We start from the raw sequence: 41,780 nt of genomic DNA on the forward strand, positions 1-41,780 counted from the left end.
GATCCCGCGACCCCCGACATCTCCACACGGAGTATCGGCGGCTGCGCCAGAGGTCTATAACAGACCGCGCTAAAGCCCCCATTTCGTGCCGAAATGAGGGGCTTTAGCGTCTGCTCGCGCAAACACGCTCGGACTCGGGCAGGTCCAGATAGCGCTCCAGGTTGCGGTGCATGTTGATCACGCGGCGCTCTTCGTTGGACAGCACCAAATGGGTGAGCCCGGGCTGATGCAAGCCGCGCTGCACACCCGGCAGCACCCGGATGTCCTGGGTGAGCACGATTCCGGGTTCGGCGTCCGCGGCCGACATCCGGACATCGGTCGGCTTGTTCCGTCCCGCACCCGGCGGCATCCGCGACATCAGGAACATCACCAGCTCACCGTGATCGGGATCCGGTCCGGGCCGCGAGCACATGATCGTCAGGTGGTCGGCGTTGGCCAGGAACGTCAGGTTGGGAAAGACGTTGTACTGGTGCAACCGCGTGATCCGATCGGTGTCGGCCCAGTCCAGGTTGACACCGCGACTGGCGGCAAACGCCCGGGTATGGGCAGCGATCAAGTCGGGCACCGTTTGGCCGGGCTGCCGTTCGGAGGCGGGAAACGGCGTGCCCTCGGCCGCGCCCATCAGCGCGCCCTGGGTGTAAACGTAAGCGTCCCAGACCTCTTCGTCGCTCAGCTTGCCCTCGAACCGCGGGCTCGGCACCCCGTAGGGTTGATCCGACTTACCGGCATGCACCCAGATCTTCTGCGGCGCATGAATATCGTCGACACAGCGCAGCAGTTCGGGATGCAGTGTCTGAATGTGGTAGGTCTCGCTGTAGCCGTCGGCGATCGTTTTCCAGTTGGCCTCCACCTCCACCGTCAGCGTTGCATAACAACGGAAGTCGCCGATGTTGCACCATGCGATGTCCTGCGGAATCTCGTCCAGGTACTCCATCAACGGCATCGCACCCAGGTCGAGATTGACGAACACCATGCCCTCGAAGGTGTCGACCAGCGCTGGCAGCAGAGGAAACTCGGACATCTTCAGCGAGCCGAAACCCTTGCGGTTGGGCACCCGCTTGAGCGCACCGGCCAGGTCCCAAGTCCAGCCGTGGTAGCCGCACTTGAGCTCGCGCAGACCCGAACCGGAACCCACACACAGCGAGTTGCCGCGATGCCGGCAGGCGTTCTGAAACGCGCGCAGCACGCCGTCGTCCCCTCGGACGATCAGCACTCCGTATGGACCGCAACGGTATTCGAAGTAATCGCCCGGCTCGGCAACATGGTCGACCATGCACGCGATCTGCCACACCCGCGGCCACATCCGCTCCATCTCCAGCGCGGCAAACGCCGGTGAGTAATAGCGCTCGACCGGCACCAGGGTCGGGGAGGCGGGCGGGGTGCCGATCGCATCCTCACCCCCGGTACGGGTGGGGTTGCCCTCGGGGGTCGTCATGGGTTCCGAACGCCTAACGCGCTCCGCGCACCAATCGGCCCGGACGCGCCCCGGTGTCGACATCCCTTCGGCGGGTCACGGTCCCGCTCACGATCGTGGCGGCGTAACCGCTTGCGCACTGCAGGATCCGGCGCCCGCCGGCGGGCAGGTCGAAGGCCATCGCCGCGGGGTGCAGCCGCAGCGTGTCCATGTCGATCACGTTGATGTCGGCTTTCTTGCCCGGTTCGATGGTGCCGCGGTCGGTGAGCCCGAACAGGTGCGCGGTGTCGCGAGACTGCTTGCGGATCACGTACTCCAACGACAACTTCTCCCCGCGTCGCCGGTCGCGCGCCCAATGCGTCAGCAGGAACGTGGGATAGGAAGCGTCACAGATCATTCCGCAGTGCGCCCCGCCGTCGGACAAGCCCAGCACACCCGCCGGGTGCAGCATCATCTCCCGGATCGCGTCGTGGTTGCCTTCGGCGTAGTTGAACAGCGGGAGCATCAACATCGCCGTCGCGTCCGACTCCAGCATCAGGTCATAAAGCGTCGAAAGCGGATCCTCGCCGCGCGATTTGGCGATCGCGGCGACGGTGCGGTCCGGTGTCGGCTCGTAGTCCGGCGGGTCACCGAGCGCGTACAGGCGGCCCAGCGAATGCTGAACCATCGCGAACATGCCGTCGAACAACTGTGTCGGATCGATGGGCAGGTCGTCCTCGGACAAGATCGCGGCTTTGACGGCGGGGTCGGCCAGGCGCTGGGCAAGCTCCGCGCGACTGCACTCCGCCTTGAGCCGGCGGTAGGTCGGCCGGTGGGTGAAACCGTGGTGCCCCTGGAACCCGATCATCATCCCGAACGGGCGGGCCGCGATCTGCGGATGCAGCCGGCTGCCTTCGGCGTGTGCGGCGGCGGAGACGTCCAGTTGCTCGCGCCACAGGTTGGGGTCGGCGTCGACCTGGATCAACGCAAAGGACACGGGGCGGTCGATCTCGCGGCTGAGTCGCCGCATCCAGTCCAGTTCCTTCTTGGGGCCGATGATGTCCTCTCCGGCGGCGCCCTGCGGCGCCAGCTCGAACACCGCCTGCCCGCCGGCGGCCATGGCTCGACCCAGTCCGAACAGTTCCTCTTCGGCGGCGAAGGTGCCCGGCACCGGTTCGCCGTCCATCGCCGTGTGGGCCAGCGTGCGCGACGTGGAGAACCCGAGGGCGCCCGCTTCGATGCCTTCGCGGACCAGCCTGGCCATTGCCTCGATGTCCTCGGGGGTGGCGGGTTCGTTGCGGGCGCCTCGCTCGCCCATGGCGTAAGCGCGGACCGCGCCGTGGGCGATCTGGCTGCCGACGTCGACGGCGAACTGCTGCTTGCCGATCGCGTCGAGGTACTCCGGGTAGGTCTCCCAGCCCCAGGTGATGCCCTCGGTCAACGCGGTGCCGGGGATGTCCTCGACCCCCTCCATCAGCTTGATCAACCAGTCTTCGGTGCCCGGGCGAACCGGAGCGAAACCGACGCCGCAGTTGCCGGTGACGATCGTCGTGACGCCGTGACCGCTGGACGGCTCGAGCAGGCTGTCCCAACTCACCTGGCCGTCGTAGTGCGTATGGATGTCCACGAACCCCGGCGCGACGATGTGACCACTCGCATCGATGGTTTCGGCGGCCTCCCCGGTCAGCTCCGGGTCGTTGGCGCCCCGGCGGGCCACCTCGACGATCTTGCCGTCAGTGATGCCGATGTCCGCGCGATAGCGTTCCGCGCCCGTGCCGTCGACGACGGTGCCACCGATGATTTTCAGGTCGAACATGATTGCCTCCACGGCACGAACCCGGGCTGGGGGATTAATACGCTACGCCGCGTAGCGTATGTAACGACGGTATGCGTCCGGCTCGGCCGAGTCAATGAGCCAGGCGGGTCCGCTCGGATCAACCGGTTGGTGCGTTGAGGCGCTTCCAGAGCAGCCGCACCTGGGTGCCGCGGGGGGTGCCGTTGATGGAGGCTTCATCGGCCAACGCGCGCATCAGGGGTATTCCCCGGCCACGGGAGAAGTCCTTCGCTGGTGCGTGCTTTCGCCACTGCCCGCGATCGTTGACGGTGACCGCCAGGCTGTCCGATTCGGGGTCGTAGGCCGCGTGGATGTCCATCGTCCCGCGGCCGGGTGTGGCGTAGGCGAATTCGGCGACGTTGGACAGCGCTTCGCTGACCGCCAGGACCAGGTCGCTGAACCGCTCGGCGCCCAGGGTGAAATGTCGATCGAGCCAATTGCGGAACTCGACCCGCAGGCGTGCGGCGTTCGAGCTATCGGCGGCAACGCCCGTTCGGACGAAACTGGATCGGTCGTCGAGAGGCGTCATGGTGGGCCGATGGCTAGCGCGTCCGGCCCTCCCCAGCACAACCGGGTCTAGGCACCAGCGACCCAGCTCAAGGCGTTGTCGAGGGTGCGATGCAGGGAAAGCAGGCTGTCGATCCCCATCAGCTTGATCGGGCGGCTGGTGGCGGGGCCGTCGGCCACGACCGCGAACTTGGTCGGCGCGACGACCTCGGCCTGACCGTTCACCAGGACGCTCAGCCCGGCCGAGGCCAGGAATTCCACCTTGCTGAGGTCCACGATGAGGGCCGCGGGCTTGGCGGCCAGAGACGTGCTGATCGCTTCGGCCAGCTGCGGGGCGCTGAGCATGTCGACCTCGCCGGACACGGCGAGCACCACGGCTCCGTCTCTCTCGTGCTGTTCCACCTCGAAAGAGGCCCTGTTCACTGGATCGCCGGGTTGATCGACCATGCTGTATCCAAATCCGTCCTTGCGGGAAAACGCTTAGTTTTCAGACAACCACGCCACGTCGGAGCTGTTGATTCAACCCGCCGCGCACGGCCACCGTTATGCGCACAAATTGCAGCGCTGCGGCAGCTAACAGACACCAATTCTAAGCCACTCCGACTAAACCCTCACAACTGCCGTCGTCAGCGCAGTCAATGCGCAGGCACAATCCGGGTGGGTCTTGTGCACGTTGGTAGCGTCTGGGAATGCTCTTTGCTGCCCTGCGGGATATGCAATGGCGAAAGCGGCGCCTCGTTATCGCCATTGTCAGCACCGGACTCATCTTCGGAATGACGCTGGTGATGAGCGGGCTGGCGAACGGTTTCCGCGTCGAGGCCCGGCAGACCGTCGATTCGCTTGGCGTCGACGCGTTCGTGGTCAAGGATGGCTCCGCGGGACCGTTCCTGGGCTCGACCCCGTTTCCCGACGTTGACCTGGGCCGGGTGCGATCGGAAGCCGGGGTTTCGGCCGCCGCACCGCTGGGCTGCGTGGGCACGATCATGCGGGAAGGAACGTCGACGCGGAACGTCACCGCGTTCGGTGCGCCCGAGCACGGACCCGGTATGCCGCAGGTATCCGAGGGCCGGGCGCCGGCCCGGCCGGATGAGGTCGCGGCGTCCAGCGTGCTGGGCCGCCATCTCGGCGACACCATTCAGGTGGGCGCACACACCCTGCACATCGTCGGCATCGTCCCCAACTCGACCGCGCTGGCGAAAATCCCCAACATCTTCCTCACCACCGAGGGCCTGCAGCGGGTCGCCTACAACGGTCAGCCGATGGTCACCTCCATCGGCGTCAACGGCACGCCCTCCGCACTGCCCGACGGCTACCGGACCTATGACCGGACCGGTGCGGTCAACGACCTGATCCGGCCGCTGAAGGTGGCGGTCAACTCGATCACGATTGTGGCGATTCTGTTGTGGATTGTGGCGGTGCTGATTGTGGGGTCGGTCGTCTATCTCTCCGCACTCGAGCGGGTCCGCGACTTCGCGGTGTTCAAGGCGATCGGCACGCCGACGCGCTCGATCCTGGCGGGGCTGGCGCTGCAAGCCCTCATCGTCTCCCTGTTCGCGGCCGCGGTCGGCGTTGTGTTGTCCAAATTGCTGGCGCCGTTGTTCCCGATGGTCGTCGCGGTCCCGGTGGAGGCGTATTTCCTGTTGCCGGTGGTCGCGATCGTGATCGGGCTGCTGGCCAGCCTCGCCGGCCTGAGGCGCGTGGTAGCCATCGATCCCGCACTCGCGTTCGGAGGTCCGTAACCGTTGGGCGATCTCAGCATCCAGAATCTGGTCGTCGAGTACTACAGCGGCGGCTATGCCCTGCGGCCGATCAACGGGCTCAACCTCGACGTGGCGTCCGGGTCGCTGGTGATCCTGCTGGGGCCCAGTGGTTGCGGCAAGACGACGCTACTGTCCTGCCTCGGCGGCATCCTGCGGCCCAAGTCCGGGGCCATCAAGTTCGACGACGTCGACATCACCTCACTGGACGGCAAGGAATTGGCCCAGTACCGGCGCGAGAAGGTGGGCATCGTCTTCCAGGCCTTCAACCTGGTGCCCAGCCTGTCCGCCCTGGAGAACGTGATGGTGCCGCTACGGGCCGCCGGCATGTCCCGCAAGGCCTCCCGCCGGCGCGCCACCGAGCTGCTGGAGCGGGTCAACCTCGGCGACCGGCTCAAGCACCGCCCGGGCGACCTCAGCGGCGGGCAGCAGCAGCGGGTTGCGGTCGCGCGTGCGATCGCCCTGGACCCGCCGTTGATCCTGGCGGACGAACCGACCGCCCACCTGGACTTTATCCAGGTCGAAGAGGTGCTGCGACTGATCCGCGAGCTCGCCGACGGCGATCGGGTAGTGGTGGTCGCGACCCACGATTCCCGGATGTTGCCGATGGCCGACCGGGTGGTGGAGCTGACCCCCGGTTTCGCCGACACCGACCGGGCGCCGGAAACGTTCGAGCTCAAGGCCGGCGTGGTGTTGTTCGAGCAGAGCACCATGGGCGAGCTCATCTACGTGGTGAAAGAGGGCGAGTTCGACCTGGTGCACGAATTGGCCGACGGTGGCGAGGAATTGATCAAGGTGGCCGGCCCCGGAGATTACTTCGGTGAGATGGGTGTGTTGTTCCACATGCCGCGGTCGGCGACCGCGCGGGCCCGCACCGACGCGACGGTGGTCGGTTACACGGCGCAAGCCTTCCGGGAACGCCTGGGAATGGGCGGCAAGCGTGATCTGATCGAGCATCGCGAGCTCAGCAGCGAGTGAAAATGACCCTGCCCAGATAGGGCAAACGACGGTAGCGTCAGTGCATGCTGTTCGCGGCCTTGCGCGACATGCAATGGCGAAGGCGCCGCCTGGTCATCGCGATCGTCAGCACCGGACTGGTGTTCGCGATGACGCTCGTGCTCACCGGGCTGGCCAACGGTTTTCGGGTCGAGGCGCAGCGCACCGTCGACGCGATGGGTGTCGACGCGTTCGTCGTCAAGTCCGGTGCGGCCGGGCCGTTCCTGGGCTCCACCCCGTTCGCTCCAGTCGACCTGGCCCGGGTGGCCGCGGAGCCCGGCGTGGTGGCGGTGGCGCCCCTCGCGACCGCCGCGGCCGCCATCCGGGAAGGCACCGCCACGCGCAACGCCACCGCCTTCGGCGCGCCGGAACGCGGACCGGGCATGCCGAAGGTCTCCCAGGGCCGGGCTCCCGCCGCACCGGACGAGGTGGCGGTGTCGAGCACACTGGGCCGGAAGCTGGGCGACAGCGTGCAGGTCGGTGCCCGGACGCTGCGCGTGGTGGGCATCGTCCCCAACTCCACCGCACTGGCCAAGATGCCCAACATCTTTCTCACCACCGAAGGGCTGCAACAACTTTCGTACACGGGGCAGCCGATGGTCACCTCGATCGGCGTCAAGGGCGCCCCGAAGGACCTGCCCGAGGGCTACCAACTCGTCGACCGCGCGGTCGGCGTCGCCGACCTGCTGCGGCCGTTGAAGGTGGCCGTCGACGCGATCACGATCGTGGCGATCCTGCTGTGGATCGTGGCGGTGCTGATCGTGGGCTCGGTGGTATACCTTTCCGCGCTCGAGCGGTTGCGGGACTTCGCGGTGTTCAAGGCGATCGGCATTCCGACCCGGTCGATCCTGGTGGGGCTGTGCCTGCAGGCGCTGGTGGTGGCGTTGCTCGCCGCGGTGGTCGGCGTCCTGCTGGCGCAATTGCTGGCGCCGCTGTTTCCGATGCTGGTGGTGATTCCGGTCGGCGCGTATCTGGCGTTGCCGGTGATCGCCATCGCGATCGGGTTGTTGGCCAGCGTCGCCGGGTTGCGGCGCGCGGTGGCGGTGGAACCGGCGCTCGCTTTCGGAGGTCCCTGACCGTGGGCGATTTGAGCATTCAGGACCTCGTCGTCGAATACTCCAGCGGTGGCTACGCGCTGCGGCCGATCAACGGCCTGAGCCTCGACGTGGCGGCCGGGTCGCTGCTGATCCTGTTGGGACCCAGTGGCTGCGGGAAGACGACGCTGTTGTCCTGCCTGGGCGGGATACTGCGGCCGAAGTCCGGAGTGATCAAGTTCGACGGCGTGGAGATCACCGCACTCGACGGCGCCGCGATGGCGCGGTACCGCCTGGAGAAGGTCGGCATTGTGTTCCAGGCCTTCAACCTCGTGCCCAGTCTCACCGCACTGGAGAACGTGATGGTCCCGCTGCGCGGCGCCGGCATGTCGCGCGGGGCGGCGCGACGGCGCGCCACCGAGCTGCTCGAGCGGGTGAACCTCGGCGAGCGGATGAAGCATCGTCCCGGCGACCTCAGTGGCGGGCAGCAGCAGCGCGTCGCGGTGGCCCGGGCGATCGCGCTGGACCCGCCGTTGATCCTGGCGGACGAACCGACCGCGCACCTGGACTTCATCCAGGTCGAGGAGGTGCTGCGGCTGATCCGGGAACTCGCCGACGACGACCGGGTGGTGGTGGTCGCCACCCACGACAGCCGAATCCTGCCGATGGCCGACCGGGTGGTCGAGATGGTCGCGCCCGCCGCCGCCGCCACCAATCGGGCCCCGGAGACGGTGCGCCTGAAGGCGGGCGAGGTGCTGTTCGAGCAATGCACCATGGGTGACCTGATCTACCTGGTCTCCGACGGGGAGTTCGAGATCGTGCGCGAATTGGCCGACGGCGGTGAGGAATTGGTCAAGGTCAGTGGCCCCGGCGACTATTTCGGCGAGATGGGAGTGTTGTTTCACATGCCGCGGTCAGCCACCGTGCGCGCCCGCACCGACGCGACCGCCGTCGGTTACACCGCACAGGCCTTCCGCGAGCGACTGGGACTGGGCGGTATCAGCGACGTGCTGGACCATCGCGAACCGGCCGACGATTAACCGCTCTGAACGATTCCGTTCGCCTGCTCGTGGTGCGGATTGAACCTGTGTCGCCGACACTGTTTCTGTTTGCGGTCTGTTCGTGCCGAAAGGACGGTGGGCATGGGGCCCCAGCACGAGGAATCCCCTGCGGGCAAAGCCGCCGATCGACCGGCGCTGAGCAGGCGAGGAGCGCTGCTGGGCATGGGCGCCGTGGCCGGTTTCGCCGCGGTGGATGTCGGCGGGTTCGCTTACGCCGGTGGGTGGTTGCGACCGGACACGCTGACACCGGGCCGATTCGCCGACCGCTTCGAAGACGTCTACGGCCGGCACGACGGGTTTCGTCGCAACCACGCCAAAGGACTCAGTGCGACAGGAACTTTCGAGAGTAACGGCACCGGCACGCAGATCTGCCGTGCTTCGGTCTTCGGTAGCGGCACGGTGCCGGTCGTCGGCCGCTTCTCGCTGGGCGGCGGCCTACCCGATCAGCCCGACAAGCCCGACACGGTCCGGGGCCTCGGCCTGTTGTTCCGCGCCTCCGATGGCCAGGAGTGGCGCACCGCGATGATCAACCTGCCCGTCTTCACCGACAGCACCCCGGAAGGGTTCTTCGAGAGGTTGCTTGCCGGCAAGCCTCGGCCCGACACCGGCAAGCCCGACCCGCAGCGGATGGCCGCGTTCATGGACCGGCATCCCGAGACCGCGGCGGCGATGAAGATCATCAAGCAGACACCGCCCAGCGCCGGCTTCGCCGACAGCGCGTATCACGGTCTCAACGCCTTTCACTTCACCAATGACGCGGGCGCGACCGTTGCGGTGCGCTGGTCGTTGCTGCCGGTCGACCCGCCGGGCCCTGCCGCCGGAGCAACCGGAAAGGACTACCTGTTCGACGAACTGATCCGCACGGTGGCACAGCGGCCCCTGCAGTGGCGACTGGTTTTGACCGTCGGCGACCCGGGGGACCCGACCAATGACGCCACCAAGATGTGGCCGCCATCGCGGCGCACCATCGACGCGGGCATCCTGACTGTCACCGCGGTACAGACCGAAGCGGCGGGTAACGCTCGGGACGTCAACTTCGACCCGACGGTGTTGCCGGACGGCATGGCCCTGTCCGACGATCCCCTCCCAGCGGCGCGGGCCGGCGTGTACGCGCGGTCCTTCACCCGCCGCGCCGAAGAACCCAAGTCGCCGAGCGAGGTCCGCGCCTGATGGCCGAAACAACCAGCACAGCACCACGTTTCGCGGTGCCATCGCGAATTCTGCACTGGCTGATGGCACCGATGGTGATCGCCCAACTGCTGATCGGCGTGACAATGGTGGCGTCGCTGAGCTATTACCCGCTGCTGCTGGCGATCCACCGCCCGCTGGGCGTGCTGATCCTCATCTTCGCGGTGATCCGGCTCGTCAACCGGCTCACCCACACGTTGCCGCCGTTCCTGACGACCATGGGCCCGGTGGAGCGGCGCATCGCGTCGTGGTCGGAGTACCTGTTGTATGGGCTGCTGATCGTGCAGCCGTTGACGGGCTGGGCGATGCTATCGGCCGCCAGGAACCCGATCGTGTCGCTGGGACCGTTCCACCTGCCCGGCATCGCCCCGCACAACATCGACGCCTACGCGGTGCTGCGGGAGTGCCACGGTGTCTTCGCCTTCCTGCTGTTCCTGACGTTCACCGCCCACGTCTGCGCGGTGCTGTTCCACACGCTCGTGCTGCGCGACCGGATCATCGACCGGATGGCGGTGTGGCCCACCAGGCGTCGCTGATTCGGACTGATCAGCGGTGGTGCTGGGCGAAGAACTCCCAGATGGTGTCGGTGGCATCGAGCGCGGTTGAGGGCGGCGGCAAACCCAGCCGGTCCAACAGAGGTCCGCGGACACCGCCGGGCCATTGATGGCCGGCGTCGGCCACCGAGATCAAGCGAACCGTGCGGCCGTCCGGGCAGTCGGCCGTTTCGGTGGTCACCAACCCGGCGGTGGTCGAGGTCGGTGCCGGGCAGGCGTCGATGGCGCGCCAGGCCGCTGCCACCGCCGGTACGCCCGGGCCGTCGACACGCGGGTTGCCATCGATTTTCAAACTCTTACCGGGGCCGCCGTTGTAGGGCACGCTGGCGTCGGCCGTGCCGTGGATCTGCAGTACCGAGGTCGGCCGGGCCCGCGAGCAGTCGGTCACCGTGGTACCCGCCACGGGAGCGACCGCGGCGAAGATGTCTGTCTCGCAGGCCAATCGGAGTGACATCATGGCGCCGTTGGACATGCCCGTGACATACACCCGCGCCGGGTCGACGGGAGTCTGTTGCGTTATCGCGCCGACCATGGCGGTGATGAAACCGACGTCGTCGAGGTTGGACTGCGCGGGGCGGCCGCAGCACGAGCCGGCGTTCCACGCCCGGCCCTGACCGTCGGGATAGGCAACCAGGAAGTGGCCCCGGTCGGCCGTACTGTCCCAGTGGTAGGAGCGTTCTGCTTGGGCTCCGTTGCCGAACCCGCCGTGCAGCATCACCACCAACGTGGCCGCCCCGGTCAAACCGGCCGGGCGGTAGAGGTGGAAAGTCCTGCTGCCGCCGGCCCATTGGATGGTTTGCGAGGACTGCCCGACCGGAATTGAGGGATGGTCCGGCGATCCGACGGCATGGCCGCCGCCGACACACCCGGCCAGCAACGCCGCAAGGGCGACCACCACCGGCAGTTGCCGGGCCCGGGCACATCGCGAGGCCATCAGCCCATGGTGACAGCGCCGCTCAGGTTTGACAAGTAACTTGTCAAAATTCGCGGAGATGGCAGACTCGGCCATCATGGGACGTCTGGCGGATGCTCAGTGGGAACCGACGGTGCCGGCCTTGATGCAACTGGTGGCGGCCACCGGTGGTCCGCGGCTGCGTGCGGCATTCACGGCCGCCGGGCTCGACGGCATCCGGCCGGCCCAGGCCGTGGCACTGGTTCCGTTGGCCGGCGGGGGGTTGCACGCCTCGGACCTGGCCGATCGGCTCGGGGTGAGTCGCCAGGCGGTGGCTCAGGCGATCACCGCGCTGGAGCGAGGTGGCTATGTGATCCGAGAGTCCAATCCCGTCGACGCGCGCACCCGGATCATCGAACTGACCCCACGCGGTCGGCATGCATTGGGCGTAATGCGTTCTAGTGCACTGGCTTTGGAGAAGAGCTGGGAGCAGACCCTCGGATCCCGCCGGCTGGCCGAATTACGCCGCGCGTTGCAGGACCTCTTGGCCGCCATGGGGCACTGACGGCACGACTGACGGGCGCACCGCCGCCAGGAGTCGCGCGACCAACAACGCGGCGAGCATGATCGACACGCACACCAGCCCGTCATCCTTGAGGCCCCACTTCACCGCGGCGAGGACCGCCGCCCCCGCCACGCAGAGCAGCATGCCGACAACGGTGCCCCGCCCGGTTGAGGTGATCGGCGGGACACCGTCCCAACCCGGGAGCGGGTTGTTCTCCAGCGGCCGCAGCGCGACGAACAGCACCGCCACCACAGCAATCATGATGAACAGCTGCGCGAAAGTGACCAACAGGAAGTCTCGCTGTCCCGGGAAGCGTGGCTTACCGAAGGTGTCGAACAGCACGTGCACGCCCAGCAGCGCGGGCATGTGCCACAGGTACAGGGTCATCGCCCCGGAATTGCCGATCGCGGTGAGCCACCACACGCGGGGTCGCCGTGCCCACCGATTGATCGCGGGTGCCGCGGCGATTGCCAACGCGCTCAGCACGATTGCGTGTCCGGCGAGCAACAGCGACGGCGGGCTCATGTTGGCCAGCCGTTGGCCTTCGATGCCGACCAGGCTCAACTCGTAGGGCCCCCACCGGACCAGCGCCACGTCGACGGCGAACAACACCAGCGCCGTCACCAGCGCCGCCCGCCGGGTGATCAACTCGCGCCGGTAGGCAACGCCGAACATGCCGGGAATGAGCCAGGCGGCGAGGTTGAGGTAGCCGATCGGCACCGCGGCGGACCAGTGCAGCCGGATCGCGTCGATGAGGGCGACCAGCGCATAGATGCCGATGACGCCAGCGGCCAGTCGGCTGAGGGTGGTGATCCGGTGCAGCACTGGCATCGCCGCCAGCACCACGACGTAGACGCCGAGGAACCACAGCAGCTGAATGCTGATGCCGGCGACCGGCTCGTAAACATGTTGTGGCAGTACCGGATACAGCAGGGCAAGGGCGAGCGCCCAGAAGGCCAGGTAGTAGAACACCGGGCGGAACAGCCGGGTGCTGCGCTTCATCAGCCAAGCGCCCCAGTTGGTGCCGGGCTGCCACGACGTGAGGCACGCCGCGGTACCGGCGAAGAAGAACAGGGGCATGATCTGGAAGATCCACGTCAGCGCCTGAAATACCACCGACGTGGTGAGCAGGTTGTCCCAGATGAGTACGCCACCGCGGATGATGCTGATCGCCATCACGGTGTGGCCGATCACCACACCGATCAAAGCGGTGATGCGGATGACGTCGATGGCGCGGTCGCGGTCAAGCGGAGTGCGTGCAGCCAGTTCAGCAGGGCTGGGAAAGCCCATCAAAGAGGTCATTCAATCAGCATCGCCGTTCCACGGCGGCCTACGCCTGCGTAGTTCTACCCGTACTGCCCGGGTATCGCTACCCGAGTCCGTCCGGTCCGGGCAGGCCGGGCCGACCGAGCAGTTCACCGCGACTGCCGCCGGTGCCGCCGTGCGCCGGGATGAACCCCGAACCACCGGCGCCGCCGTCGCCGCCGTCGCCGATGAGTTGCGCGCTGCCACCGCTGCCGCCCGGGCCGGCCGTCCCGTCCACCGGCGAGGCGTCGCCACCGCGACCGCCACGACCGCCGTTGCCGATCTGGCCGCCATCGCCACCGTCGCCGCCGACCCCGCCCCGCGCGGAGGTGCTGGACCCGAATCCGTCGCCGCCCGCGCCACCGTTGCCGAAGTACTGGCCGCCGTTACCGCCGTTGCCGCCGTCGCCGCCACCCAACGGGCCGCTGCCGCCCGGGCCGCCGGCGCCGCCGTTGCCGAACCAGCCGGCGTTGCCGCCGAAACCGCCCCAGCCGCCGACCATGTTCGCGCCGCCCTGCCCGCCCTGACCGCCCGCGCCGCCGTTGCCCAACAGCCAGCCGCCGTTGCCGCCGTCGCCGCCGAGCGGCGCGATCTTGTTGATCGCGGTGCTGACCCCGCCTTGCCCGCCGTTGCCGCCGTTGCCGATCAACCCGGCATCGCCGCCGCGACCGCCGAATCGGCCCGGACCCCCGGAGCCGCCGTTGCCGCCGTTGCCGAGCAGCCACCCGCCCGGACCGCCCGCCTCACCCGTCAGCGGACGTCCGTCGACGCCGTTCCCGATCAGCGGGCGGCCGGTTGCGGCCTGGGCGGGCGCGTTGACGGCGTCGAGTAGCGCCTGCGGCGCGCGCTGCAGCAGGTTGCCGAGGTTGGCCGTTTCGGCGGCAGCGTAGGAGTTGCCCGCGGCGTGCAGTGCCTGCAGGAATTGCTCATGGAGAGCGGCCACTTGCGCGCTGACCACGCGATACGACTGCGCGTTGCGGGCGAACAGCTCCGCTACCGCAACCGACACCTCATCGGCGCCGGCCGCCAGCATTTCGGTGGCCGGGCCGGCGGCGGTGGCCGCCCTGATTGCCGCGCCGATACCGGCGATATCGGTCGCCGCGGCGGTGAGAAATTCCGGCGCCGCTACCAGATAAGACATTTAATTGGCCCCCGTGCCATCGGCACCTATTACATGCCCGGTTACATAGCCTGCTGCGTCAGTGTGAAAAAGAGATAAGCAATGCAGAACAGAAAATTGAGCGCCACCAGAACCAGGCCCGCGCATATCGCCGCATGTTTGCAACGCCGTTGTGCATGCGCGACTTTCGCGCTCTTCTTCTCTCGGTTGTATTGAGTGGCGATCAGTGCGAAATTCACGTCGGTCATTTCTCTGTCCGCCGCGGGTGAACCGGTGACCAATTGCTGGAGGCGCCTCGGCGGGATGTCAACGCCGACCAGCGCGAAGCGCCGGCTGAGCCGGCGCGCCTGCCTGCGGCCGAGAATCTGACCTCGCATCTGCAGCTGTTGCGAGAGTCTCCGTCGTTCGTCGCCCCAAGGGTTCGACGGGGTCGTCACAAGCGGGAAGTCTATGTCGTTCGTCACGTTTTAGGGGAGAGAACGCAGCCCGAATTTTCGCCCATCTTCCGGCGGTCAGCGCAGCTGCTCGGTGGGTACCGCGTAGCGGTCCTGGTAGGCGCGCACCCGGTCGCGGACCTCGCCGGCGTCCAGGCCGGTGTCCGGCCAGGTGTATCGGCCCCGACCGCCGTCACCGGGGTGGGCGGCCAGGAAGTCGCGCATCCGCGCCTCGGTGTCGGGCAGCAGCTCGCGGCCCAACTTGCGGTAGATGCCGCCGATCGTGGTCCAAGGGTCCTTGATGAAATCGGCGTAGTGGACGTCGATCACGCGATCGGCAGGGATTCTGCCGCTGTCCCGCAGCGCCATCTCGCGCTCGAGGCCGACGACGATCTCCTCGTAGGACTGCGCCGCGCACTCGGCGATCTCGGACTCGTCGCTGCCCATCCGCCGCAGGTGGTGGGTCAGCGCGGCGATCGACGAGATGACGTTCAGCGGGTCGCGGTGCGTCTGCACGATCAACGCGTCGGGATACTCGGTGAACAACGCATCGAGCTGCCACAGATGCGCCGGTGATTTCAGCAGCCACTGCCCCGGCACGCCAGATTGCAGATGCTGCAGGAAGATTCGATGGTACCGGTAGGCGCCGGTGTGGTCGGCGTCGTACAGCAGCCAGCGGTAGTAGGTCGGCAGGCGGTACTGCACCGAGAAGATCATGCTGGTGAACTCGCTGGCGGTGATGCGGACGCACTCCTGGCCGACCAGCGCGCCCATCGGGTGGAACGCCAGGAAACCCGGGATGATCTGTTCGGACATCTCGATGCCGGCTTGCGCGGCGGCGATGCGCGGGTCGTCGTGGTAGGTCGCCGGCTGCGGTACCGGACAGGGCGCGTCGACCTCCCAGGTCAGCGGCGCGCGCAGGTCGGGATCCTGGGCCAGAAGATCAAAGAGGATCGTGGTCCCGGTGCGGGGCTGGCCGACGATGAAGATCGGCGCGTCGATGCCCTTGGCGGTGACCTCCGGATGCTTTTTGCGCCAAGCGATCACGTCGAGGCGGTTCTTCAGGGCGCGCATGAGATCGAGGTGCGCGATTTCCACCCCGATGGCCGACAGCCTCGCCTCGTTGAGCAGTCCGTCGATGAGCAGCTCCAGTCCGGGCTGCCAGCCGTCGTCGCCGAAGTCGTCGGAACCGGTTTCCTCACACGCGGTGGCGATCAGACGTTCCGGGGCGAACCGGTCCTGCAGCGCGGTCATTGCTGTGCCGCCCGTCGGCGCACGGACACCTTGACATCGGGGGCGGCCGGATTGTCCAGCCACCGCAGCACCACAAACCCGCGATGCCGGCCCCCGGTATCGAGCCAATGGCCTAATCCCAGGTCCTCGGCGGCGATCGCGATGCGAACCCGGCCGTCCGGGTCCGGCGTGACGCCACGGTTGGTCACCGAGCTGTGCCGGCGAGGCGGCTCCAGACACTCATGCCAGATGCTCTCCAGGGTGACGTTCCAATAGCGGGTGTCCGGCGGGGCGATGTCGAGCACCAGGGCTTCGTCCGGTTCGAGGCGGAAGGTGCCGATCATGTACAGGTTGTCCGGAGTGGTGTCGGCCGCGCCCAGGTCAGCGGCCTCGGCGGTGAGCAGAGTATTGGGGTTGCCGAGCAACTCGGGCCTGATCGTGCGGTGCAGTGTCGCCAGCTTCATCAACGACCACGCCATAGCGGTGAACTGCTCGGCGAGCGCCGCGTCGGTCAGTGGCGCCAGCGGGTCGGGGTCGAGTGCCTCGATGTGCAGGCTGGCCAATTGTTCGGCCGCGCGATCGCCGATGTACTCCCGGACGACCACCGACGACGCGTCCCCGGGAATCTGTAGCCACTGCGCGCCGCCGGTGTCGGCCGGTTCCTCGGCGGCCAGCACCAGCTCGAATTCGCCCGAGTGCAAGACCAAGTCGGCGTCGCTGAGATATCCGGCCATACGCCGCGGCGTCAGCCCGGTGCCGGCCAAAATCTGGATACCGAGGTAGGCGCTGGTCCCGCGGGTTCCGGTGATGCGGTACCGGCGGTCACCGCGGATCATGGCGAGGTAGTAATTGCCGTCCGGATTCGGGCCGCCGATCATCCGCGTGGGCGAACACATGTCGAAGAACCACGGCTCATTGGGATCGGCTTCCACGGACAGCTGCGCGCACAGCGAGCTCACCCGCGCGATCACCCGCAACCCTTCGGCGAGTTCCCTCTCCGACTCCGCGTCCTCGGTCACGACGTTCGTGACGTTGCCCAACATCTCTTGGAAGAACCGCCACGCGGTCAGGGCCTGCGGCGCCTCGACTTGAGTCATCGTCTCATACTTAGACTATGTCTCATCCAATAGCCAGACCTTCGCGGAAATCTCTCCTCGAGCGAAGGCGCGCGGCGACCCGCCAGCGCATCGCCGCCGCCGCGGCGCAGCTGGTGGGAAGTGTGGGCCTGGCCGGCGCGACGGTGGACCGGATCGCCGAGACCGCGGCGATCGGCCGCGCGACCTTCTTCCGCTACTTCAACTCCAAGGAGGACGCCGTCGCCGAGGGGGTGAATGTCCAGTGGCTGGAACGGATCACCACGGCGCTGGCCCACCAACCGGATGGCCTGTCCGCAGGCGAGGCCGTGGCGGCGGCCTTCGGCGAATTGGGTGATGGCTTCGCCGAGATCGAGGACCAGATACGCGAACTGGCCACGCTCACCAGGTCATCGGAGACCCTGGACGCCTGGACGTTGCACATCTATGTGCGCTACGAGGCGGCGATCGCAGAGCTGGTCGCGCCGCGCATACCCGAATTGGCGCCGCAGGATCCGCGGCCTCGGCTGATCGGTGCCCTGGCGATGGCCACCGTCCGGATCGCGCTGGACGACTGGCTGAGCCATGGCGGCTCGTTACCGGAGCGGGTGCGTGCCGGGCTGGCGGTCATCTCGATCGGGTGAGCGCGTCGATGATGATCCGGGTGGTCAGTTCGGCCCGCCGGCGTGAATACCGTTTGGCGTCCGAGAGGATCGGATAGACCACGCCGCCGACGATCGCGTCCGCGGCGGACTCGGCGGTCTCGTCGTCGATATCGTCGGCGAGCAGCCTGGTGCGGACACTGTCGTGCAGCGGCTTGCTGAACCCCGCCCGGAGTTTTACGGCCGTGTCCTCGTGCTCCATGCCGGCGACGGTCAGGGTGCGCAGCATCGCGGTGCCGCGGGCGGTTGTCAGCGTCGCGGCGAGCTTGCCCACCCATTCCACGATGTCAGCGGCCAGATCGCCGGTGTGGTTCATCGTCGCCAGGATCCGGTCGGCGTCCTCGAGCATGACGTCGGCGACCAGCGCGGGCCGGCTGCGCCACCACCGGTAGATGGTCTGTTTCCCCACGCCGGCGCGCGCCGCCACCGCCTCGATGGTGAGACCGTCGAAACCCCGCTCGAGCAGCAACTCGCGGGTCGCGGTCACGATGGCCGTGCGGGACTTCTCGCTGCGGCGGCGCGGCGAGTTCGCCTGGCTTTGGTCCGGTGGCATCTGGGGTGGTCCCGTTCGACTTCGACGCGGCAGGCTTGTTACTCTGCCACAAGACGAGACGGTTCGTCTTGTAAGGCCGAAAGGATAGCAGCCCGTGGGGGCGAAGCACAGCACTCTTGGGCGGCCTTGTGAGCGGGCACGCCGATGACCCTGGGATTGACGGCCGAGCAACAGGAGCTCACCGATGCCGTCGGGCAGTTCGCCGCCCGGCATGCTCCGGTTGCCCAGACGCGGGAGAGCTTCGATGCGCTGGCCCGGGGGGAGCTGCCTGCTTGGTGGGATGCCTTGGTGGCAACCGGATTTCACGCGGTCCATCTGCCGGAGAGCGCCGGCGGGCAGGGCGGCGGACTGATCGACAGCGCGTGTGTGCTGGAAGCGGCAGCCAAGGCGTTGTTGCCGGGCCCGCTGCTCCCGACGGTGGCCGCGGGTGCGGTTGCGCTGCAAGCGGATCCGACACCGAGCAGGGAGGTGTTGCTGCGCCAACTGGCCTCTGGTCGGCCCGCGCTGGTCGTGCTACCCGGCAACGGAGAATTCCACGCCCGGCCCGCCGGTGACGGCTGGGTGATTTCGGGTGCCTCGGACCTCACTGCGGGCGTGTGCTCCGCGAACGTGATCCTGGTGGCTGCCGCGGGCCCGGGCGGCGAGCTGGTGTGGGCGTTGACGAACCCGGAAAGCCCCACGGCCGCAGTGGAAGCCGTTGACGGTACCGATATCGTCACCGATGTCGGCCGACTTCGCCTGACCGATCACCGTGCCGAGGGCGTCCTGGTCGGCATCGACCCCGACCGGGCCGAATGCGTCGTCGTCGGCCTGGTGGCGGCCACCACGGCCGGCATCACCCAATGGTGTGTGGAAGCCGTCACGGCGCACCTGCGCATCCGCGAGCAGTTCGGCAAGGTGATCGGCACCTTCCAGGCGCTGCAGCACAGCGCCGCGATGCTGCTGATCAACAGCGAGCTGGCCACCGCGGCGGCCTGGGACGCGGTGCGCGCCCAGGACGAATCGCTGGAGCAGCACCGCATAGCGGCCGCGGGCGCGGCGGTGATCGCTATCTCGCCGGTGCCCGACCTGGTGCTGGATGCCTTGACGATGTTCGGTGCCATCGGCTTCACGTGGGAGCACGATGTGCACCTGTACTGGCGGAGGGCGATCAGCCTGGCCGCCTCTATCGGCCAGGCGAACCGCTGGGCCCGGAGGCTGGGGCAGCTGACCTGCACCCAGCAGCGGGACATGTCGGTGAACCTGGGTGACGCGGATGCGCAGTTCCGCGCTTGGGTGGCTCAAACCCTGGATGTGGCAACCCAATTGAGCAACGACCAACCCGGGCGGCAGGGCGACTACGAGGACTTCAAGACCGGACCCCAGCGCACCCTGATCGCCGAAGCCGGCCTGATCGCACCGCACTGGCCGCCGCCGTGGGGGGTGGACGCCGGTCCGCTGCGGCAGCTCATCATCGACGACGAGTTCGCCAAGCGCCCCGAACTGGTCCGCCCTTCGCTGGGCATCGCCGAGTGGATCCTGCCGTCGGTGCTGCGGGCGGCGCCGAAGGAACTGCAGGACAAGCTGATCCCGCCGACCCAACGCGGCGAGATCGCGTGGTGTCAGCTGTTCAGCGAACCGGCGGCGGGTTCCGACCTCGCCGCGCTGACCACCCGCGCCACCAAGGTCGACGGTGGCTGGAACATCAACGGGCACAAGATCTGGACCTCGGTGGCGCAGCGGGCGGACTACGGTGCGCTGCTGGCCCGCACCGATCCGGCGGCCAGCAAGCACCGCGGCATCGGCTATTTCATCCTCGACATGCGCACCCCGGGGATAGAGATCCAACCGATCAAGACCGCGACGGGCGAGGCGCACTTCAACGAGGTGTTCCTGACCGATGTCTTCGTGCCCGACGAGATGTTGCTCGGCGACCCGGTCGGCGGCTGGAACCTCGCGATCGCCACCATGGCCGAAGAACGTTCGGCGATCAGTGGTTACGTCAAGTTCGACCGCGCGGCCGCCCTGCGGCGCCTGGCTTCGGAAGCCGGCCCCGACCGTGACGACGCGCTGCGCGCGCTCGGCGAACTCGATGCCTACACCAACGCGATCCGGGCGCTCGGAGTGCGGGAGACCATCCGGCTGCTGGACGGCCAGGCCTCCGGGCCGGCTTCCAGCATCGCCAAGGTGGCGATGAATGTGTTGCTGCGGCGCACCTTCGAGGCGACCCTGCAGCTGACCGGCCGGCTGGCCATGGTCGCGGACTCGGACCCGGCGATCGTCGAACCGTACCTGCACCTCCCCGCCGAGCTGATCGGCGGCGGGACCCGGGAGATTCAACTGAACATCATCGCCCAGATGATTCTCGGCCTGCCGCGCAAATAACCGACAACTGGCCCACATGATGGCCCACAACGAGGAAGCGACATGGGATTACGCGGAGAGGCCGCAATCGTCGGGTATGTCGAATTGCCACCGGAGCGGCTGAACAAGGCCTCGCCGGCACCGTTCGTCCTCGAACAGTGGGCCGAATTGGGCGCGGCGGCACTCGAGGACGCCGGCCTGCCTGGCGACGTCGTGAACGGCATCGCCGCATCGCATCTGGCCGAGTCGCAGATCTTCGTTCCCTCCACCATCGCCGAATACCTGGGTGTGCCGGCCAGATTCGCGGAGCTGGTGGATCTCGGCGGCGCCAGCGCGGCCGCGATGGTATGGCGGGCCGCCGCGGCGATCGAGCTCGGCATCTGTGACGCGGTGTTGTGCGCATTGCCGGCCCGCTACATCACGCCGTCGTCCAAGCAGAAGCCCCGGCCGATCGTGGACGCGATGTTCTTCGGTTCGTCCAGCAACCAATACGGCTCTCCGCAGGCCGAATTCGAGATTCCGTACGGCAACCTCGGCCAGAACGGGCCCTACGGCCAGGTGGCGCAGCGCTATGCCGCGGTGTACGGGTACGACGAGCGGGCCATGGCGAAACTCGTTGTCGATCAGCGGGTCAACGCCAATCACACCGAGGGTGCCATCTGGAAGGACAAGCCGCTCACCGTCGAAGACGTGTTGGCCAGCCCGGTGATCGCGGACCCGCTGCACATGCTCGAGATTGTGATGCCCTGCGTGGGCGGGGCCGCAGTCATGGTCGCCAACGCCGAGCTGGCCCGGCGGGCGCGGCACCGGCCGGTGTGGATCAAGGGATTCGGTGAGCATGTGCCGTTCAAGACCCCCACCTACGCCGAGGATCTGCTGAATACGCCGATGGCGGCGGCGGCCGATACCGCGTTCGGCATGACCGACCTGACCCGCGAACAGATGGACATGGTCTCCATCTACGACTGTTACACGATCACCGTGATGCTGTCGCTCGAGGATGCGGGCTTCTGCAAGAAGGGCACGGGCCTGGACTTCATCGCCAACCACGACCTCACCTTCCGCGGGGACTTCCCGCTCAACACCGCCGGGGGCCAATTGGGTTTCGGTCAGGCCGGATTGGCCGGCGGCATGCATCACGTCTGCGACGCCACCCGCCAGATCATGGGCCGCGCCGGTGCGGCGCAGGTCGCCGACTGCAACCGGGCGTTCGTATCCGGCAACGGCGGAATCCTTTCCGAGCAAACGGCACTCGTCCTGGAAGGCGACTGACGATGAACTTCGACCGGCCCATTCCCGTCAAGACGCCCACCACCGAGCCGTTCTGGGACGCGCTGGCCGAGCACCGCATCGTCATCCAGTACTCACCGTCGTCGCAGACATACGTCTTCTACCCACGGGTGCGGGCACCGCGGACGCTGGCCGATGACCTGGAATGGCGCGAGATCTCCGGCATGGGGACGCTGTACTCCTACACCGTGGCGCGCCGACCGGTCAGCCCCCATTTCGCCGACGCGGTGCCGCAACTGCTGGCGATTGTCGAATGGGACGAGGGGCCAAGGTTTTCCACCGAGATGGTGAATGTCGAGCCGGGCGGGCTGAGTGTGGGGATGCGGGTGCGACCGGTGTTCTTCGACTACCCCGACCACGACGTCACAATGCTGCGCTACGAGCCCGCCTAGGGGTGGTGAGCAGACGCTGAAGCCCCTTTTTCGGTTACGAAAAAGGGGCTTCAGCGTCTGCTCGCGCAAGGGAACGTTACATTTGCGCCCAGACGATCTTGGTCTGCAGGTAGGTGTCGAGGCCGGCCTTGCCGGACTCGTACCCCCAGCCGGACTGCTTGTACCCGCCGAACGGCATGGAGTGGTCGAACTGCATCTGACAGTTCAACCCCACCGTTCCGGCCTTGAGCCGCTTGGCGATTCGGTGCGCACGGCCCAGGTCATTGGTCCAGGCGGTCGCAGCCAGCCCGTAGGTGCTGTCGTTGGCCAGCGCCACCGCCTCGTCCTCGTCGTCGAACGGTATCACCGCGACCACCGGGCCGAAGATCTCCTCCTGGAACAACCGGCTGGTGGTGGCGACGTTGGTGAGCACGGTGGGGCGGATGAAGTAGCCCTTGCGGTCCACGCGATTCCCGCCGGTGACCACCTCGACGCCGTCGGAGCGACCTTGGTCGAGGTAGCCGAGCACCCGGGTCAGCTGCTTTTGGCTGATCAGCGGGCCGATCAGGCTGCCCTCGTCCTTGGGCCCGCCCTGCGGCAGGGCGTCGGCAACCTTGGCCAACTGCTCGACGAACTGGTCGAAGATGCCGCGCTGCACAAAGATTCGCGAGCCGCACACACACGCCTGACCGGAGTGGATGAAGGTGCCGAACGCCGCCATCGGGACGGCCTTGGACAGATCGGCGTCGTCGAACACCACCACCGGCGACTTGCCGCCCAGTTCCAGGGTGACCTTCTTCAGGTTGCTGTCACCCGCGGCATGGACGATCGCGCGGCCGACCTCGGTGGATCCGGTGAAGGCGACCTTCTCGACGTCGGGGTGCGCGGTGATGGCCGCACCGGCGGTGTGGCCGTAGCCCAGCAACAGGTTCGCCACCCCCTCGGGCACGCCCGCCTCGTGCAGGATGTTGTCCAGCACCAGGGCCGACAACGGAGTCTCCTCGGCGGGCTTGACCACGCTGCTGCAGCCCGCCGCCAGGGACGGCGCAAGCTTGGCGCAGAAGTTGAAGACCGGCCCGTTCCACGGAAAGATCAGGCCCACAACGCCGTACGGCTCTTTGAGGGTGTAGGCGTGCTGGTGCGAGTCGATGCCGGTGAGGCCGCCGGTGTGGACGTCGGCCGCGATGCCTTCGATCTTCGTGCACCAGCCGGCGTAGTAGCGGAAGAACTCCGAACCCACCGTCACGGTGCCCTGGGCCTGCAGCGGGGTCATGCCGGCGTTCAGCGACTCGAGCTCGGCGAGCAGTTCGGCGTTCTGATCGATCAACTCGCCGACCCGCCACAGGATTTTGGCCCGCTCACTTGGCGGCTTGTCCCGCCATACGCCTGACTCGAAGGATTCCCGCGCGCGCTTGACGGCGTCCTCGACGGCTTCGGGACCACAGTCCTTGAACTCGGTGACCTGCTCTTCGGTGGCGGGATCGACTACCGCAATCGTTTCACCGGTACCGGGTCGTTCGCGGATCTCGTCCAAAACAGCCTGGACCGCCATTCGTACTCCTCCTTGAGTAGCTACCTCGTCATGGCGAGGTTATGCGCTTAACCAACCAATGTCCAGCGCCCCGATCGCGCGGTGTCACGTCGACGAGCGCACCACGACCCGAGCGATATCGGTGATGTCGGGCGATGGCGGGGACGGATACCCCAGCTTCTCGTACAGCTCGGCGATCGCCGCGTCGGCCAGCGCGCGGGGATTGAATTCAACCGAGGTCAGTGGCGGCGTGCTGACCACACCCATGGGGCTGGCGTCGACACCGATCACCGCCAAGTCCCCGGGGCACTGCAGTCGCGCGGCATGGATGCCGTACAGGACGACGCAGGCGATGTCGTCACTCTGCGCGCACACCGCGGTGACGCCGTCGCGGACCCAGCCCCGGACCACGTCGGCGGCGTTGTCCACCGCGATCTCGGCCACACATACCAGTGGCAGGCCGCGTGATTCGACAGCACGGGAGACCCCGTCGAGCCAGTAGTCACCCAGCGCACGCCACTTGGGGCTGCCGCCATAGGCAAAGGCGATCTGCCGATGCCCGCGCGACACGAGGTGCGCCACCCGCATTTCGCCTACGGCGAGGTGCGGGTCGCCGAGGGAGGGCAGTGTCCCGATCTCGACATAGGGGATGTCCGCTGCTTTCACCGCGCGCGCAGCGGCTTCGCTCAGCGGAAAGAGACTGGTCACCGCCACCGGGTCGAGATTTTCGATCGCGTCGACGACGTGATGGTTGTCCTCGGTCTCGAAGATCTGCACTTGCAACAAACCCAGTCGCGCCAGTTCCGTGGTCATCCGGGAGCCGGCCTGGATCGGCATGTCACCCACCGCGATGTGCGGCACTACGAAAAGAACGACGCCGCTCTTGCCGCGAGCGAGATTGCGGGCCGCCATGTTCGGGCGGTAGCCGAGCAATTTCGCGGCGCGGTTGACGGCATCCCGGGTCTGCGCGGAGATCCGACGGCCTTCGGCGTTGTTGAGCACATAGCTGACGGTGGCTGTCGAGACGTCCGCCAGGCGAGCAACATCGGCGGTGGTGGGCCGCACACCTTTGTCCCCGCTCAACTCGTCACCTTCCGGGCGCCGTGATGCCTCATGGTGGCACGCGCCGTCGCGTCGCAGCGCGCAATACCCCATCCCCGGGTCTCGCTGGGTCCTCGCAGCAATTGACTAATAGTCTTTAATACAGGGCCATCCGTCGCATTGAAAACATGCGTTCTACCTCGTAATACCGTTGACACCGCAATCCAAGCCATTGTCTACTAGTCATCGGAAAAGGGGTGCAGGCGATGGACAAAGACAATCTGATCCTGATCAGCGTCGACGACCACATCGCCGAACCGGCGGACATGTTCGAGGCGCACGTGCCCGCGAAGTACAAGCACCTCGCCCCACGGGTGGTCATCGAGCCGGACGGCATCCAGCAGTGGTACTACGGCGAGGTCCGCGGTCGGAACATGGGCCTCAACGCAGTCGCGGGCAAACCCCGGGAGATGTACAACGTCGACGCCTCGCGCTACGACGAGATGCGCCCGGGCTGCTTCAACGTCGACGAGCGGGTGCGCGACATGAACGCCGGTGGGCAGTTGGCCGGTTTGAACTTTCCGAACTTCACCGGATTCTCCGGCCAGGTGCTCAACCAGGGCCCGGACCGGGACGTCAACCTGGTGATGATCAAGGCGTACAACGACTGGCACGTCGACGAGTGGTGTGCCGCCTATCCGGGACGGTTCATCCCGTGCGGCATCCTGCCGCTGTACGACGTGGAAGAAGCGGCCAAAGAGGTGAAACGACTGGCGGACAAGGGCTGTCACGCGGTGACGTTCTCGGAGAATCCGGAAGCATTGCAGATGCCCAGCATTCACACCAAGTACTGGTACCCCCTGTTCGAGGCCGTGTGTGACAACAACACGGTGTTGTGCACCCACGTCGGCTCGGCCTCGCGTTCGCCGATGGTGTCCATGGACGCACCGGCCAGCGTGATGATGACCGCCTCATCGATGATGAGCATGTTCACCTTCACCGAACTCATCTGGGCGGAATTCTGGGCCGACTTCCCGGCGCTGAAATTCTCACTCACCGAGGGTGACGTCGGCTGGATGCCGTACTTCCTGTGGCGGGCCGAGCATGTCTACAACTGGCATTCGGGCTGGACCCTGGCCAAGTTCCCGCGGGGTTACCGCGGCCCCGCCGACGTGTTCCGGCGGCACTTCTACACCTGCTTCATCAGCGACAAGGTCGGCGTGCAGAACATGGACTGGTTCAACGAGGACATGCTGTGCTGGGAGTCCGACTTCCCGCATTCCGACAGCAACTGGCCGTTCGCGCCGGAAGATGTGGTCGAGACGATGGGCCATCTGGATGACACCGTGATCGACAAGATCACCCACGAAAACGCGATGGCGGCATATTCTTTCGACCCGTTCCGGCACATCCCGAAGGAGCAGGCCCGAGCCGGCCGGCTGCGTAGCCAGGCCACCGATGTGGACGTGGTGACGCACGTCGGCCACCAGGCCAGCCAGCGCGACCGGGACGCCTGGACCCGGATGACTCAGTTCGCCCTGCAGGCGCAGGGCGCCAAGCCGGTGACGGTGGAGGCGGCCGGGATAGCCCGACGTGCGACCACCCTGGGCAATTGAACGGGCATCCGAGCGTGGCGCCAACGACGGCTTTCGACGGCTGGCGGGTGCTCGAACTGTCCAACGGAATCGCGGCGGCATACGCGGGGAAGATGTTCACCGACGCGGGGGCTGAAGTCGTCAAACTCGAATCAGCACACGGCGATTCACTGCGCCACTGGTCGGCTGGTGGCGGGCCGCCCGGTGCGCTGTTCGGTTACCTTGCCGCCGGCAAGAAGTCGGTGGTCGGCCCGCGCAAAGAACTGGCCGCGGCGCTGCTTGCCGGTGCCGACGTGGTGCTCACCGACCTGACCGACGGGTGGACGCTGGACCGCATCACGGCCCATACCCGTCCCACGACCGTGGTGGTCGCCGTGACGCCGTTCGGGACGACGGGACCATACGTCGACGATCAGGTGGTCGCCAACGAGTTCATCCTGCAGGCTCTGTCCGGTTCGATCGCCAGCCGCGGCTGGCCGGGCGACGAGCCCGTCCAAGCGGGCGGCCGACTCGGCGAGTGGCTGGCCGGCACTTTCGCGGCGGCCGCCGCGGCGGCGACGGCGCGGCAGGCCCGGCGACGTGGGCGGGGCGAAATCGTCGACGTGTCAACGTATGAGGCGATGGCGATCGCCATGGGTGGGCTGCCCGCCATGTCGGCCAGCGTGATGGGCCCCGACTCCCTGATGAACTCCCGCAGCCTGGAACTGCCGTCGATCGTTCCGACGGCCGACGGGTTGGTCGGCTTCTGCACCATCACCGCTCAACAGTTCCAGGACTTCCTGGGGCTGATCGAGCGGCCCGACCTGATCGACGACCCGGACTTGGCAGCTGTCGACGGTCGCATCGCCCGCCGCGACGAGTTCCTCGGTATGGTCACCGACTGGACGCAGCGGCGCACCACTCAGGAGATCGTTGATCTGGCGGTCGCCTTCCGAATTCCGGTGGCGCCCATTGCCACTCCCTCTACCTTGCCCGCCGTCGACCACTTTGTGCAACGCGGCGTGTTCGTCGAATCACCGCTCGGCGTTCTGCAACCGCGACCGCCCTACCGTGGCGAGGCGGTCGCGACCAAACCCCCCGGGCGCGCGCCCGATCTTGGTGCCGACACCGTGCGGTGGCCCCCGCGACCCGACCACGCCAACCCCGTTGCCGCCGATGCACTTCCGTTGTCCGACATCCGCGTAGCCGATTTCACCGCGTTCTGGGCCGGGCCCTTCGCCACCCAGTTCCTCGGTGCGCTCGGCGCCGACGTCATCAAGGTCGAGGGAGTGCGCCGCCCCGACGGCATGCGGTTCTCCGCGGCCCGCCCGCCCAGCTGGGAGCAGTGGTGGGAATGGGGTCCGGTGTTCCTGTGCAGCAACAACAACAAGCGCGGGACCAGTGTGGAACTGGGCACCGAAGCCGGCCGTGCCGTGGCGCTCGATCTCATTGCGGCAAGCGATCTCGTCATCGAGAACTTCTCGCCGCGGGTGATGGAGAATTTCGGTTTGGAGTGGGCGACGGTGCACGCGGCGAATCCGCGCGCGGTCATGGTCCGGATGCCGGCGTTCGGGCTCGACGGGCCGTGGCGGGACCGGGTGGGGTTCGCGCAAACGATGGAGCAGGCCACCGGAATGGCCTGGATGACCGGACATGCCGACGGGCCGCCCCTGATCCCGCGCGGGGTGTGCGACCCGATCGCCGGACTGCACGCCGCCTTCGCCGCCGTTGCGGCGCTGGTCATCCGCGATCGGAACGACATCGGTGTACATGTCGAGTCGACGATGGCGGAAGCCGCCCTCAACGTCGCCGCGGAGATGCTGGTGGAGTACTCCCGCAACGGGATCGAATTGCGCCGCAACGGGAATCGTGGACCCGGAGCGGCGCCGCAGGGCATCTACCCGTGCCAGGGCGAGGACCGGTGGGTTGCCCTGGCAGCCACGGACGACGCCGGACGTCGTGCGCTGGCCGAACTGATCGGCCGGCCGGATCTGGACCCCGACGAGGCCACCTGGCGAGATCGGGCCGACGAACGCGACAAGCTCATCGCGGACTGGGCCGCGCGCCTCGGCGTGGCCGACGCCGTCGACGCGCTGCGCGCCTGTGGCGTGGCCGCCGCGCCGGTGAAGCCACCGGCCGACCTGCTCACCGACCCACAACTGCTGTCCCGGGGCTTCTGGGAACGGGTCGATCACCCGGCCGCGGGTTCGTTTTTGTGTACCGGCATGCCCTTTGCGTTTGTCGGGAAACCACGGCGCTGGATCCGCCGGGTCGCGCCCCTGTACAGCCAACACACCGGCGAGGTCCTGACCGGCCTGTTGGGTTACAGCGCAGCGCAACTGGCCGCGTTGACGGCCTCGGGCGTCACCGCATCGCGGCCGGCGGGACTGTGACATGGCAGTCACGCTGTGCGTGCCGCCCCGCCCGGGAGAACTGTGCGCCCCCGTGCGCTTTCTGCTGCGTCAGGATTCGGTGGTGCTGGAACTGACCGCGCGGCACCGCATCACCGGTGTCGAATGGGACGAGGACGAACAAGCCGTCGCAATGCTCGTCGAGATCACCGACCCGCAGACCGCGCGGCCGGTAGATGTGCGGATCGACGTCGTCAAGGCGGGAGCGCCATCCGCCGACGGCCGGTCGCGGCTGATCGGGCGGGTTGTCCGGGACGGCCGTGACTATGCCGTCGTAGGCACCTACCTCGGTGTCGTGGCGGACGAAAACTGAAGGCACAGGAGCGAAGTGAGCGGCACAACCAAGCCCACCGCGGCGATCGTCGGTGTGTACAACACCCGGCAAGGTCGCCGGCTGGACGGCGAGACCTCGCGCAGCCTGGCGATTCAGGCCATTCGCGGCGCCCTCGACGACGCGGGCCTGACCCTTGACGACGTCGACGGGATCAGCGCCGGCCCGATGTCCACGGCGCTGATCTACGACCTGCGCATCGGGCCGGCCTGGCAGGGACTGGGTTTCGGAGTCGGCATGATCACCGAGGCCGCTACGGCGATCGAACACGGCATGGCCGATGTGGTGGTGCTGGTCGCAGCGCAGGCCGGCGAGTACCGCGACCACGAAGCCACCGCACCGTGGACCAGACCGGAGAACGAATTCGTCGCACCGTGGGGCATGTTCACCACCGCCGAGTTCGCGCTGATCGCCCGGCGGCACATGCACGTCTACGGCACCACGAGGGAACAACTGTCGATCGTGGCGGCCACCATCCGCAACAACGGCTCCCGCAACCCGGAAGCCGTTTACTACCAACGCGGTCCGTTCCAGCCGGACGACATCACCGCGTCGCGCCTCATCGCCGACCCGTTTCATCTTCTCGACTGCGCGACCACATCAGAAGGTGGCTGCGCACTGGTATTGGTCAACCTGGCGAAGACCCAAAGCTCGGCGACACCCATCTACATCCTGGGCAGTGGCGCGGATTTCCATGGGCCGTCGTATCAGCACCCGCCCGCCTGGGATCTGGTGGGCCGCAGCGGTGATCACGTCAACGGTGTGGTGGGCCGGCGCGCCGCCGACCGGGCATTCGCGCACGCGGGCCTGCGCCGCGATGACGTGGACGTGCTGGAACTCTACGACCCGTTCTCGTTCGAGATAATCCGCCAGTTGGAGGCTTTCGGCTTCTGCGGCGAGGGCGAAGGCGGACCCTTCGTCGCCGACGGCCACATCGACATCGGGGGCAGTCATCCGATCACCACGGACGGAGGAACCATGTCGTTCAGCCACGCTGGCGCCAACCCACAGATGATGCAGCGGGCGGTACGCGCCGTCACGCAACTGCGCGGCGAGGGCGGCGATCTGCAGGTGCCCGACGCGCACGTGGCCCTGTGCAGCAACGGGGGAGCGGGCGCCCTGTTCACCACGGTCCTGCTCCTCGGAGACGAGCCGCGGTGAACGCCGGAAACCTGCTGCGGCCACAGACTGGTGCCGTTCCGCACGCCGCGAGCCACCTCAGCGCCGCGTTCTGGGACGCTTGCCGATCCGAAGAGCTGAAATACCAACGCTGCCAAGGTTGCGGCGCGGCGAACTTCCCACCGACCGAGCACTGCCGACACTGCCTGTCTGACGAGCTGGCGTGGCTGTCCAGTGCCGGGTTCGGCGAAATCTACAGCTGGACAATTGTTTACCGACCGGTCACGGCGGAATTCGAACCTCCCTACGCGCCGGCGATCGTGACCCTGGACGAGGGTTACCAGATGCTCACCAACGTGGTTGGCGTCCCACCCGACGAGGTAGCGGTCGGCATGCGCGTACGTGTCCAATTTCACGCCGTGACAGACGATCTCACGCTGCCCTACTTCACCAAGTCGCCGTGAGTCCCCGGCGCACGTCGAACGGCCTGCCGGTGACGGCCTACCTGGTGCTGGGTGTGCTTGCGGCCAACGACGAACAGCTCACTGCCGGCGAGATCAAGATGCGCGCCGAACTCTCGGTGGGCCACTTCTACTGGTCGCCCTCGGTGAGTCATGTGCGGCGCGAACTGATCCGGTTGCTGGAACGGGGCATGGTCAACGAGATCCAAGCCCAGTCCGGCAAGCGGGCGATTACCCTGTACCAAACGACCGAGTCGGGCGTCGACGGGCTGCGCCGCTGGGTGCAGCACTTCCCCGGCGAGGACCAGGTGGTCATCAAGCATCCCGTCATCCTGCGGACCTGGCTGGCCCGCGGTGAGGACCCCGAACGCGTGGTCGACACCCTGAATCTGCATCTCGAGGCGACGCGAGCCCGGTTGGACGAAGCGCTGTGGTCCAGGCAGCGGTCCCGCGAGCTCGGCATCCCCGACGATCCCGATCACCGCTACTCGCTCGCAGTACTCGACTACGCCATCCGCGGCCTGTATGCAGAAATCTCCAACATCGCCCAGCTGCGAGACGAGATCGCCACGGGCACAACGCGAGACCCGGTCCGGCGAGTCAAACGGCCCAAGGGGCAGATCCGCCGCCGCGGGACCGGTTGACCCAGCGTCAGCCCCCCACCATGATCAGGCCGCCGTCCACGGCCAGCAACTGGCCGGTGATGAATCCCGAGCCGGACCCGGCCAGGAATACCAGCACCGGTGCCAGGTCTCGCCGTGGGTCTCCGAGTGCACCGCCGAGCGGAATCCTGGTCTTGAGTTGCTGGTCGATCAGGGGACCCGCCTCCGGACCGAGAAAATCCCGCAATCGGTCGGCCCCCGGCGTCTGCACGGCCGGTGCCAGCGCGTTCACGGTGATCTTGTCCGACGCCCAGGCTTGAGCCGCCGACCGGGTCCAGGCTTGTACCGCGCCCTTGGTCGCGGCGTAGACGGCCGAGATCGGGCTGCCCATCACGGCCTCGGACGACCCGAAATTGATGATCCGACCGCCCTTACCCTTCATCACGGTGTAGGCGGCCTGGTTGGTGAGGATGGTCGCTTTCACATTGGTGTCCAACAGGAACGAGATCTCGTCGGCGCCGATGTAACCGGGGATACCCGGCTGCCACAGGCCGGCGGCGTTCACCAGCACATCCAGTCCGCCCAGGTGTTCGGCGGCGGCCTGCACCATCGACGCAACCGCGTCGGCGTCGCGCACGTCGCACTGCAGCCAGGTCGCTTCGAGTCCGTCCGGCGGGGGTGTCTGGTGATACGTCGCCACGACCTCAGCGCCCGCCTCGGTCAGCGCCGCGACCGCTGCCGCGCCGATGCCGGTGGCGCCACCGGTAACCAGAATTCGCCGGCCTTGCAACGTCGTCGCCTCTGACATGTGGAGAACGCTAACCGGGGTTCGGGCAATATCGGTAGTTATGGCGCTACTGCTCTGGGATCAGCACACTTGCCTGCCCCTGCAGGCGGATGCCGAAGTCGACCCGCTTGCCCGGTATCAACGGCGCGGCGGCGCATTGCTCTCGGTCAATGCCGGCTATTCACCGCACGGTTTCCACGACACCGTGGCGCTGCTGCACCACTTCCGCGGTGCGGTAAATGCTCATCGGAGCCTGGAGCTGGCGGCCACCGCCGAAGACGTCAAAACCATTGCGGGCGCGGATCGTATCGCGGTGGTCTTCGACCTGGAAGACTCCCACCCCGTCGACGACGACCTGGACAACCTGGCAGTATTGGCCGAGCTCGGAGTGCGGACTCTGTTACCCACGTACAACCACGCCAACCGTGCCGGCAGCGGCTGTCTGGATAGCGAGGACGGCGGTCTGACGGCCTGGGGTCGTTCGATCGTCGCGGAGATGAACAACGTGGGCATCGTCCCGGACGGTTCGCACTGCAGCGCCCGGACCGGACTCGACATGTGCGAAGTTTCCAACGGCCCAGTCATTTACAGCCACTCCTGCATGCGGACGGTCTGGGACCACCCGCGCAACATCAGCGATGAGCAGGCACGGGCATGCGCGGCCACCGGTGGGGTCATCGGCATCACGGGTGTCGGCATTTTCCTCGGCCCCAACACCCCCACCCTCAAGGCCATGACTCGGCATCTGGAGTACGCGGTGGACCTGGTCGGCATCGACCATGTCGGTATCAGCAGCGACCATTCCTTCGACTACGCCGATTTCGTCGCGGAATTCACCCGAAACCCGCACCTGTTCGACGACAGCTACACCCGCTGGGGCACTATCCAGTGGATGCCGCCCGAGACGCTGCTGATGCTCGCGGAGCATCTCGGGCGGCGTGGCTGGCGCGCCGAGGACATCGCGGCGGTGCTCGGCGGGAACTTTCTTCGCGTGGCCGAGCGCGCCTGGCGCAACTGACCCGGCGAGAGCTAGGTGCGCACGGCGACCGACGACAGAAGATCGGCCAGCCGGTCCGGTTGGTCGACCATCGAGAAGGTCCGAGCGCCGGCGATCACCTCGAGCCGGGCATTCGGGATGGTCGCGGCGAGGCGACGCCCGTCCTCGAGTTCGAAGAACGCGTCATCCGCGGACCAGGCGATCAGCGCGGGCTTGTCGAACCCGGGCAGTCGGCGCGCGACATCCAGGGTGACCTCGGTGCGCAGCGAAAGCGACAGCTGGCGAAGGTCTTCGGCCACATCCGGGTCTGACAAAGCCGGCCGCACCCAGATCTGGGTCAGGTCGTCGATATCGGTGTACGCCAGACCTTCGTAGGCGCGCCGGCGCGCGACCGGCGCGCGCATCGTTTGAATCGCCGTCCTGAACAACGATTTCGACTTGGCCGCCAGGATTACCGGCTTGAGGATGGGCGGCGGGAAATGCTCGAACGCGTCGCAACTGGTGAGCACCAACGCTCCGAGGCGGTCCGGGTGATGTGCGGCGACGAGTTGGGTCACCACCCCACCGGTGTCGTTGCCGACCAGGACGACGTCCTCGAGGTCGAGAGCGGCCAGTACCTCGGCCACGCTGCCGGCCACGCCGGTGATGGTTTGGTCGGCGCCCCGGCGCAGCGGTGTCGGATGTGCGCCCAGCGGCCAGGTGGGGGCGATGCAGCGCAGGCCGCGTGCGGCCAGCCGCTCGCTGACCGGGCGCCACAACTGCCCGCCCATCATGTACCCGTGCACGAACACGACGGGCCTGCCGTTTTCGGGTCCCGTTGCTTCGAAATGAATGGTTCCGGCGCTAATGTCGATCGTTGGCATGGATCACTCCCACTAGAGATATACTTACAAACAGTCTGTCTGTCCGTAAGTTACCAACAGGTTGTATGGAAATCAAGAGGCGCACGCAGGAGGAGCGTTCCGCGGCAACCCGCGAAGCGCTGATAACGGCTGCGCGCAAACTTTTCGGGCAGCGCGGCTATGCGGACGTGGGGACCCCGGAGATCGCGAAAGAGGCCGGCGTCACCCGCGGTGCGATGTATCACCAATTCACCGACAAGGCAACGCTTTTCCGCGATGTCGTGGAGACGGTGGAACAGGACGTGATGGCCCGGATGGGGGGCCTGGTGGCCGCGTCCGGTGCGGTGACGCCGGCCGACATGATCCGGTCGGCGGTCGACGCCTGGTTGGAGGTGTCCGGTGATCCCGAAGTGCGGCAGTTGATCCTGTTGGACGCGCCGGCCGTGCTGGGCTGGGCCGCCTTCCGCGACGTCGCGCAGCGCTACAGCCTCGGGATGACCGAACAGCTGATCACCGAAGCCATCAAGGCGGGCCAACTCGGGAAGTTGCCGGTGCGGCCGCTGGCCACCGTGCTGATCGGCGCGCTCGACGAGGCGGCCATGGCCATCGCGACCGCCGACGACCAGAGGCGGGCCCGCGAGGAGGTCGGACAGGTGTTGCACCGGTTGATCGACGGGATGCTCGAGGACCGCGAATAGGATCAGCGGCTATTGCCGCTGCCGTCACTTCACCGCTGCGATCGTTCTCCGGGACAGTTCGGTGGCGATGTCGCACGGGTTGGGGAATGGCTTCCTGACGAACTGGATCGACCACTCGAAGAAGTCGTCCTGATACTGAATGCCGACGTCGCAAAGGCGGGTGCCGAGCCGATCGGTGGCCACCGCGATGTAACCACTGTGCCCGTCGACGTTGATGTCGCTGACCGACGAGCGACTGAGGTCCTCGTTCTTGCGTTCACGCCCGATCGGGCTGCCGCGAAACCAGCTGAACGAAAACCAGGGTCCGTCGATGCTGCCGTTGACCAGCCATTGACAGCCCAGCGGGTTGCGGGCGGTCAACACAAGTCCGGCCACACCGGTGAGTTCGGCGATTGTTTGGTCGGTCACGCCGCCGCATTCGGGGAAGGACGGACCGTGCCTGGCCTGCTTGCTGGTGGTCGACGACGGCCACGAAGGGCCGGCAGGGCCGGCCGGCTGGTGCGACCCGCCGGGGCAGGCGGTCAGCAGCGGCAGCAGGGCCAGCACGAGGTAGCGGCGGCATCCGAACATTTCAGCGCTCACCGACTGAAGGCATTGTTCATCCGCCGTTTCAAGGCGTCGTCGAAGCGACGGTAGGTGTGCCGCAGGGCATCTCCGGGCCAGTGGTCCGCGACGAGTTCGGCGGGCAGCTGGGGATCGCGCTGCAGATGCCGGATCGCCGCGACCGACAACGCGAACTTGTCGGCGATGCTGTGGGCCGATCCGTCGGTGTTGTTGTCGAGTGCGGCATTCATTGCCTCGATGAGTACCCTGGCGTCGCTGGCCCAGTCGTCGAGAGCGAACAGTGCACGCATCTTGTCCGCACCGATGGCGGTCACCGCGCGGTGGAAATGGGTGCACTGCCGGTCCAGCACTGAGCGATATGCCGGAAGGCGCTGCGGGTCAAAGTTATCCGGCCGAATCCAAACGCCTTCTCGCAGCTCGGCCAGATGCAGCGCGGTCGCGGCCTTGCGTAGTTCGAGGCGGTCGGCGGCCGAACGGCGCTCCAGCGCGACGACCGCCAGTTCCCACGTTCCGTCCCATGCGCCACCAGCTACGGTCCGGGACGCTTCGTCGACGCGCTGCCGCCGATCGAGCAACCGGCCGGCAAGGGCGTAGCTGCCGTCGTCGCCAGTCAGTTCGCCGTTGGAAACCATTCGCCACAAACAGGTCCGGGCCGCACCATCGCTGATGTCGAACAGCGAGGCGATTGCGACCAGCTCCGCCACGGTGAGACGGCCCTCGTCGGAACCCAGCAGTGCTGATGCGAGGACGGAACGCGCGCTGAGCGGTCGATTACCGATCAACTCGCGGACGCGAGCCGCAGTTGCTGCCGCCATCCCCATATCTTCGCTGATGGACCGTCATATCACTAAATAATTGACACGTGACTATTATAGTGTGATACTTGGCCATGGCCACGCCGACGGAACCGTTGGATGCCGGCTCGGTTGCCGGCTTGGTTGCAGATGACGCCGAGATCGTCCGCCGGGTCTTGGCGCATATCGATGCCGGCACCACCGACGAGGGTGTCGCCTGGCGCGAGCCCGTCGAAAACTATTTGGATCCAACACGATTCGCTGCTGAAATGCGGATGTTGCGAGCCACACCGAGCGTATTCGTTCCCTCGGCGGCGATTCCGAATCCAGGCGACCACGTCGAACGAACCGCATTCGGTGTGCCGCTGTTCGCGGTACGGGGTCGCGACCATCGGGCGCGGGTCTTCCGCAATGCCTGCCGCCACCGCGGTTTCGCACTGGTCGAGGGCGCTGGATGCGCCAAGGCGCTGGTGTGCCGGTACCACGGCTGGACCTACCGGCTGGACGGTTCGCTCGCGCATGTGCCACATCGGGAGGCATTTCCCGATCTCGACATGGCGGCGCGCGGGCTGGTCGAGGTGCCCAGCCGTGAGGTGGACGGGCTCATCGTCATCGAAGGACTCTCGGGCGGCTTCGCGCAGTCAACCGGCGATGCGGCGTCGGCGTGGCTGACCGACGGCAGGGCTTGGCGCGACAAGCTGGTGCCGGCGCGGCAGTTGGTGCAGGTGGATTCGACGCTGCGGGCAATGAACTGGAAGGTGCTCGTCGAGCAGTTCCTGGAGGGTTACCACATCCGCTGGACCCACCAGAACACCTTCTTCCCGCTGCAGTACGACGACCTGAACGTGGTGGAGCAGTTCGGTGCGAATTGCCGAATCACCTACCCGTACCGCAACGTCGAACGCCTGCGCGATCGTCCGGAGAGCAGCTGGACGACGGACGCCCGGGTCACGTATCTGTATCAGCTGTTCCCCAACGTGATGCTGGCGACGTTCCCGGACTTGATGCTGGTGGTTGTGATCGACCCGGTCGACGTCGGTCACAGCACCGTGGTGATCTACTCGCTGGTCAAACCGGAGGTTGCCGAGTGGGTTTCCGGTGCCGGCCGCGATGCCGCGGGCACCCTCGTCGCCCGTGGTGCGATCGAGGACAACGAGATGTCCGAGGGTGTGCAGCGTGGTTTGCATTCGGGGGCAAATGAATTCGTCGAATTCGGTCGCCACGAGAGCGCGATAGGCCACTTCCATGCGGTGCTCGACGAGCGCCTAAGTCAGGTGTGAGCGCCTACGGGGTCTTCAGGAATACGTCGTTGAAGGTCACGGTACGCAACTTCCGGTCGCGGATGATCTCGACGAGCTGCGGATAGACGTGGGTGACCGGCAGATGGTTGAGGTGTCCGATCACGATGGCCTGCGGCGTGAAGTACTGGTCGGCCATCTTGACGATGTATTCCTCGGTGATCAGCGTCGAGTCCGACAGCGACCCCGACCACAGCACCGGGAGGCTGTATCCGAGGTCGGCGGCCACCGAGTCCACCTCGGGGTTGTGCTTCGCATAGGGCGGCCGCCAATAAGGCTTGGCGGCAACGCCGTACGTTTTCTTGAGGAATTCGTCGTTGCGCATCAGCTGCTTGGCGATCTCGCCCTTCGGCAAGGTGGTGAGGTCGGGATGCGACCAGGTGTGGTTGCCGAGTTCGATCTGCCCGGATTCAACCAATGGCCGGAGCATGGCCAGGTTGTCGGTCCAGGAGTCGTAGGTGCCGTTGACGAAGAACGTCAGCCGGATGCCGGTGTCCTTGGCGAACTGCGTGTAAGCCCGCACCACCTCGCTGTTGGTGCCGTCGTCGACGGTGAGCGCCAGCAGGTCGCCGTTACCCGGAAGCTGGCTCAGCACGCCACCGCCGGGCAGTCGCACCCGCGCCGACGGAGGCGGCGGTGGCAGCAGCCCCGCCACGGTCGGCCCGGCCGGAGGCGCCAGTTCAGCCGGAGTTTGAGCGAATGTGCGCGGCTGCGGATCGACCATGCACCGCGCGAGACCCACACTGGCAACGGTGGAGACAGCGAGGGAACCAAGGAAACGGCGTCGGCTCAGCTCGGACATGCGCCGGCCACCATCAATCGCCCGGCGCACCGTGAACCAGGCGTGCCCACAATCACGCTACAACCCCGGTTGACCTGCGACGACACCACAGCAGCGAACCGTACCATGCGCTACCTCGTTTTCCGGTGCGGAACGCCGCACGGCCACCCACCTGTTGCGGCGGTCATAAAGCTGCGACGCTGAAAAGGGAAAAAGGAGTAACCAATGACTGTCACCGTTGTCGACGCCGGGCCCCACAGGGTGAGCCGGTCAGTTGAGGTCGCCGCACCGGCGGCCGAACTGTTCGCGATGGCCGCCGATCCGCGGCGCCACAGTGAGCTGGACGGCTCCGGCACGGTCCGGGACAACGTCAAGGCGCCGTCCCAGCTCGCCGAAGGTTCGAAGTTCTCGACCAATATGCGCATGCTCGGGGTGCCGTATCGCATCACCAGTACGGTGACCGAATTCAAGCCGGACGAGGTGATCGAATGGCGGCATCCACTCGGTCACCATTGGCGCTGGGAGTTTGAGTCGCTGTCACCGACACGGACCCGAGTCACCGAGACATTCGACTATTCCAGGGCCGGCTCGCTCAAGAACAAGCTGAAGTACTACGAGCGAATGGGTTTCGTGAAGTCCAACGCCAGCGGCATCGAGTCGACACTGGCCAAGCTGCGCGACCGCTACCCGACCGGTTGACCTCAGGCCGGGTCAGCCGCGTCCCACGGCACCACGCCGGAAACCCAGTGTGACAACTGTTCCACTTCGTCGTTGCGGTGCAGGTGCCGTGGTGGTGTGGCGAACGTGGAATAAGGACGGCAGCGAATCACCACCCGGTGTTCGCGCTCGCACATGGCCAGGACCGACGGACGCGCCTCCTCGCCGAGTGGCTGGCCGGACATCCGGCCCGCCACCGCCATCATCACGTCCACCGCCAGGTCGCGGTCGTCGTCCAGCACCGCATCCGCGTAGACCTGCAGGTAACTGAACGGCCACCGCTCATCGAGTACGCACAGCCCGATCTTTCGATCGCGCTCGATGATCCGGGCCTTGCCGCGCCCCGCCATCGTGGACACCAGCAGTTCGTCATCGTCGGTCGGGATGTAGTAGACGATCGACATGGCGGGGCCGTCGTTGCGGCGCCGGTAGCCGAACACCGCCGTGCGGTGGGTGCGGACGAATTCACGGCGCTCGGAGGGCAGCATGTCGCGGTCGGTGGGAGCCAGAAACGGCTCCGCGGCCAGGGGTAGCAGCATGGCGAATCGTCCTCGATGGCAGGGGTGTTGACCCTGAGCATATTTCGCCCACCACGGCGATCTCGCACGTTGCCGCTCAGGCGCATCCCGGTGGACCGACGCGCCGGCCCACCGGGCGTGCATCCTGTCGTTCCTGCTGCACCACGGCTTCGCGCCCAAGGACGCCGACCGCAGTTACGCCACGCTATTGGGGATCAGCGGCAGCCGCTCATTCCCCGAAGCCCGAGGGCACCGGCGCCGGTGCGCTCCCGCCGAGGCGACTGGCCGCGAATGCCGCGCCCTGGTCGATCATTGCCCCGTCGTCGGCGTAAGTGTTGTGCGCGGCGAAGTTGAGCCCCTCCGAGCACACCGGGTCGTCGGTGGCGCAGACCTTCATCGTCTTCGCCTGGTACAGCGGGCCGATCGCCACCGGCGGCTGGCCGAGGAATTCCATCGCGCGCACGTTCGGCAGGCCGAACAGGACGACCGAGGAAACGTGATCGGCCACAGCGGGATCCAGCGGTTTGGGAACGGTCGCCGGGTCGATGCCGTCCGGCACTGCGGCCGACGTCACGAAGCCCATCACGGCTGCACCTTGTGAGAAGCCACCGAGAACCATCTTGGTCTTGGGGCAGGCCGCGGCCATGGAGTTGACGTGCGCGCCCGCGTCGCGCACACCGTCGACGCCGGTCGCCCATTCGTCACTGGCCGGGTAGTTGACGGGGTACACATCCATTGACTGCGCGCCGAGGCGGGGGCGCAGGTTGTCGACGAACGCCTGTCCCGTCGGGCCGACACCGGGCTCCTCGCCGGTGCCGCGGGCGAATACCACCTCGACATCCGGACAGGCGGCGGATGCGGTGGGAACAGGGGAACCGGAGATCACGGAAGCGCACAGACCCGATGCTGCGACTGCCGCGGGAGCGAGGATACGAGCGAGGCTACGTGCATTCATGCCGCAGTAGGTGCCCACGGAACAACCTCCTAAAACAACATTTTCGACGGTGGGGCGAAATCATTGGCATAGGACCTTGACCAGCTTAGACGCCCTTTCACAGCAATGCTCGATGCTGGCTCTCGGCTGTCATTCGGCTGTGAGTATGTTGGGAGATCCCACCCTGGGTAACACCTCCTCCACCAGCAGCCGCAGGCTGGCCCAACCGTCGTCGATGGGAAGGCCGCCGACCAGCGGGTTCATCACGATGTCCTGGCGCCCGGCGCGGATCTGCGCGATCAGCTGCTCGGGGGTGAGGATTTCGACGTGGTTGAGTTGACGGAGTTCCTCGATCGAAGCGGCGGGCGCCTCATTGGGGCGCGGTACGTCGCGCCGCTTCCAGCCGCTGTACTCGCGCGCCTCGTTCATGATGAACGGCCCGTAACGCGACCAGGCTTCGTCCGGATCGGGGTGCAGCAGCGTGACAGTGCTGCCGTTCTCCGGGTGATAGACGAATCCCGTTGCGCCATGGTCGCGCAACTCTTGCTGGTAAATCGCGGCCAGCTCCGGCATCGCCATCGGTGGTGAGAACGGCAACCCGAAGCGCGCCGCGCGTCGGGCCGCCGCCGGCGTCATCCCGCCGACGAAGAAGACGGGGTGCGGCCGGGTATGCGGCTTCGGTGTGACGTTGATCAGGGTGCCGTCGTACTCGAACGGGTCGTCGCGCCACGCCTTGAGCAGCACCGACAGGCAGTGGTCCATCAGGGCGCCGCGACGCGCCCAATCCTTGCCGGCCGCGCGGTATTCCTCGGGCCGGTAACCCATTCCGGCCACAAAGCTGAACCGGCCCTGCGCAAGGTTGTCGAGGACGGCGATGTCCTCGGCGAGCCGAACCGGGTCGTAGAGCGGCACGATCAACGCGTTGACGCTGATGCGCACCGTGCGGGTCCGTCCCGCCACAGCGGCGGCCATCAGCAGTGGTGCGGGTAGCCAACCGGTGGCGGACAGGTGGTGCTCCTCAGCGCTGACCGCGGTGAATCCGTTCCGGTCCGCGTATTCCGCCATGTCCAGCGCGGCCCGATACCGGTCTCCGTGGCGTGCCGACGGATCGGCGACATTGGTCATGTTCAGCCGCAGTGCGGTGAGCAGGCTCACTGTCACCCACCGGTCCGCGCGAACAGCGTGCCCCGGATCATCTGCTTGACCGAATCCAGCGTGGCGTCGTAGCCCTCGCGCGGCAATCGGGCCGCCTGTTCGGAGAGCCCACGGGTGAGAGCACAGATCGATTCGACGGCAGGTGCGGTGTCGCAGGATAGTGTGCCCCGGCGGCGAGCATCCTCGACGATTTCGGTGACTACGTCGCGTAGCGCCTTGGAGCCCGGGTAGGTCGGGCCGGTGCGTCCGGACTGTCCCGCGCTCTGCACCCGGGTGGCTTGCAGGAAGGCAGCCAGATGGGGGAAGTCGCGCATCAACCGCTTCGACTCGTCCAGCACCGCGTCGAGACGGCTGGCGGTGTCGTCGGACCGGGCGGCGGCCGCCCGCAGGCGCGGCAGGACGATCGCCTCGATCTCGTCACCGGTGGCCCTGAACAGCTCGGCCTTGTTCGGAAAGTAGT

At 67.0% G+C, this 41,780-nt stretch carries 42 protein-coding genes and 1 pseudogene; 21 read left to right on the forward strand and 22 right to left on the reverse strand.

Annotation, left to right across the window (positions count from 1 at the left end):
• Positions 1–103: 103 nt before the first annotated feature.
• The 4 genes from A9X01_RS20545 to A9X01_RS20560 form a co-directional block, all read right to left on the reverse strand.
• A complete protein-coding gene (locus tag A9X01_RS20545; RefSeq protein ID WP_065122516.1) occupies positions 104–1,435 on the reverse strand; it encodes an aromatic ring-hydroxylating oxygenase subunit alpha in 1,332 nt (443 codons plus the stop codon).
• Between the two features lie 13 nt (positions 1,436–1,448).
• Positions 1,449–3,209 carry an N-acyl-D-amino-acid deacylase family protein gene (locus A9X01_RS20550; RefSeq protein WP_065122549.1) on the reverse strand — a complete coding sequence of 587 codons (1,761 nt, stop codon included), beginning with the start codon at positions 3,207–3,209 and terminating at the stop codon, positions 1,449–1,451.
• 118 nt (positions 3,210–3,327) lie between these two features.
• Positions 3,328–3,756, reverse strand: coding sequence for an ATP-binding protein (locus A9X01_RS20555; protein ID WP_065122517.1), 429 nt, complete (start codon positions 3,754–3,756; stop codon positions 3,328–3,330).
• 47 nt (positions 3,757–3,803) lie between these two features.
• Positions 3,804–4,181 (reverse strand): STAS domain-containing protein, encoded by a 378-nt coding sequence (locus A9X01_RS20560; RefSeq protein WP_065122518.1) that lies wholly within the window; start codon positions 4,179–4,181, stop codon positions 3,804–3,806.
• A 242-nt stretch (positions 4,182–4,423) separates the two neighbouring features.
• Between A9X01_RS20560 and A9X01_RS20565 the strand changes: the two genes are divergently transcribed.
• From A9X01_RS20565 to A9X01_RS20590, 6 genes are all read left to right on the forward strand, one after another.
• Positions 4,424–5,473: an ABC transporter permease gene (locus tag A9X01_RS20565; RefSeq protein WP_065122519.1), complete on the forward strand. Its 1,050-nt coding sequence runs from the start codon at positions 4,424–4,426 to the stop codon at positions 5,471–5,473.
• 3 nt (positions 5,474–5,476) lie between these two features.
• Positions 5,477–6,469 carry an ATP-binding cassette domain-containing protein gene (locus tag A9X01_RS20570; protein WP_065122520.1) on the forward strand — a complete coding sequence of 331 codons (993 nt, stop codon included), beginning with the start codon at positions 5,477–5,479 and terminating at the stop codon, positions 6,467–6,469.
• Between the two features lie 44 nt (positions 6,470–6,513).
• Positions 6,514–7,563 (forward strand): ABC transporter permease, encoded by a 1,050-nt coding sequence (locus tag A9X01_RS20575; protein WP_065122521.1) that lies wholly within the window; start codon positions 6,514–6,516, stop codon positions 7,561–7,563.
• 2 nt (positions 7,564–7,565) lie between these two features.
• Positions 7,566–8,561 (forward strand): ABC transporter ATP-binding protein, encoded by a 996-nt coding sequence (locus tag A9X01_RS20580; protein ID WP_065122522.1) that lies wholly within the window; start codon positions 7,566–7,568, stop codon positions 8,559–8,561.
• 102 nt (positions 8,562–8,663) lie between these two features.
• A complete protein-coding gene (locus A9X01_RS20585) occupies positions 8,664–9,752 on the forward strand; it encodes a catalase family peroxidase (protein ID WP_253849247.1) in 1,089 nt (362 codons plus the stop codon).
• Positions 9,752–10,306, forward strand: coding sequence for a cytochrome b (locus tag A9X01_RS20590; protein ID WP_065122524.1), 555 nt, complete (start codon positions 9,752–9,754; stop codon positions 10,304–10,306). Before A9X01_RS20585 ends, A9X01_RS20590 begins: the two co-directional genes overlap by 1 nt.
• 10 nt (positions 10,307–10,316) lie before the next feature.
• On the opposite strand, the gene A9X01_RS20595 is transcribed toward A9X01_RS20590, so the two are convergent.
• On the reverse strand, positions 10,317–11,258 hold the full coding sequence (locus tag A9X01_RS20595; RefSeq protein WP_065122550.1) for a CE1 family esterase: 942 nt from the start codon (positions 11,256–11,258) through the stop codon (positions 10,317–10,319).
• A 76-nt stretch (positions 11,259–11,334) separates the two neighbouring features.
• Here A9X01_RS20595 and A9X01_RS20600 point away from each other — a divergent pair, with 76 nt between their 5' ends.
• Positions 11,335–11,781: a MarR family winged helix-turn-helix transcriptional regulator gene (locus tag A9X01_RS20600; RefSeq protein WP_065122551.1), complete on the forward strand. Its 447-nt coding sequence runs from the start codon at positions 11,335–11,337 to the stop codon at positions 11,779–11,781.
• Here the strand turns inward: A9X01_RS20600 and A9X01_RS20605 are convergent.
• The 5 genes and pseudogenes from A9X01_RS20605 to A9X01_RS20625 all read right to left on the reverse strand — a co-directional run bounded on the left by A9X01_RS20605 (position 11,737) and on the right by A9X01_RS20625 (position 16,970).
• On the reverse strand, positions 11,737–13,083 hold the full coding sequence (locus A9X01_RS20605) for an acyltransferase family protein (RefSeq protein ID WP_065122525.1): 1,347 nt from the start codon (positions 13,081–13,083) through the stop codon (positions 11,737–11,739). The genes A9X01_RS20600 and A9X01_RS20605 overlap by 45 nt on opposite strands.
• A 70-nt stretch (positions 13,084–13,153) precedes the next feature.
• Positions 13,154–14,227 (reverse strand): annotated as a pseudogene (locus tag A9X01_RS20610) (PE family protein); the annotation flags it as partial.
• A gap of 41 nt (positions 14,228–14,268) precedes the next feature.
• Positions 14,269–14,643 (reverse strand): hypothetical protein, encoded by a 375-nt coding sequence (locus tag A9X01_RS20615; protein ID WP_065122552.1) that lies wholly within the window; start codon positions 14,641–14,643, stop codon positions 14,269–14,271.
• A 75-nt stretch (positions 14,644–14,718) separates the two neighbouring features.
• A complete protein-coding gene (locus tag A9X01_RS20620) occupies positions 14,719–15,894 on the reverse strand; it encodes a sulfotransferase family protein (RefSeq protein WP_065122527.1) in 1,176 nt (391 codons plus the stop codon).
• On the reverse strand, positions 15,891–16,970 hold the full coding sequence (locus A9X01_RS20625; RefSeq protein ID WP_065122528.1) for a DUF1214 domain-containing protein: 1,080 nt from the start codon (positions 16,968–16,970) through the stop codon (positions 15,891–15,893). Before A9X01_RS20625 ends, A9X01_RS20620 begins: the two co-directional genes overlap by 4 nt.
• Positions 16,971–16,987: 17 nt before the next feature.
• Between A9X01_RS20625 and A9X01_RS20630 the strand changes: the two genes are divergently transcribed.
• Positions 16,988–17,590 carry a TetR family transcriptional regulator gene (locus A9X01_RS20630; RefSeq protein WP_065122529.1) on the forward strand — a complete coding sequence of 201 codons (603 nt, stop codon included), beginning with the start codon at positions 16,988–16,990 and terminating at the stop codon, positions 17,588–17,590.
• Here the strand turns inward: A9X01_RS20630 and A9X01_RS20635 are convergent.
• Positions 17,574–18,161 carry a TetR/AcrR family transcriptional regulator gene (locus tag A9X01_RS20635; RefSeq protein ID WP_065122530.1) on the reverse strand — a complete coding sequence of 196 codons (588 nt, stop codon included), beginning with the start codon at positions 18,159–18,161 and terminating at the stop codon, positions 17,574–17,576. The two genes, A9X01_RS20630 and A9X01_RS20635, sit on opposite strands and share 17 nt — an antisense overlap.
• A 144-nt stretch (positions 18,162–18,305) precedes the next feature.
• On the opposite strand from A9X01_RS20635, the gene A9X01_RS20640 reads away from it, so the two are divergent.
• From A9X01_RS20640 to A9X01_RS20650, 3 genes are read left to right on the forward strand one after another with little or no spacing between them, the layout of a single operon-like run.
• Positions 18,306–20,525, forward strand: a complete 2,220-nt coding sequence (locus A9X01_RS20640; protein ID WP_065122531.1) for an acyl-CoA dehydrogenase family protein — start codon at positions 18,306–18,308, stop codon at positions 20,523–20,525.
• Positions 20,526–20,567: 42 nt separating this feature from the next.
• Positions 20,568–21,776: a thiolase family protein gene (locus tag A9X01_RS20645; RefSeq protein WP_065122532.1), complete on the forward strand. Its 1,209-nt coding sequence runs from the start codon at positions 20,568–20,570 to the stop codon at positions 21,774–21,776.
• A 2-nt stretch (positions 21,777–21,778) separates the two neighbouring features.
• Positions 21,779–22,186: a Zn-ribbon domain-containing OB-fold protein gene (locus A9X01_RS20650; RefSeq protein ID WP_065122533.1), complete on the forward strand. Its 408-nt coding sequence runs from the start codon at positions 21,779–21,781 to the stop codon at positions 22,184–22,186.
• A gap of 76 nt (positions 22,187–22,262) precedes the next feature.
• Here A9X01_RS20650 and A9X01_RS20655 read toward each other — a convergent pair whose 3' ends face one another.
• On the reverse strand, positions 22,263–23,717 hold the full coding sequence (locus tag A9X01_RS20655; RefSeq protein WP_065122534.1) for an aldehyde dehydrogenase family protein: 1,455 nt from the start codon (positions 23,715–23,717) through the stop codon (positions 22,263–22,265).
• An 84-nt stretch (positions 23,718–23,801) separates the two neighbouring features.
• The gene (locus tag A9X01_RS20660) at positions 23,802–24,779 is read right to left on the reverse strand and encodes a LacI family DNA-binding transcriptional regulator (protein ID WP_065122553.1); all 978 of its coding nucleotides are present in this window, start codon (positions 24,777–24,779) and stop codon (positions 23,802–23,804) included.
• 224 nt (positions 24,780–25,003) lie between these two features.
• Here A9X01_RS20660 and A9X01_RS20665 point away from each other — a divergent pair, with 224 nt between their 5' ends.
• The 6 genes from A9X01_RS20665 to A9X01_RS20690 are packed head-to-tail and all read left to right on the forward strand — an operon-like array spanning position 25,004 to position 31,277.
• Entirely contained in the window at positions 25,004–26,353 is a 1,350-nt protein-coding gene (locus A9X01_RS20665; RefSeq protein WP_065122535.1) for an amidohydrolase family protein, read from the forward strand.
• Positions 26,350–28,704: a CaiB/BaiF CoA-transferase family protein gene (locus A9X01_RS20670; protein WP_253849249.1), complete on the forward strand. Its 2,355-nt coding sequence runs from the start codon at positions 26,350–26,352 to the stop codon at positions 28,702–28,704. The genes A9X01_RS20665 and A9X01_RS20670 overlap by 4 nt, the downstream gene beginning before the upstream one ends.
• A gap of 1 nt (position 28,705) precedes the next feature.
• A complete protein-coding gene (locus A9X01_RS20675; RefSeq protein ID WP_065122537.1) occupies positions 28,706–29,035 on the forward strand; it encodes a hypothetical protein in 330 nt (109 codons plus the stop codon).
• 15 nt (positions 29,036–29,050) lie between these two features.
• Positions 29,051–30,214: a thiolase family protein gene (locus A9X01_RS20680; RefSeq protein ID WP_065122538.1), complete on the forward strand. Its 1,164-nt coding sequence runs from the start codon at positions 29,051–29,053 to the stop codon at positions 30,212–30,214.
• A complete protein-coding gene (locus tag A9X01_RS20685; RefSeq protein ID WP_081282511.1) occupies positions 30,211–30,636 on the forward strand; it encodes a Zn-ribbon domain-containing OB-fold protein in 426 nt (141 codons plus the stop codon). Before A9X01_RS20680 ends, A9X01_RS20685 begins: the two co-directional genes overlap by 4 nt.
• The gene (locus A9X01_RS20690) at positions 30,633–31,277 is read left to right on the forward strand and encodes a hypothetical protein (RefSeq protein WP_065122539.1); all 645 of its coding nucleotides are present in this window, start codon (positions 30,633–30,635) and stop codon (positions 31,275–31,277) included. Before A9X01_RS20685 ends, A9X01_RS20690 begins: the two co-directional genes overlap by 4 nt.
• A 7-nt stretch (positions 31,278–31,284) precedes the next feature.
• Here A9X01_RS20690 and A9X01_RS20695 read toward each other — a convergent pair whose 3' ends face one another.
• Positions 31,285–32,043 carry an SDR family NAD(P)-dependent oxidoreductase gene (locus A9X01_RS20695; RefSeq protein WP_065122540.1) on the reverse strand — a complete coding sequence of 253 codons (759 nt, stop codon included), beginning with the start codon at positions 32,041–32,043 and terminating at the stop codon, positions 31,285–31,287.
• A 40-nt stretch (positions 32,044–32,083) separates the two neighbouring features.
• Here A9X01_RS20695 and A9X01_RS20700 point away from each other — a divergent pair, with 40 nt between their 5' ends.
• Entirely contained in the window at positions 32,084–33,040 is a 957-nt protein-coding gene (locus A9X01_RS20700; RefSeq protein WP_065122541.1) for a dipeptidase, read from the forward strand.
• Positions 33,041–33,051: 11 nt separating this feature from the next.
• Here A9X01_RS20700 and A9X01_RS20705 read toward each other — a convergent pair whose 3' ends face one another.
• Positions 33,052–33,882 (reverse strand): alpha/beta fold hydrolase, encoded by an 831-nt coding sequence (locus A9X01_RS20705; RefSeq protein ID WP_065122542.1) that lies wholly within the window; start codon positions 33,880–33,882, stop codon positions 33,052–33,054.
• Positions 33,883–33,947: 65 nt separating this feature from the next.
• Here A9X01_RS20705 and A9X01_RS20710 point away from each other — a divergent pair, with 65 nt between their 5' ends.
• Complete coding sequence (locus tag A9X01_RS20710) at positions 33,948–34,559, forward strand: TetR/AcrR family transcriptional regulator (RefSeq protein WP_065122543.1); 612 nt, start codon at positions 33,948–33,950, stop codon at positions 34,557–34,559.
• A gap of 24 nt (positions 34,560–34,583) precedes the next feature.
• Here A9X01_RS20710 and A9X01_RS20715 read toward each other — a convergent pair whose 3' ends face one another.
• Together A9X01_RS20715 and A9X01_RS20720 are read right to left on the reverse strand one after the other, a co-directional pair.
• Positions 34,584–35,129 carry a DUF3558 domain-containing protein gene (locus A9X01_RS20715; RefSeq protein ID WP_065122544.1) on the reverse strand — a complete coding sequence of 182 codons (546 nt, stop codon included), beginning with the start codon at positions 35,127–35,129 and terminating at the stop codon, positions 34,584–34,586.
• 8 nt (positions 35,130–35,137) lie between these two features.
• Positions 35,138–35,938, reverse strand: a complete 801-nt coding sequence (locus tag A9X01_RS20720; protein WP_065122555.1) for a PaaX family transcriptional regulator C-terminal domain-containing protein — start codon at positions 35,936–35,938, stop codon at positions 35,138–35,140.
• 74 nt (positions 35,939–36,012) lie between these two features.
• Here A9X01_RS20720 and A9X01_RS20725 point away from each other — a divergent pair, with 74 nt between their 5' ends.
• Complete coding sequence (locus A9X01_RS20725) at positions 36,013–37,197, forward strand: aromatic ring-hydroxylating oxygenase subunit alpha (RefSeq protein ID WP_065122545.1); 1,185 nt, start codon at positions 36,013–36,015, stop codon at positions 37,195–37,197.
• Positions 37,198–37,201: 4 nt separating this feature from the next.
• Here the strand turns inward: A9X01_RS20725 and A9X01_RS20730 are convergent, their stop codons facing one another.
• Positions 37,202–38,008, reverse strand: coding sequence for a polysaccharide deacetylase family protein (locus A9X01_RS20730; protein ID WP_065122556.1), 807 nt, complete (start codon positions 38,006–38,008; stop codon positions 37,202–37,204).
• 213 nt (positions 38,009–38,221) lie between these two features.
• Here A9X01_RS20730 and A9X01_RS20735 point away from each other — a divergent pair, with 213 nt between their 5' ends.
• Positions 38,222–38,695 carry an SRPBCC family protein gene (locus A9X01_RS20735; RefSeq protein ID WP_065122546.1) on the forward strand — a complete coding sequence of 158 codons (474 nt, stop codon included), beginning with the start codon at positions 38,222–38,224 and terminating at the stop codon, positions 38,693–38,695.
• Between the two features lie 2 nt (positions 38,696–38,697).
• On the opposite strand, the gene A9X01_RS20740 is transcribed toward A9X01_RS20735, so the two are convergent.
• The 4 genes from A9X01_RS20740 to A9X01_RS31495 all read right to left on the reverse strand — a co-directional run.
• The gene (locus tag A9X01_RS20740) at positions 38,698–39,252 is read right to left on the reverse strand and encodes a pyridoxamine 5'-phosphate oxidase family protein (protein WP_065122547.1); all 555 of its coding nucleotides are present in this window, start codon (positions 39,250–39,252) and stop codon (positions 38,698–38,700) included.
• 208 nt (positions 39,253–39,460) lie between these two features.
• Positions 39,461–40,186, reverse strand: coding sequence for a cutinase family protein (locus tag A9X01_RS20745; RefSeq protein WP_065122557.1), 726 nt, complete (start codon positions 40,184–40,186; stop codon positions 39,461–39,463).
• A 129-nt stretch (positions 40,187–40,315) separates the two neighbouring features.
• Positions 40,316–41,320 (reverse strand): LLM class flavin-dependent oxidoreductase, encoded by a 1,005-nt coding sequence (locus tag A9X01_RS20750; RefSeq protein WP_065122548.1) that lies wholly within the window; start codon positions 41,318–41,320, stop codon positions 40,316–40,318.
• A gap of 2 nt (positions 41,321–41,322) precedes the next feature.
• The coding region (locus tag A9X01_RS31495) for a TetR/AcrR family transcriptional regulator (protein WP_253849252.1) at positions 41,323–41,780 on the reverse strand (458 nt) is incomplete at its 5' end.

Source organism: Mycobacterium asiaticum, from assembly GCF_001668675.1.
In the GTDB taxonomy this organism is placed as follows: Bacteria; Actinomycetota; Actinomycetes; order Mycobacteriales; family Mycobacteriaceae; genus Mycobacterium; species Mycobacterium asiaticum_D.

Excerpts from the sequence above, each read along its gene's own strand:
- A9X01_RS20545 (WP_065122516.1), bottom strand. The coding sequence starts at position 1,435 with ATGACGACCCCCGAGGGCAACCCCACCCGTACCGGGGGTGAGGATGCG.
- A9X01_RS20550 (WP_065122549.1), bottom strand. The coding sequence starts at position 3,209 with ATGTTCGACCTGAAAATCATCGGTGGCACCGTCGTCGACGGCACGGGC.
- A9X01_RS20555 (WP_065122517.1), bottom strand. The coding sequence starts at position 3,756 with ATGACGCCTCTCGACGACCGATCCAGTTTCGTCCGAACGGGCGTTGCC.
- A9X01_RS20560 (WP_065122518.1), bottom strand. The coding sequence starts at position 4,181 with ATGGTCGATCAACCCGGCGATCCAGTGAACAGGGCCTCTTTCGAGGTG.
- A9X01_RS20565 (WP_065122519.1), top strand. The coding sequence starts at position 4,424 with ATGCTCTTTGCTGCCCTGCGGGATATGCAATGGCGAAAGCGGCGCCTC.
- A9X01_RS20575 (WP_065122521.1), top strand. The coding sequence starts at position 6,514 with ATGCTGTTCGCGGCCTTGCGCGACATGCAATGGCGAAGGCGCCGCCTG.
- A9X01_RS20585 (WP_253849247.1), top strand. The coding sequence starts at position 8,664 with ATGGGGCCCCAGCACGAGGAATCCCCTGCGGGCAAAGCCGCCGATCGA.
- A9X01_RS20590 (WP_065122524.1), top strand. The coding sequence starts at position 9,752 with ATGGCCGAAACAACCAGCACAGCACCACGTTTCGCGGTGCCATCGCGA.
- A9X01_RS20595 (WP_065122550.1), bottom strand. The coding sequence starts at position 11,258 with ATGGCCTCGCGATGTGCCCGGGCCCGGCAACTGCCGGTGGTGGTCGCC.
- A9X01_RS20600 (WP_065122551.1), top strand. The coding sequence starts at position 11,335 with ATGGGACGTCTGGCGGATGCTCAGTGGGAACCGACGGTGCCGGCCTTG.
- A9X01_RS20605 (WP_065122525.1), bottom strand. The coding sequence starts at position 13,083 with ATGACCTCTTTGATGGGCTTTCCCAGCCCTGCTGAACTGGCTGCACGC.
- A9X01_RS20620 (WP_065122527.1), bottom strand. The coding sequence starts at position 15,894 with ATGACCGCGCTGCAGGACCGGTTCGCCCCGGAACGTCTGATCGCCACC.
- A9X01_RS20625 (WP_065122528.1), bottom strand. The coding sequence starts at position 16,970 with ATGACTCAAGTCGAGGCGCCGCAGGCCCTGACCGCGTGGCGGTTCTTC.
- A9X01_RS20630 (WP_065122529.1), top strand. The coding sequence starts at position 16,988 with ATGTCTCATCCAATAGCCAGACCTTCGCGGAAATCTCTCCTCGAGCGA.
- A9X01_RS20635 (WP_065122530.1), bottom strand. The coding sequence starts at position 18,161 with ATGCCACCGGACCAAAGCCAGGCGAACTCGCCGCGCCGCCGCAGCGAG.
- A9X01_RS20640 (WP_065122531.1), top strand. The coding sequence starts at position 18,306 with ATGACCCTGGGATTGACGGCCGAGCAACAGGAGCTCACCGATGCCGTC.
- A9X01_RS20645 (WP_065122532.1), top strand. The coding sequence starts at position 20,568 with ATGGGATTACGCGGAGAGGCCGCAATCGTCGGGTATGTCGAATTGCCA.
- A9X01_RS20650 (WP_065122533.1), top strand. The coding sequence starts at position 21,779 with ATGAACTTCGACCGGCCCATTCCCGTCAAGACGCCCACCACCGAGCCG.
- A9X01_RS20655 (WP_065122534.1), bottom strand. The coding sequence starts at position 23,717 with ATGGCGGTCCAGGCTGTTTTGGACGAGATCCGCGAACGACCCGGTACC.
- A9X01_RS20665 (WP_065122535.1), top strand. The coding sequence starts at position 25,004 with ATGGACAAAGACAATCTGATCCTGATCAGCGTCGACGACCACATCGCC.
- A9X01_RS20675 (WP_065122537.1), top strand. The coding sequence starts at position 28,706 with ATGGCAGTCACGCTGTGCGTGCCGCCCCGCCCGGGAGAACTGTGCGCC.
- A9X01_RS20695 (WP_065122540.1), bottom strand. The coding sequence starts at position 32,043 with ATGTCAGAGGCGACGACGTTGCAAGGCCGGCGAATTCTGGTTACCGGT.
- A9X01_RS20700 (WP_065122541.1), top strand. The coding sequence starts at position 32,084 with ATGGCGCTACTGCTCTGGGATCAGCACACTTGCCTGCCCCTGCAGGCG.
- A9X01_RS20705 (WP_065122542.1), bottom strand. The coding sequence starts at position 33,882 with ATGCCAACGATCGACATTAGCGCCGGAACCATTCATTTCGAAGCAACG.
- A9X01_RS20710 (WP_065122543.1), top strand. The coding sequence starts at position 33,948 with ATGGAAATCAAGAGGCGCACGCAGGAGGAGCGTTCCGCGGCAACCCGC.
- A9X01_RS20715 (WP_065122544.1), bottom strand. The coding sequence starts at position 35,129 with ATGTTCGGATGCCGCCGCTACCTCGTGCTGGCCCTGCTGCCGCTGCTG.
- A9X01_RS20720 (WP_065122555.1), bottom strand. The coding sequence starts at position 35,938 with ATGGCGGCAGCAACTGCGGCTCGCGTCCGCGAGTTGATCGGTAATCGA.
- A9X01_RS20725 (WP_065122545.1), top strand. The coding sequence starts at position 36,013 with ATGGCCACGCCGACGGAACCGTTGGATGCCGGCTCGGTTGCCGGCTTG.
- A9X01_RS20735 (WP_065122546.1), top strand. The coding sequence starts at position 38,222 with ATGACTGTCACCGTTGTCGACGCCGGGCCCCACAGGGTGAGCCGGTCA.
- A9X01_RS20740 (WP_065122547.1), bottom strand. The coding sequence starts at position 39,252 with ATGCTGCTACCCCTGGCCGCGGAGCCGTTTCTGGCTCCCACCGACCGC.
- A9X01_RS20745 (WP_065122557.1), bottom strand. The coding sequence starts at position 40,186 with ATGAATGCACGTAGCCTCGCTCGTATCCTCGCTCCCGCGGCAGTCGCA.